Source organism: Methylobacterium sp. J-001 (assembly GCF_022829565.1).
Lineage (GTDB): Bacteria > Pseudomonadota > Alphaproteobacteria > Rhizobiales > Beijerinckiaceae > Methylobacterium.
The window spans coordinates 112,259-168,266 of sequence record NZ_JAKSYN010000133.1 but is presented as its reverse complement, the minus strand read 5'-3'; the positions used below and the strand labels follow the sequence as shown (position 1 = coordinate 168,266).

56 protein-coding genes (2 of these 56 cut by a window edge) are annotated in these 56,008 nt (G+C 69.0%); 30 read left to right on the top strand and 26 right to left on the bottom strand.

The features are described 5' to 3' along the window. A protein-coding gene (locus MKK65_RS16010) for an inositol monophosphatase family protein (RefSeq protein WP_243958840.1) crosses the window boundary here: on the bottom strand, positions 1-186 show its start. It extends 612 nt beyond the left edge of the window; only the first 186 of its 798 coding nucleotides appear in the window; the start codon lies at positions 184-186; the stop codon falls past the left edge of the window. 363 nt (positions 187-549) lie between these two features. Then, positions 550-1,830 (bottom strand): 5-aminolevulinate synthase, encoded by a 1,281-nt coding sequence (gene hemA, locus MKK65_RS16005; protein ID WP_243958887.1) that lies wholly within the window; start codon positions 1,828-1,830, stop codon positions 550-552. 599 nt (positions 1,831-2,429) lie between these two features. Here hemA and murA point away from each other — a divergent pair. Then, positions 2,430-3,719 (top strand): UDP-N-acetylglucosamine 1-carboxyvinyltransferase, encoded by a 1,290-nt coding sequence (murA, locus tag MKK65_RS15995; RefSeq protein ID WP_243958885.1) that lies wholly within the window; start codon positions 2,430-2,432, stop codon positions 3,717-3,719. Positions 3,720-3,724: 5 nt separating this feature from the next. Here murA and MKK65_RS15990 read toward each other — a convergent pair whose 3' ends face one another. Beyond that, complete coding sequence (locus tag MKK65_RS15990) at positions 3,725-4,150, bottom strand: hypothetical protein (RefSeq protein ID WP_243958837.1); 426 nt, start codon at positions 4,148-4,150, stop codon at positions 3,725-3,727. A gap of 313 nt (positions 4,151-4,463) precedes the next feature. Between MKK65_RS15990 and MKK65_RS15985 the strand changes: the two genes are divergently transcribed. From MKK65_RS15985 to MKK65_RS15970, 4 genes are read left to right on the top strand one after another with little or no spacing between them, the layout of a single operon-like run. Next, entirely contained in the window at positions 4,464-4,910 is a 447-nt protein-coding gene (locus MKK65_RS15985; RefSeq protein ID WP_243958835.1) for a DUF2948 family protein, read from the top strand. A 19-nt stretch (positions 4,911-4,929) separates the two neighbouring features. After that, positions 4,930-6,225, top strand: a complete 1,296-nt coding sequence (gene hisD, locus MKK65_RS15980) for a histidinol dehydrogenase (RefSeq protein WP_243958834.1) — start codon at positions 4,930-4,932, stop codon at positions 6,223-6,225. Between the two features lie 10 nt (positions 6,226-6,235). Next, positions 6,236-6,718, top strand: a complete 483-nt coding sequence (locus MKK65_RS15975; RefSeq protein WP_243958831.1) for a UPF0262 family protein — start codon at positions 6,236-6,238, stop codon at positions 6,716-6,718. A gap of 24 nt (positions 6,719-6,742) precedes the next feature. Then, positions 6,743-7,213 carry a low molecular weight phosphatase family protein gene (locus MKK65_RS15970; protein ID WP_058193040.1) on the top strand — a complete coding sequence of 157 codons (471 nt, stop codon included), beginning with the start codon at positions 6,743-6,745 and terminating at the stop codon, positions 7,211-7,213. Here the strand turns inward: MKK65_RS15970 and MKK65_RS15965 are convergent. Beyond that, positions 7,191-7,691 carry a DUF1203 domain-containing protein gene (locus MKK65_RS15965; RefSeq protein WP_243958829.1) on the bottom strand — a complete coding sequence of 167 codons (501 nt, stop codon included), beginning with the start codon at positions 7,689-7,691 and terminating at the stop codon, positions 7,191-7,193. The two genes, MKK65_RS15970 and MKK65_RS15965, sit on opposite strands and share 23 nt — an antisense overlap. A gap of 234 nt (positions 7,692-7,925) precedes the next feature. Between MKK65_RS15965 and MKK65_RS15960 the strand changes: the two genes are divergently transcribed. Beyond that, entirely contained in the window at positions 7,926-8,369 is a 444-nt protein-coding gene (locus MKK65_RS15960; protein ID WP_243958827.1) for a hypothetical protein, read from the top strand. Next, the gene (locus tag MKK65_RS15955; RefSeq protein ID WP_243958825.1) at positions 8,338-8,694 is read left to right on the top strand and encodes a hypothetical protein; all 357 of its coding nucleotides are present in this window, start codon (positions 8,338-8,340) and stop codon (positions 8,692-8,694) included. The genes MKK65_RS15960 and MKK65_RS15955 overlap by 32 nt, the downstream gene beginning before the upstream one ends. 213 nt (positions 8,695-8,907) lie before the next feature. Here MKK65_RS15955 and MKK65_RS15950 read toward each other — a convergent pair whose 3' ends face one another. After that, positions 8,908-9,600, bottom strand: a complete 693-nt coding sequence (locus MKK65_RS15950) for a transglutaminase-like cysteine peptidase (RefSeq protein ID WP_201025777.1) — start codon at positions 9,598-9,600, stop codon at positions 8,908-8,910. A gap of 261 nt (positions 9,601-9,861) precedes the next feature. Between MKK65_RS15950 and MKK65_RS15945 the strand changes: the two genes are divergently transcribed. The 5 genes from MKK65_RS15945 to MKK65_RS15925 all read left to right on the top strand — a co-directional run bounded on the left by MKK65_RS15945 (position 9,862) and on the right by MKK65_RS15925 (position 15,592). Continuing rightward, positions 9,862-10,443 (top strand): c-type cytochrome, methanol metabolism-related, encoded by a 582-nt coding sequence (locus MKK65_RS15945; RefSeq protein WP_058193043.1) that lies wholly within the window; start codon positions 9,862-9,864, stop codon positions 10,441-10,443. Between the two features lie 148 nt (positions 10,444-10,591). Continuing rightward, positions 10,592-11,809: an FIST signal transduction protein gene (locus tag MKK65_RS15940; protein ID WP_243958823.1), complete on the top strand. Its 1,218-nt coding sequence runs from the start codon at positions 10,592-10,594 to the stop codon at positions 11,807-11,809. Beyond that, positions 11,806-13,152, top strand: coding sequence for a hybrid sensor histidine kinase/response regulator (locus MKK65_RS15935; protein ID WP_243958821.1), 1,347 nt, complete (start codon positions 11,806-11,808; stop codon positions 13,150-13,152). Before MKK65_RS15940 ends, MKK65_RS15935 begins: the two co-directional genes overlap by 4 nt. 162 nt (positions 13,153-13,314) lie before the next feature. Further along, positions 13,315-14,709, top strand: coding sequence for an MFS transporter (locus MKK65_RS15930; RefSeq protein ID WP_243958819.1), 1,395 nt, complete (start codon positions 13,315-13,317; stop codon positions 14,707-14,709). Between the two features lie 85 nt (positions 14,710-14,794). Next, on the top strand, positions 14,795-15,592 hold the full coding sequence (locus MKK65_RS15925; protein ID WP_243958817.1) for an SDR family NAD(P)-dependent oxidoreductase: 798 nt from the start codon (positions 14,795-14,797) through the stop codon (positions 15,590-15,592). A gap of 98 nt (positions 15,593-15,690) precedes the next feature. On the opposite strand, the gene MKK65_RS15920 is transcribed toward MKK65_RS15925, so the two are convergent. Beyond that, a complete protein-coding gene (locus MKK65_RS15920; protein ID WP_058193048.1) occupies positions 15,691-16,050 on the bottom strand; it encodes an SWIB/MDM2 domain-containing protein in 360 nt (119 codons plus the stop codon). Between the two features lie 243 nt (positions 16,051-16,293). Between MKK65_RS15920 and MKK65_RS31230 the strand changes: the two genes are divergently transcribed. From MKK65_RS31230 to MKK65_RS15910, 3 genes are all read left to right on the top strand, one after another. Further along, complete coding sequence (locus tag MKK65_RS31230; protein WP_279596747.1) at positions 16,294-16,416, top strand: hypothetical protein; 123 nt, start codon at positions 16,294-16,296, stop codon at positions 16,414-16,416. A 49-nt stretch (positions 16,417-16,465) separates the two neighbouring features. Next, on the top strand, positions 16,466-16,951 hold the full coding sequence (locus tag MKK65_RS15915) for a DUF2721 domain-containing protein (RefSeq protein WP_243958815.1): 486 nt from the start codon (positions 16,466-16,468) through the stop codon (positions 16,949-16,951). A gap of 85 nt (positions 16,952-17,036) precedes the next feature. Next, on the top strand, positions 17,037-17,471 hold the full coding sequence (locus MKK65_RS15910; RefSeq protein ID WP_058193050.1) for a PRC-barrel domain-containing protein: 435 nt from the start codon (positions 17,037-17,039) through the stop codon (positions 17,469-17,471). Between the two features lie 58 nt (positions 17,472-17,529). Here MKK65_RS15910 and MKK65_RS15905 read toward each other — a convergent pair whose 3' ends face one another. Next, positions 17,530-17,931 carry a hypothetical protein gene (locus MKK65_RS15905; RefSeq protein ID WP_058193051.1) on the bottom strand — a complete coding sequence of 134 codons (402 nt, stop codon included), beginning with the start codon at positions 17,929-17,931 and terminating at the stop codon, positions 17,530-17,532. Positions 17,932-18,251: 320 nt separating this feature from the next. Between MKK65_RS15905 and MKK65_RS15900 the strand changes: the two genes are divergently transcribed. The 6 genes from MKK65_RS15900 (at position 18,252) to MKK65_RS15875 (ending at position 25,982) form a co-directional block, all read left to right on the top strand. Next, the gene (locus MKK65_RS15900; protein ID WP_243958883.1) at positions 18,252-18,989 is read left to right on the top strand and encodes a PRC-barrel domain-containing protein; all 738 of its coding nucleotides are present in this window, start codon (positions 18,252-18,254) and stop codon (positions 18,987-18,989) included. Beyond that, complete coding sequence (locus MKK65_RS15895) at positions 18,986-20,356, top strand: MFS transporter (RefSeq protein ID WP_243958813.1); 1,371 nt, start codon at positions 18,986-18,988, stop codon at positions 20,354-20,356. The genes MKK65_RS15900 and MKK65_RS15895 overlap by 4 nt, the downstream gene beginning before the upstream one ends. Positions 20,357-20,559: 203 nt before the next feature. After that, the gene (locus MKK65_RS15890) at positions 20,560-22,329 is read left to right on the top strand and encodes an ABC transporter ATP-binding protein (RefSeq protein ID WP_243958811.1); all 1,770 of its coding nucleotides are present in this window, start codon (positions 20,560-20,562) and stop codon (positions 22,327-22,329) included. Positions 22,330-22,353: 24 nt separating this feature from the next. Further along, positions 22,354-23,283 carry a glutaminase gene (locus tag MKK65_RS15885; RefSeq protein WP_243958809.1) on the top strand — a complete coding sequence of 310 codons (930 nt, stop codon included), beginning with the start codon at positions 22,354-22,356 and terminating at the stop codon, positions 23,281-23,283. Positions 23,284-23,361: 78 nt separating this feature from the next. Next, complete coding sequence (locus tag MKK65_RS15880) at positions 23,362-24,771, top strand: MFS transporter (protein WP_243958808.1); 1,410 nt, start codon at positions 23,362-23,364, stop codon at positions 24,769-24,771. 197 nt (positions 24,772-24,968) lie between these two features. Beyond that, positions 24,969-25,982, top strand: coding sequence for an adenosine kinase (locus MKK65_RS15875; RefSeq protein ID WP_243958806.1), 1,014 nt, complete (start codon positions 24,969-24,971; stop codon positions 25,980-25,982). A 75-nt stretch (positions 25,983-26,057) separates the two neighbouring features. Here the strand turns inward: MKK65_RS15875 and MKK65_RS15870 are convergent, their stop codons facing one another. Both MKK65_RS15870 and MKK65_RS15865 read right to left on the bottom strand, forming a co-directional pair. Continuing rightward, a complete protein-coding gene (locus tag MKK65_RS15870; RefSeq protein WP_243958804.1) occupies positions 26,058-27,029 on the bottom strand; it encodes an NADPH:quinone oxidoreductase family protein in 972 nt (323 codons plus the stop codon). Between the two features lie 55 nt (positions 27,030-27,084). Further along, on the bottom strand, positions 27,085-29,172 hold the full coding sequence (locus MKK65_RS15865; RefSeq protein ID WP_243958802.1) for a PAS domain-containing sensor histidine kinase: 2,088 nt from the start codon (positions 29,170-29,172) through the stop codon (positions 27,085-27,087). Positions 29,173-29,267: 95 nt separating this feature from the next. Between MKK65_RS15865 and MKK65_RS15860 the strand changes: the two genes are divergently transcribed. Then, a complete protein-coding gene (locus MKK65_RS15860; protein WP_058193060.1) occupies positions 29,268-29,930 on the top strand; it encodes a GrpB family protein in 663 nt (220 codons plus the stop codon). Here MKK65_RS15860 and polA read toward each other — a convergent pair. From polA to MKK65_RS15830, 7 genes are all read right to left on the bottom strand, one after another. Continuing rightward, entirely contained in the window at positions 29,827-32,967 is a 3,141-nt protein-coding gene (gene polA / locus MKK65_RS15855; RefSeq protein ID WP_243958800.1) for a DNA polymerase I, read from the bottom strand. The two genes, MKK65_RS15860 and polA, sit on opposite strands and share 104 nt — an antisense overlap. Positions 32,968-32,989: 22 nt before the next feature. Further along, complete coding sequence (locus MKK65_RS15850; protein ID WP_243958798.1) at positions 32,990-33,142, bottom strand: DUF86 domain-containing protein; 153 nt, start codon at positions 33,140-33,142, stop codon at positions 32,990-32,992. Beyond that, positions 33,127-33,270, bottom strand: a complete 144-nt coding sequence (locus MKK65_RS31560; RefSeq protein WP_409565434.1) for a HepT-like ribonuclease domain-containing protein — start codon at positions 33,268-33,270, stop codon at positions 33,127-33,129. The genes MKK65_RS15850 and MKK65_RS31560 overlap by 16 nt, the downstream gene beginning before the upstream one ends. A gap of 58 nt (positions 33,271-33,328) precedes the next feature. Continuing rightward, positions 33,329-33,625 (bottom strand): nucleotidyltransferase family protein, encoded by a 297-nt coding sequence (locus tag MKK65_RS15845; protein ID WP_243958796.1) that lies wholly within the window; start codon positions 33,623-33,625, stop codon positions 33,329-33,331. 85 nt (positions 33,626-33,710) lie between these two features. Next, complete coding sequence (locus MKK65_RS15840) at positions 33,711-35,132, bottom strand: UdgX family uracil-DNA binding protein (RefSeq protein WP_409565437.1); 1,422 nt, start codon at positions 35,130-35,132, stop codon at positions 33,711-33,713. A 194-nt stretch (positions 35,133-35,326) separates the two neighbouring features. Beyond that, positions 35,327-36,538, bottom strand: coding sequence for a putative DNA modification/repair radical SAM protein (locus MKK65_RS15835; RefSeq protein WP_243958793.1), 1,212 nt, complete (start codon positions 36,536-36,538; stop codon positions 35,327-35,329). 99 nt (positions 36,539-36,637) lie between these two features. After that, the gene (locus MKK65_RS15830) at positions 36,638-37,252 is read right to left on the bottom strand and encodes a RecX family transcriptional regulator (protein ID WP_243958791.1); all 615 of its coding nucleotides are present in this window, start codon (positions 37,250-37,252) and stop codon (positions 36,638-36,640) included. Positions 37,253-37,407: 155 nt separating this feature from the next. On the opposite strand from MKK65_RS15830, the gene MKK65_RS15825 reads away from it, so the two are divergent. The 3 genes from MKK65_RS15825 (at position 37,408) to grpE (ending at position 42,475) form a co-directional block, all read left to right on the top strand. Then, positions 37,408-38,835, top strand: coding sequence for a TAXI family TRAP transporter solute-binding subunit (locus MKK65_RS15825; RefSeq protein WP_243958879.1), 1,428 nt, complete (start codon positions 37,408-37,410; stop codon positions 38,833-38,835). Between the two features lie 129 nt (positions 38,836-38,964). Continuing rightward, entirely contained in the window at positions 38,965-41,757 is a 2,793-nt protein-coding gene (locus tag MKK65_RS15820; protein ID WP_243958789.1) for a [protein-PII] uridylyltransferase, read from the top strand. Between the two features lie 103 nt (positions 41,758-41,860). After that, entirely contained in the window at positions 41,861-42,475 is a 615-nt protein-coding gene (grpE, locus tag MKK65_RS15815) for a nucleotide exchange factor GrpE (protein ID WP_243958787.1), read from the top strand. 12 nt (positions 42,476-42,487) lie between these two features. Here the strand turns inward: grpE and MKK65_RS15810 are convergent, their stop codons facing one another. From MKK65_RS15810 to MKK65_RS15805, 3 genes are all read right to left on the bottom strand, one after another. Beyond that, positions 42,488-42,880, bottom strand: a complete 393-nt coding sequence (locus MKK65_RS15810) for a hypothetical protein (RefSeq protein WP_152997538.1) — start codon at positions 42,878-42,880, stop codon at positions 42,488-42,490. Positions 42,881-43,178: 298 nt separating this feature from the next. Continuing rightward, complete coding sequence (locus MKK65_RS31225; protein ID WP_279596745.1) at positions 43,179-43,313, bottom strand: hypothetical protein; 135 nt, start codon at positions 43,311-43,313, stop codon at positions 43,179-43,181. Continuing rightward, the gene (locus tag MKK65_RS15805; RefSeq protein ID WP_243958785.1) at positions 43,310-43,642 is read right to left on the bottom strand and encodes a hypothetical protein; all 333 of its coding nucleotides are present in this window, start codon (positions 43,640-43,642) and stop codon (positions 43,310-43,312) included. The genes MKK65_RS31225 and MKK65_RS15805 overlap by 4 nt, the downstream gene beginning before the upstream one ends. Before the next feature lie 149 nt (positions 43,643-43,791). Here MKK65_RS15805 and MKK65_RS15800 point away from each other — a divergent pair, with 149 nt between their 5' ends. Both MKK65_RS15800 and MKK65_RS15795 read left to right on the top strand, forming a co-directional pair. Continuing rightward, complete coding sequence (locus MKK65_RS15800; protein ID WP_243958783.1) at positions 43,792-44,637, top strand: DUF6502 family protein; 846 nt, start codon at positions 43,792-43,794, stop codon at positions 44,635-44,637. 11 nt (positions 44,638-44,648) lie between these two features. Further along, positions 44,649-45,971 (top strand): DUF5666 domain-containing protein, encoded by a 1,323-nt coding sequence (locus MKK65_RS15795; RefSeq protein WP_243958781.1) that lies wholly within the window; start codon positions 44,649-44,651, stop codon positions 45,969-45,971. A 301-nt stretch (positions 45,972-46,272) separates the two neighbouring features. Here the strand turns inward: MKK65_RS15795 and ada are convergent, their stop codons facing one another. Next, positions 46,273-47,337 (bottom strand): bifunctional DNA-binding transcriptional regulator/O6-methylguanine-DNA methyltransferase Ada, encoded by a 1,065-nt coding sequence (gene ada, locus MKK65_RS15790; protein ID WP_243958779.1) that lies wholly within the window; start codon positions 47,335-47,337, stop codon positions 46,273-46,275. A gap of 164 nt (positions 47,338-47,501) precedes the next feature. Between ada and MKK65_RS15785 the strand changes: the two genes are divergently transcribed. Next, positions 47,502-48,491 (top strand): alginate O-acetyltransferase AlgX-related protein, encoded by a 990-nt coding sequence (locus MKK65_RS15785; protein ID WP_243958777.1) that lies wholly within the window; start codon positions 47,502-47,504, stop codon positions 48,489-48,491. A 6-nt stretch (positions 48,492-48,497) separates the two neighbouring features. Here the strand turns inward: MKK65_RS15785 and MKK65_RS15780 are convergent, their stop codons facing one another. Further along, the gene (locus tag MKK65_RS15780) at positions 48,498-49,244 is read right to left on the bottom strand and encodes a YebC/PmpR family DNA-binding transcriptional regulator (RefSeq protein WP_243958775.1); all 747 of its coding nucleotides are present in this window, start codon (positions 49,242-49,244) and stop codon (positions 48,498-48,500) included. A 199-nt stretch (positions 49,245-49,443) separates the two neighbouring features. Between MKK65_RS15780 and MKK65_RS15775 the strand changes: the two genes are divergently transcribed. Further along, entirely contained in the window at positions 49,444-50,514 is a 1,071-nt protein-coding gene (locus MKK65_RS15775) for an SDR family oxidoreductase (protein WP_243958773.1), read from the top strand. On the opposite strand, the gene MKK65_RS15770 is transcribed toward MKK65_RS15775, so the two are convergent. Continuing rightward, positions 50,468-52,126, bottom strand: a complete 1,659-nt coding sequence (locus tag MKK65_RS15770; protein WP_243958771.1) for a methyl-accepting chemotaxis protein — start codon at positions 52,124-52,126, stop codon at positions 50,468-50,470. The genes MKK65_RS15775 and MKK65_RS15770 overlap by 47 nt on opposite strands. A gap of 81 nt (positions 52,127-52,207) precedes the next feature. On the opposite strand from MKK65_RS15770, the gene MKK65_RS15765 reads away from it, so the two are divergent. Continuing rightward, on the top strand, positions 52,208-52,750 hold the full coding sequence (locus MKK65_RS15765; protein WP_243958769.1) for a hypothetical protein: 543 nt from the start codon (positions 52,208-52,210) through the stop codon (positions 52,748-52,750). Positions 52,751-53,109: 359 nt separating this feature from the next. On the opposite strand, the gene MKK65_RS15760 is transcribed toward MKK65_RS15765, so the two are convergent. The 4 genes from MKK65_RS15760 to MKK65_RS15745 all read right to left on the bottom strand — a co-directional run. Next, a complete protein-coding gene (locus tag MKK65_RS15760; protein WP_243958767.1) occupies positions 53,110-53,859 on the bottom strand; it encodes an HAD-IA family hydrolase in 750 nt (249 codons plus the stop codon). Further along, positions 53,853-54,539 carry a ribulose-phosphate 3-epimerase gene (rpe, locus tag MKK65_RS15755; RefSeq protein WP_243958765.1) on the bottom strand — a complete coding sequence of 229 codons (687 nt, stop codon included), beginning with the start codon at positions 54,537-54,539 and terminating at the stop codon, positions 53,853-53,855. The genes MKK65_RS15760 and rpe overlap by 7 nt, the downstream gene beginning before the upstream one ends. 83 nt (positions 54,540-54,622) lie before the next feature. Then, entirely contained in the window at positions 54,623-55,030 is a 408-nt protein-coding gene (locus MKK65_RS15750) for an NUDIX domain-containing protein (RefSeq protein ID WP_243958764.1), read from the bottom strand. Between the two features lie 337 nt (positions 55,031-55,367). Continuing rightward, positions 55,368-56,008, bottom strand: partial view of a phosphoribulokinase gene (locus tag MKK65_RS15745; RefSeq protein WP_058192046.1) — the 3' portion only. The gene runs 220 nt beyond the window's last position; the window shows 641 of its 861 coding nt (coding positions 221-861); its start codon lies off the right edge, out of view; it ends in the stop codon at positions 55,368-55,370.

The following is a 56,008-nucleotide window of genomic DNA, read 5'->3' as shown; positions in this document are numbered from 1 at the left end:
GGGGCGCGCCTTCATGAGGGCGTCACGCAGGGTCTCCTCGGCCTTCCGGTCCGCTGCGGAGACGAAATCGCCCGGGCCCTTCCGCGAGACCTGGAGGTTCTCGACCTCGCCGAAATCACGGCGCAGGCCGCGGGCAGCCTTGCGCACGGCATCGACCATCACGGTCATGAGCGGGGAGGAGATCATTGGTCCGGGACTTTTCGGGGATGGAGGTTGGCGCCGTGGTTACAGGTCGGCACCGGAAAAGACGAGCCTGCCGGGGGGATGGCGGGGATTGGAGATCCTGGAACGCCCCCTTGCGCAGAAGGCCGATCGAAAACCACACCCGTCATCCCTTCCTCCTTTACGAGGGGAAGGTGAGCCAGCCGTCAGGCCAAGTCCGAAGAAAGAAGCCAGGGTTTAGATCAAGGGGTGGAGCAGCCGTGCGGACGGCAGCATAAAGCCGCGCCGCCGCTTCTCTATCCCGACCCGCTTGGCGGGCCGCCCTGCCTCACAGAGGAGGCCAGGAGAGGCGCGTGGTTCCAACCGCAGAGGGCGACCGCGAAACCCCTATTCCGCCGCCTCGACGAACACCGTGCCGGCCCGCGGCAGGTCCAGGGTCTCCCAGGTCTCCGCCAGGGCAGCGGAGAGGCGGGCGATATGAGCCGCGTCGTGGAACGGCGAGGGCGTGATCCGCAGGCGCTCGGTACCACGCGGAACTGTCGGGTAGTTGATCGGCTGGATGTAGATGGCGTGGCGCTCGAGCAGGTGGTCAGCCGCGGCTTTGCACAGCTCCGCGTCGCCGACCATCACGGGAACGATGTGGGTCTCGGTTTCCAGCACCGGCAGGCCGGCCTCGGTGAGCGCCGCCTTGGTGGCAGCGGCCTGGGCTTGGTGCGCCTCGCGCTCGGCGTTCGAGCGCTTCAGGTAGCGCACCGAGGCCCGGGCGGCCGCGGCCACCGCCGGCGGCAGGGCGGTCGTGAAGATGAAGCCCGGGGCGAAGCTGCGCACCGCGTCGCAGATCGCCGCCGAGGCGGTGATGTAGCCCCCAACGCAGCCGAACCCCTTGGCGAGGGTGCCCTCGATCACGTCGACCCGATGCATCACGCCGTCGCGCTCGGCGATGCCGCCGCCGCGTGGGCCGTAGAGGCCGACCGCATGGACCTCGTCGAGATAGGTCATGGCCCCGTAGGCGTCGGCGAGGTCACAGATCTTGCCGATCGGCGCGACGTCGCCATCCATCGAGTAGACAGACTCGAACACGATCAGCTTCGGCCGGTCGCCGGCCGCGCGGAGCAGTTCCTCCAGGTGCTGGAGGTCGTTGTGACGAAAGATCTTCTTGTCACAGCCGGAATGGCGGACGCCCTCGATCATCGAGTTGTGGTTGAAGGCGTCGGACAGGATCAGACAATTCGGGATCAGCTTGGCGATCGTCGAGATGCCGGCCTGGTTCGAGACGTAGCCCGAGGTGAAGACAAGCCCGGCCTCCTTGCCGTGCAGGTCGGCGAGTTCGCGCTCCAGATCGACCAGCGGCGAGTTGTTGCCGGCGATGTTGCGTGTGCCACCCGCTCCGACGCCGCAGCGCGCGGCAGTGTCGGTCATCGCGGACACCACTTCCTTGTGCTGGCCCATGCCGAGATAATCGTTGGAGCACCACACGGTGATCTCGGTGGTCTTGCCGTCGGGCTTACGCCACTTGGCGGTGGGGAACCGGCCGGAGATGCGCTCGATATCGGCGAAGACGCGGTAGCGGCGCTCGCCATGAAGCTGGTCCAGGGCGCCCCGGAAGTACCGCTCATAGCCAGATCCGGCGCGCGTCGAGCCCGCTTGGGCGAGCACCGTGCTGGGCATCCGGGTGACGGTCATCGAGCGTCCTTCGCGTGTTCGGCCGTGCGGGCGGTACCATCGCGGCACCCAAGTCCCGCGATCGAGGTACGGCCTCGGTCCAGTCCTTCGCGTGAGAGGCGCAAGATACGCGCGGATCTGGAACTGGTTCAAGGTAAGGTTCCGACATCTCTGCCCTGCGCCCGTTGAGAGGCGGCGACGAACTCGCTAGCCTCGTGGACGCTGCCAACCCATCCGAACACGGCGCGAGATCCTTGAGCACCTGCCTGTCTTCCTGCCGAATGGCCTGCCCTGACGCCGAGGGGGACATCTCAAGCCTGCGGCGACGAAGGGTCGCGCGATGAGCGAGAGCAAAGACGTGCGTGCCGAGCGCCTGAAGGTGGCGCTCCGGGAGAATCTGCGCCGTCGCAAGGCGCAAGGCCGCGGACGTGCGGAGACCGGATCGGCGCCGGAGGCGAACGGATCGGATCCGCATGCACCTGATTCCCGCGGTCCAGATTCCGACAAATCCGGTCTATAGGAGACGGCCAAGCCTGGGCGCCGCGGCGTCCACCAGGAGAACGGCCGGCCGCGCGCCAGGGAGGTGCGCCGCCTGAGGACATATGATGGACCGCATTCACATCACCGGCGGCGCGCCCCTCAACGGCGTGATCCCGATCTCGGGCGCCAAGAACGCGGCGCTGCCGCTGATGATCGCGAGCCTGCTCACCGGCGAGACGCTGGAGCTGATCAACGTCCCCCGGCTGGCCGACATCTCCGCCCTGACCCGGATCCTCGGCAATCACGGTGTCGACCACATGGTCGTCGGCAAGCGCCCCGGGCAGACCACCGAGACCGGCCAGACGATCCGGCTGACCGCCTCGAACGTCATCGACACCACCGCCCCCTACGACTTGGTCTCGACCATGCGGGCGAGCTTCTGGGTGGTGGCGCCGCTCCTCGCCCGGTTCGGCAAGGCCAAGGTCTCGCTGCCGGGCGGCTGCGCCATCGGGACCCGGCCGGTGGACCTACTGATCATGGCCTTGGAGCGGCTCGGGGCCGAGATCGAGATCGACGCCGGCTACGTGGTCGCCAAGACCAAGAACGGCCTGCGCGGGGCCGAAATCAATTTCCCCAAGGTCACAGTCGGTGGCACGCATGTCGCCCTGATGGCGGCGGCGCTCGCCTACGGTACCACGGTGATCGAGAACGCCGCCCGGGAGCCCGAGGTGGTCGACCTCGCCGAATGCCTGAATAAGATGGGCGCCAAGATTCGTGGCGCCGGCACGCCCCGGATCGAGATCGAGGGCGTCGCCCGGCTGAACGGTGCGCGCCACGAGGTCCTTCCCGACCGGATCGAGACCGGCACCTATGCCATGGCGGTGGCCATGACCGGCGGTGACGTGATCCTCAAGGACACTCGGGCCGAGTTGCTGCATTCGGCGCTCGACGTTCTGTCGACTACGGGCGTCGAGATCAGTCAGGTCGAGGGCGGCATTCGCGTGCGCCGCAACGGTGCCGGCATCGCGGCGGTGGACGTGACCACCGACCCGTTCCCGGGCTTCCCGACCGACCTTCAAGCGCAGTTCATGGCGCTGATGACGCTCGCCAAGGGCCAGTCGCATATCCGCGAGACGATCTTCGAGAACCGGTTCATGCACGTGCAGGAGTTGGCCCGTCTCGGCGCGAAGATCCGGCTCGAGGGTGACCTTGCCATCGTCGAGGGCGTCGAGCGGCTCAAGGGCGCCCCCGTGATGGCGACCGACCTGCGCGCCTCGGTCTCCCTGGTGATCGCCGGCCTCGCCGCCGAGGGCGAGACCCAGATCAACCGGGTCTACCACCTCGACCGCGGCTTCGAGGCGCTGGAAGCGAAGCTCGGCCGCTGCGGCGCGCAGATCGAGCGGGTGCGGGCCTAGAGGCCTCAGCCGCCGATCTGCCCGCGCTTATAGCCGAAGCCCGGTACTCCGCAGCCGTAGGGCGCGTTGTATGCGGCGGGAGGCGTCGGGCAATCGCCCCGGGCGGTGACGCACAGGCTGCCGCTGCGCCAGCGCCGGTCGAAGCGGGGCCGATCGTCATCGTCGTCCAGGGGCGGCGGAGGCGGCCGCCGACGCGGGCGGTCGTAATCGTCATAGGGCGGGGGCGGAGGCCGGCGGGGCCAATCGTCGTCCGGCGGCGGCGGTGGGGGCGGCGGTCGGCGCCGACGGTCGTACTCGTAGCGGTCCGGCCCGGGGCGGCCATAGATGTAGACGTCTGCGTCCGGGCCGACCTGCGCGCGCACAGGAGCGACAATCAGGGGCGCCAGGGTCAGAGCGGCCAAAGCCGCCAGCGGGATCCGTTTCACCATCATCGTCCTGCCTCGAATCGTCACCTCGGTCGTCCGGCCGGCCTTTCTGATGACGCGCGGTCGGTCTTGGGCTGTTCTCGATCGCGCGGTAGCGACAGGGAGCGGCTCGAGGCCTTGTTTGCGCGCGCTGGCTTGCGCCGGCCCGGTGCCCACTCCGGCGGCGTATGCACGGGCGCCGGCCGGATGAACCGCCGCTGAAGACCGCCATCCCGGCCCCGGCCGTTGCCCGAGCGGGGTCTGGCCGCTACCTACGGCTTGCTGCGAGGCAGCCGCCGTCCCGCTTCGCCCGCGCCCAGCTATCCCCGAGGATCCTTTCATGGAGCTGCTCAAGCTCGCCGCCCTCGATACCGAAGACCTGACCGTGATCTCCGCGCATCTCCAGGATGCGATCCTGCGTCCGGAGGATTTGACCTACCTGGCGGGTGAGCAGCGCTTCCTGATGGTCGTTCGGCGCTTCGACTGGACGCCGGACGTCCCGCCGCGTCGGCGGCTGGCAGGTGTGCACTTCGAGCGCGTCCTGCGCGTGAAGACCCGCGACCTGGCGCCGGGCGACGCGATGCCGATGAGCCTGCTCGCCCTCACCTTCGAGGCGACCGACGCGCCGTCCGGCCATATCGACATGGTCTTCTCCGGCGGCGGCGCGGTGCGCCTGGAGGTCGAGTGCATCGAGGTCCGGATGAAGGATCTCGGCCCGGTCTGGGAGGCGGTCGCCCGCCCGGGCCACGAAATCGACGTGACGACCGCGCCCGGCCCGGCGGCCTGAGACAGACGAAAGACATCCGATGGTCCGGCTCGACAGCCAAGCTCCGAACTTCGCCGCCGATTTCGCGCGACTGCTCACCGCGAAACGCGAGATCGCCGAGGACGTGGACGAGGCGGTCCGCGGCATCATCGCCGACGTCGTCGCCCGGGGCGACGCGGCTCTGGTCGAGTTCACCCGCCGCTTCGACCGGCTCGGCGCGGATTTTTCCGCCGACGCCCTGCGGATCACCGAGGCGGAGATCGACGCGGCCGTAGCGGCCTGCCCGGCGGAAGCCCTGGAGGCCCTGCGCCTCGCTGCCGAGCGGATCGAGGCGTTTCACGCTCAGCAGAAGCCCCACGACCACCGGGCAACTGACGCTCTCGGCGTCACCGCCGGCTGGCGCTGGACGGCCCTGGAATCGGTCGGCCTCTACGTGCCCGGCGGCACAGCAAGCTACCCCTCCTCCGTCCTGATGAACGCGGTGCCGGCCCGGGTGGCGGGGGTGCCGCGGATCGTCATGGTGGTGCCGACGCCAGACAACACCCTCAACCCCCTCGTGCTCGCGGCCGCCCGCCTCTCCGGGGTCCACGAGGTCTACCGGGTCGGGGGCGCCCAGGCGGTGGCGGCGCTGGCCTACGGGACCGCCAGCATCGCGCCGGTCGCCAAGATCGTCGGCCCGGGCAACGCCTGGGTGGCAGCGGCCAAGCGGCGGGTGTTCGGCCAGGTCGGCATCGACATGATCGCCGGCCCCTCCGAGGTGCTGATCCTGGCTGACGGCCACGCCAACCCGGACTGGATCGCCGCCGATCTCCTCGCTCAGGCCGAGCACGACACCGCCGCTCAATCGGTGCTGATCACCGACAGCGCCGAGCTGGCGGAGGCGGCGGAAGCCGCCGTCGAGCGCGCACTGACCACCCTGCCCCGGGCCAAGATCGCCCGGGCGAGCTGGCGCGATTACGGCGCGATCATCCGGGTGCGGGATTTCGACGAGGCGGTGCCGCTGGTCGACCGGCTCGCCCCCGAGCATCTCGAGATCGAGACGCAGGACGCCGAGGCGCTCGCGGCCCGGATCCGCAATGCCGGCGCGATCTTCTTAGGGTCGCACACGCCCGAGGCGATCGGCGACTATGTCGGCGGCCCGAACCATGTCCTGCCCACCGCCCGCTCGGCGCGGTTCTCCTCCGGCCTCGGCGTCCTGGATTTCATGAAGCGGACGACGATCCTCGCCTGCACCCCGGAGAGCTTGCGGGCGCTTGGCCCGGCGGCGATAACGCTCGGCCGGTCGGAGGGTCTGGAGGGTCACGCCCGCTCCGTCGCGATCCGGTTGAACCTGTGAGGTCTTGGGGATGGCCGAAAAGCAACGCGGGCCGAACCGCCTCGCGAAGGTGAGCCTGGACGAGGCGTCCATCGCCCGTGGCAATCCGGATCAGGAACACGAGCGGGCGATCGCGCTGTTCGACATCCTGGAGGACAATTGCTTCACCATCCCGGGCCGGGAGGGGCCCTATGCGCTCATGCTGGGCCTCGTAGAGAACAAGCTGTCCTTCGCGATCAGCACCGTGGAGGGCGAGCCGGTGATGACGCACCTCCTGTCGCTGACGCCGTTCCGGCGGGTGATCCGTGACTACGAAATGATCTGCGAGAGCTACTACAACGCGATCCGCACCGCCTCGCCGTCGCAGATCGAGGCGATCGACATGGGCCGGCGCGGCCTGCACAACGAAGCCTCCGACACGCTCAAGCAGCGCCTCGACGGCAAGGTCGACCTCGACCACGACACGGCGCGCCGCCTGTTCACCCTGATCTTTGCCCTGCACTGGAAAGGCTAGGGCGCCTACCGGCCCCGAGCGGCGATGGCTGAGCCTTTCCCCGAGACCACCCCGAAGAAGCGGCGGGTGCAGTCGGTCCTGTTCATGTGCAACTTCAACGCCGTGCGCTCGGCCGCGGCCGAGGCGATCGCGCGGGCCTATTTCGGCAGGTCGACCTACGTGCAATCAGCTGGCGTTCGCTCGGGCGAGCCCACCGACCCGTTCATGGTCGCGGCGCTCGACGAAATTGGCATCGATGCGACCCGGCACCGACCCCGCACCATCGAGGAGTTGGAGGACTGGGAGGGCCTGAATTTCGATCTGATCATCACGCTCTCGCCGGAGGCCCACCACCGGGCCCTCGACCTCACCCACACGCTCGCAGCCGATGTCGAATACTGGCCGACACCGGACCCGACGCTGCTGCAGGACGCCTCCCGCGAGCAGCGCCTGGATGCCTACCGGGACGTGCGCGACGGGCTCACCAAGCGAATCAAGGCGCGGCTGAAGACGTAGCGGTCATACGCTCCACGCGCGACAGTAGGCAGCCCGGCCGCGCGGTGTGGACATTGACGAAGGCGGTACGTGGATCGTCGAGGGCGCGCAGCAGCGCCGTATCGACCTCCGCGCCGGGGCAGACATGGCCGAGATCGTAGAGGCACAGATCCTCCGCATCGTAGGCCCGCACCGACACAAGACTGTTGGCGCGAATGATCGGGGCGACGACGTTTAGCGCGTCGAAGCTGGGGCAGGGCTGCGCATGCAAAAAAACTGGGCTCGGGGTCCAGTAGATGCCGCGCGGACGCCCGAGATTGTAGGATCCGAGCAGCATCGGCTCCCCCGGTTCGGCGCAGCACAGGCAGCGGCGGCAGGGAAATCCGCCCGTCCCGGTCGCCGTGATCCGCCGGAGTGGATTGTCGAAATCGTCGCGGCCGCTTTGGCGGAAACGCTCCACGACAACGTCGGCGATCGGAACGCAGCGATATCGTGTCATACGGCTCCCCCCTGTCGCAGGCATCCTGCCGCCCCGGCCAAGGGAAAACGTCCCGTTCCTTGCTGTCGATTCTCCTTCGTTGGCGCCGCGGAGAAGGTCACCGCCGACCGCAGCGCTCCAAACACTTCACCCCTTGATGTAACGACTGCCTAACGATAGGCGCCCTGCAAGGTTTAGCGCGTGGCATTCCCTGTTGTACATGCCGCATCAACCACTTTCATTCGGGAAATTCCGATGCTCAATTTACGATTGTTTACAATAATTACTGCGGCCCTAGCCTTTTATTGCGCCCCCGCAGCTGCGCAGTGGAGCCCCGTCGGCGGCCTGTTGAATGTTGCCGTCACCCACGACTGCTCGCAAACCTCAGGAAACATCGCATCTGCCAAGACCGAGGGCCTGTTCCTGTGCCGAGCCCGAGCGGATCTGGTCGATTCGCAGGTCAAGGATGCCAGCCATTTTTACGTCGTTCACGAATACGGTCTTCTGGCGATCCGAACGACATCGGATCGATTGGCGGATTGCTGGGCGGCGCACCAGCTCGCCGATGCCCCCAATGGACGCTACTATCTCAAGCAATGGATCACGCACTGGACGAATTACGGTGTAACTCGCCCGAGTTACGGCACGCCCGCGCAGAGGATCGCCAATGTTCGGTCGTGCTGCGCGTGCGGAATATGAGGCGTCAGATTCCTCTCGAACCCTGATCGCCCAGTCCGGTTACGCCCTTGGCTTACCCACGGCTGCCGACCAGCCAGGCTCGGATGCGGCCGGCGAGAAGCGGGCGGGCGCGGGCAATATCGTCATCGTCGAGGAGCGGAGAACCTGCCAGGGCCGCGAGATAGGCCTCCTCGACGCTTCTGCAGGCTCGGAAGGCGGCATCAGCGGCAAGATCGGGAGCGGTGAGCACGGCCTGAATCCGGAAAGTGCGACTGAGGCAGTCGCGCCAGCGCTCGTGGTGCATCTCGGCTTCGCTGCCCGCATGCGCCGGTGTTGCGACGAGTAGCGTCGCTGCGACTAGCGAGAGGGATGCGAGGGAAGCAGGGGGCATGGATCGGGCACTCGGTCCAGGGACTGGGTGACACCGACAGGGTTAGCGAAGCGTTAAGGCCCGCCTTGGAATGCATCCGGGATTACCCGGGGCAAAGACGCGGCCGTGATCTTCTTGGTCCGGGCGTACTGGCCTGCTCGATTGCAGAAACTGGCAGGGCTGGCGCGATCAGCGGTTGGCAGTGGTGACCGGCGACGTGACGCCGCCGAGCGACACCCAGGCCGTCATGTCCTGGCTCTCGCGCTTGATGAACACGTAGCCGGTCTTGTGCCACGGCACGATCGCGTTCGTCTTGTTGTCGAGGACCATGTCACCGCGATCGGTGATCAGGGTCAGGACCGCGTGGCCCTCGCCCTTCTCGTCGATCACCACGGTCATGCGCATCGCCCGCCGGGGCAGGCCGGCCTCGGCCAGCAGATGGCGCTTGAGCAGCTGGAAATCCTCGCAATCGCCGATGCCGTCCTCGGCCAGATCCCAGCGGTCGGCGACATGGAGATGCTCCATGTCGGTCTTCGGCTCGACCGACTTGTTCACCCGGCGGTTCACTGAGACGATCGTCGCCCAGATTGCCGGCGTCAGGCTGATGCGGGCCGGCTCGCTCCGGTCCACCACGCATTCCGCAGCGTAGGATTGGCAGAACGTCACCCAGGCCGCGATCGGCCGCGCCGCCCCTTGGGGCTCGGCTCCGAACTGGGGAGACGGCAGGCTCGCGAAGGTCTGCGCCTGCACCGCACCGGCCCCGAGCCCGGCGAGGGACAGAGCCGCCCAGGCAAAGCCGGCCAGGACGCGACGGCGGCGGGAAACCCGACGCGGCGCGGAGTTGGCGACCGAACCCTGCACCTTGGAAGCCGCGAACCGCATCGCCGTGACCCAACCGTTAAGCTCTCGTTAACGAAAGCTCTCACGCCGGGGGGCCGGCGGCAATCAGCGGATTAACAAAAGGTTAATGCTGTGCGCAACGCGGATGACGGAGGAATATCCCGGCCTGTGGCGCCGATGCCGCCCAGTACCCCCGTTCCACGCGAAAACGTGAAGATTTCCAACGGTCTTGGGAAGCGATGTTCGCCGTTGAACACCGCCGCCACCCAAAACCAACACCCGTGGGCGGCTGGAGGAACGCTCATGCCGTGCACAACAGATGTGTTCGCGGGAATCGCCCGCGCGGGACTCGTGATTGGAATCCTGGCGGCCGGTCCGGCTTCAGCCGCGAACCCGGCCCCGTCGTCAGCCCCGCAAACGAGCCCCGCCAATCTCAAGAGCGACGGCCCGACCCAGCCGGCCAAGGTGCAGGACGGTCAATACACCGACGCGAACGGCGACCCGACCTATCACGTCACCGACGGCGGCAAGAAGGTCGATTGGTACACCATGTCCGGGTATCTGCGGTACAACGCCAACTGCATCGTCTGTCACGGCCCGGATGGCATGGGTTCGACCTATGCGCCCTCCCTGGTCGATGCGCTCAAGGGCATGGATTACGCCCATTTCGCCGGCATCATCACCGGCGGCAAGAAGGACGTGAACGCCTCGCAGGAGCTGGTCATGCCGGCCTTCGGGGATAACCGGAACGTCATGTGCTACATGCCGGACATCTACACCTACCTACGCGCCCGCTCGGACGGCGCGGTCGGGCGCAACCGGCCAGCCGAGCACGAGCCGAAACCCGCCGCCTTCACGAAGGCGGAGGATGCCTGCATGAAGTGAGGCCCGGCATCGTTCTGCGTGTCCGAGCGCATCGCCGCGGGCGGTGCGACGCCCCGTTGCGCCGCTCGGTTGCGCACGACATACTCTCGGCAAGACTCTGAAGAGCGAGTGCAAAACTCGTCGAGGGGGAGGCGCCAGGGGGTGAAACGTGGCTCGAGGGACGGGAGGACGCCGCAATCTGTGCGGCATCTGGACGGCCTGGACGGAGGCGGCTTCGGCTTCCGACGCGGTCTCCGACATCGCGCGGGCGATCGGCGCCCCGCCCCTGTCCCAGATCGTCGCGTTCTTCTCGGCCAACTATGATCCCGAGATCCTGGCCGGCACCCTGGCGACACAATTCCCCGGCGTTCCGGTCGCCGGCTGCTCGATGTCGGGAGGCATCGCCCCAGCGGGCGGCCTCGATCGCGGCCTCGTGGTCATCGCCTTCCCGGCCGAGCGCTTCCGCATCGTGTCGACGGTGCTCGACGCCATCGACCATCTCGATGTCGAGCGGACCGCCACGGCCGTGCGGGCCCTGCGTCGAACCCTCGATCCAATCGATCCGTGCCGCGAGACCGATGCGCCTTCTGCTGGCCGCCGCTTCGCACTGTCGCTGATCGACGGTCTCGCCAACGCGGAGGAGACCGTCGTCTCAGCCATCGCCTGGGCCCTCGACGGCATCCCGATCGTCGGCGGCTCAGCAGGTGACGACCTGCGCTTTCGGGACGCGGTGCTGCTCCACGGCGGCCGGATCCACCGCAAGGCGGCGGTGCTGGTTCTGGTCGAGACCGATTTTCCGTTCGAGATCTTCAAGAGCGACAATTTCGAGCCGACGCAAACCAAGTTCGTGGTCACCGCCTCGGACAGCGAGCGCCGCACCGTGCACGAGCTGAACGCCGAGCCGGCGGCGCGGGAATACGCCATGGCGATCGGGCTCGACCCCGAGGGCCTATCGCCGATGAGCTTCGCCGCCTCCCCGCTCGCTGTGAAGGTTGGCGGCGAGTATTTTTGCCGCTCGATCCGCCGCATGAATGAGGACGGGTCGCTCAGCTTCTTCTGCGCCATCGACGAGGGTGTGGTGCTGACCCTGGCCGAGCCGCGCGACATCGTCGCCTCCACCCGGGACGAGCTGGCGCGCCTCGACACGATGGTAGGCGGCGTCGACCTCATCATCGGGTTCGAATGCGTCCTGCGCCGGCTCGATGCCGAGAGCCGGCAGGTGGGCCATGGGATCGCCGATCTGTATCGCCGCTACAACGTCGTCGGCTTCGAGACCTTCGGCGAGCAATACAGGGCCATGCACCTCAACCAGACCTTCACGGGCATCGCCATCGGTAAGGGGCCGCCCGTCGGGCCGGGGTCCGGCGACGTGCCGGTCGCGTCATGACCCTGCACCCGAGCGGGCTCGAGACCGACGAATCCCTGCGTCGGCGGATCGAGAAGCTGGAGCGGATCAACGCGGCACTGATGTCCCATGTCGAGCGCAGCATGGACCAGCGCGGCAGCGCCTACTCCCTGTTCCAGACCGCGATCATGCTGGAGGGCCGCGTCCGCACCCGAACCGAGGAGCTGACCGGGCTGATGCACCGCCTGGAGCGCTCCAACGAAGCCCTGGCGGCGGCCAAGGAGGAGGCCGAGACCGCCAATCGCTCCAAGACCCGTTTCCTGGCGGCGGCGAGCCACGACCTGCTGCAGCCGGTCAACGCCGCCCGCCTGTCGATCTCGGCGCTGGACGACCTGCCGCTGCCCACTGAGGCGCGCGCCATCGCGGGTCAGGTGGAGCGCGGCCTGCAGACGATCGAGGATCTGATCAAGACCCTGCTGGACATCTCCAAGCTCGATGCCGGTATTGTCCGGCCGCAGCTCCAGCCGGTTTTCCTGCCCAACCTGCTGGCGGAGCTGGCGGAGAGCTTCAAGCCGTTCGCCGAGCGCAAAGGCCTCAGGCTGGCGGTCCGGTGCCCGGATCTCACGGTCACCAGTGACGTGATGCTGCTTCAGCGCATCATTCAGAACCTGGTCTCGAACGCCATTCGATACACGACGACCGGCGGCATCGTGCTGGCGGCACGCCGCCGCGCTGATGGGATCCGGATCGACGTCACGGATACCGGCTGCGGCATCGCCGCCGACGAGCGCGATCTCGTTTTCGAAGAGTTTTTCCGGGGCGGCGCCCGGACCGGCACCGCGGAGGAGCCGGGCCTCGGCCTTGGCCTATCGATCGTCCGCCGCATGGCTCAGGCCCTTAACCATCCCCTCACCCTGGCATCCCGGCCCGGCCACGGCACCCGGGTCACCCTGGGCCTACCGCTGAGCCAGGTCCCGGCCGCCACGGCGCCCCCTGCCCCGGTGGCGACCCGACTCTCGGGCGCCCATGTCCTCGTGGTCGAGAACGACGCGTCCACGGCCGACGCGATGGCCCGCCTGCTGCAGAATTGGGATGCCCGGGTCTCGACCTTTCGCGATCTCGCCGGTGTACAGACGGCGATGGAAGCCGGGGCCGTCCCGCCCGATATCCTGCTGCTCGACTACCATCTTGACGACGGCGCCTGTGGCCTCGATGTGGCGGCCTATCTCCGCGGACGATCTGCGCGCCCGCTCCCCGCGATCGTCACCACCGCCGACCATTCCGGAGCGATCGAGGCGCGGGTGGCGGAGGCCGGCGCCGAATTAGTCCACAAGCCGATCAAGCCGGCGCAGCTGCGCTCGCTCCTGACCTACATGCTCGCCTGACGAACAATCCCGTCCGCGCCGTGACATAGGACACGCCGCAGCCCTCGACGCTGTGCCGCGCCTGCGCAAGAGGAAGCCGGCATCCGCGGTGCGTCCCACGCCCGGATCGTCCCACGCAATCGACGTCGCCGGCCCTCCGGGACGCCGCAGGAGCGCGCGAGCATGGCGCAGGTCCCGGCCGGTACAGGCGCCCCCGTCCAGCATGACGGCCTCCCGCCGCGGGAGCGCGTCCTGGCGATGGCGGCGATCGGGCTGGCCATGACCATGGCGGTCCTCGACGGGGCCATCGTCAACGTGGCGCTGCCCGTCATGGCGAAGGACCTCGCGGTCAAGCCGGCCGACGCGATCTTCGTGGTCAATGCCTACCAGATCGCCGTGACGGCGAGCCTGCTGCCCTTCGCGTCGCTGGGCGACATCTTCGGCTTCCGGCGGGTCTACCTGCCCGGGCTCGTGGTGTTCGTGGCCGCTTCGCTGGCCTGCGCTGTGGCGCCGAGCCTGTCCTTGCTGATCGTCGGACGCATCGTCCAGGGGCTCGGCGCCGCGGCGATCATGAGCGTCAATATCGGCTTCGTCCGGTTCATCTATCCGCACCGCATGATCGGCCAGGGCGTCGCCAACGTGGCCCTCGTCGTGGCGGTGGCCTCGGCGGCGGGGCCGACGGTGGCGGCCGCGATCCTGTCGGTGGCGACGTGGCCGTGGCTGTTCCTGGTCAACATCCCGGTGGGACTCTTGGCCCTGGCGGTAGCGACACACACCCTGCCGGTGACGCCGGCGAGCGGGCGGCGCTTCGACTGGGTGAGCGCCGTGCTCAACGCGCTGACCTTCGGCCTGCTGATCATCGGCATCGACGGGCTGGGCGACCCGGAGGGCCAACCGGTCGCCGTCGCTGAACTCATCGGCGCCGTGGTGATCGGCACCGTGTTCGTGCGACGCCAGATCCGGCTACCCGCTCCGCTGCTGCCGGTGGACCTGCTGCGGATCCCCGCCTTCGCCCTATCGATGGCGACCTCGGTGGCCTCGTTCTGCGCCCAGATGGTGTCCTACGTCGCGCTGCCCTTCTATTTCCAGGATGTTCTGCACCTCTCCAGCACCCAGACCGGCTTCCTGCTCACACCCTGGCCGATCGCGGTGGCTGCCATGGCCCCGATCTCGGGGCGCCTGGCCGACCGCTACCCGCCGGGCCTCCTTGGCGGCATCGGCCTTGCCATGTTGGCCGCCGGCCTCGTCTGCGTGACGCTGTTGCCCGAGGCGCCCGCCACCCTCGACATCGTCTGGCGGCTGACCCTGTGCGGCCTCGGATTCGGCCTGTTCCAGTCGCCCAACAACAAGGTGATCGTCACCTCGGCGCCGCGGGAGCGCGCAGGGGGCGCGAGCGGGATGCAATCGACGGCCCGCCTCACAGGCCAATCGCTCGGCGCCGCCCTCGTGGCGGTGATTTTCGGACTGACCCACGGGCTTGGGCCTGAGCATGCCGTGACCCTGTCGCTCTCCTGCGCGGTGGCCCTCGCCGCGATCGGCGGCTGCGCCAGCGTCCTGCGGCGGGGTAAGGGCGGTTAGGCAGGGCGGGCATGCCACCGACCGGCATGGCACGCGTTGGACCGAGATCCGCATTCGCTCGTTCCACGCCCCGGAGCCCCCGCCCATGGACCTCGACCTCACCGGCAAGAAGGCCCTCGTCACCGGCTCGACCGGCGGCATCGGCTACGCCATCGCCAAGGAACTCTGCGCTCTCGGCGCCGAGGTCGGCATCAACGGCCGCACCGCCGAACGGGTCGAGGCGGCGCTAACCAAGCTGCGCGGCGAGACCGAAGCCGGACGAGTCTTTGCGGCGCCGGGTGACGTAGCGACCGCGGAAGGGGTCGACGCCCTCACCCGGGCGCTGCCGACGGTCGACATCCTCGTGAACAACACCGGAATCTTCGAGCCGAAACCGTTCTTCGAAATCCCGGACGCGGATTGGCAGCGCTTCTACGAGGTGAACGTGATGAGCGGCGTCCGCCTGTCCCGCGCCTATACGCCGGCCATGGCCGAGCGCGGCTGGGGCCGCGTGATCTTCATCTCCAGCGAGTCCGGCCTCAACACGCCGACCGAGATGGTCCATTACGGGATGACAAAGACCGCACAGCTCGCGATCTCCCGCGGCCTAGCCCAGACGGTCGCCGGCACCGGCGTGACGGTCAACAGCGTGCTGCCCGGGCCGACCCTGTCGGAGGGCGTCGCGGAGTTCATGAAGCAAATGGCCGGAGGGGCGGCCGATGCCGACCTCGACGCGATGGGCCGGGCTTTCGTGGCCGAGCATCGCCCGTCGTCGCTGATCAAGCGTCTGGCGACGGTGGAGGAGGTCGCGAACCTCGTCGCCTATCTCTGCAGCCCGGCAGCGAGCGCCACGACGGGCGCTGCGCTGCGGGTGGATGGCGGTGTTCTTCAAGGTCTCGCATAGACCGCCTCGGGTAAGACGGTCACCAGATCGGGGCGACCGGGCCCCGTTTGATCGCGAGCCACCGGTCCGGCTCTCGTGCCGGACACGGTTCTAGCTGATCAAGACTTCAAGTGCGCCGCGAGATGCTTGTTCATCTCGAACATGGAGCACTTGTCCTTGCCAAAGACCTTCTTGAGCTTGTCGTCGGCCAAAATCTCGCGCTTGTTCTCGGGATTCTGCAGGTTGTGCTTCTTGATGTAGTCCCACACCTTGCTGACCACCTCGCCGCGGGGCAGCGGATTGGTGCCAACGATCGCGCCGAGATCGGCGGAGGGCTTCAGCGGCTGCTGCAGGGCATTCGGCTTGGCACCGGCGGCGGGCTTGGCGGTCTTCGCGGGCGCGGCCTTGGCGGCCTTGGGCTCGTCAGCCTTCGTGGTCTTGGCCGCCTTCGGCGCAGCCTTCTCGGTCTTCGTGGCCATAAACTTCCTCCGGTTCTCGGGCCGCAGGCCGGGGCATGAGCGCCCCACGGCCGAGCCAGCATAGCAGCAACTAAGCGGTGCTGCCGCCGTTCCAAGGGGAAATCGCCTTCACGGGGGCCTCATCCACAGGGCAGGCGCGGAAATCCACACCGGAACCGGCCGATTTGCACCGCGACGAAGAACAATTCGGCGGATTTGCCCGCTCGAAACCTGCTCTTAACGCCTGGGTCCAACAGTACAGTCATGTTTACCCCGGCTCTCGCGCTCGCGCTGTTGCTCGCCACCGGGCTCGTGCTCGGTCTTGGTCTCGGTATCCAGGCCGAACCGGCTGAGCCCGGCCTGAAAACCGGCCGCCAGCTGGTCTGAGTGCGGTCGGGATTGCGGCGCAGAGCCGCCCGGCCCATCTGCTGGGACCATGATCGATCCCATCACACCGACCACTTTGGACAGTACCGCCCACGTTGTTCAGGTAGCGCTGAGCCCGGTCTTTCTCCTGTCGGGCGTTGCGACGCTGCTCAACGTGTTCGGCGCCCGGCTCGCCCGGGTCTCGGATCAGGCCGAGCGGGTCTCGACGCTGCTGGCCGGCGCCGGCGAGGCCGAGCGGATCATTCTGGGCCAACGCCTCGACCGGCTGCACACGCGCTCGCTGGCGCTCGACGCAGCCGTGTTCCTGGCCGCGCTCGGGGGCGTGGCAACCTGTAGCTCGGTGCTGACGCTGTTTGTCGGAGCCCTGCGCGACAGTACGGTGGCGAGCCTCCTGTTCGGCTTGTTCGGGGCCGCGATCCTATGCACGCTCTGCGCGCTCATCGCCTTTGGCTTCGAGATGCTGCTGGCCAGTCGGTCGGTCCGGGATCGCATCAACCAGCGCCGGGCCAATGCCGGAATGCTCGTGGATCTCTGACACCGCGGAACCCAGGTCCGCCCGGACGTTTAGTCAGCAGGGTCGGAGGGACGTCTGGCCTGGTTTGCGTAACCCGGGAGTCACCATGCCGACGGATCTGCCCACCGAGCGTCCCGTAAGGAAGACGGGTTCCCTGGAGCTCGATCCCACCGGCGAGGGGATCGCCATCGAAGAGACGGCCCGCCTGATCGCCTCGAACAAGGTCGAGGGTACGGCTGTCTACGATCGCGAGGGGAAGCACCTCGGAGCCGTCCACAACTTCATGGTCGACAAGGTCACCGGACAGGTCGCCTATGCGGTCCTGGCCTTCGGGGGGTTCCTGGGGCTCGGCGAGGACCATCACCCGTTGCCCTGGAAAGCGCTGACCTACAGCACCGAACTCGGCGGCTACGTGGTCGATATCGATCCCGGTAATCTCGCCGGCGCCCCGAGCCACGGCCCGGGTGAAGACGCCTTTGCCGATCCAAACTATCGCGGGACGATCGAAGATTATTACGGGGTGCGCGCGCCGACGATATGAGGCGGCCGCGTCGTGAGCATTTCTCCTCTCCCGTTCCACGGTGAGAGGAATAGACCCCTTAGAACTTCCCGCCGAGGCCGACGCTGCCACCGGGCGAGAGCATCGGTCCCATCGAGTTGCTACCGCCGCCGCTGGACGCGTTGCCGCCCTCGATATCCTCGCGCCGAATCCGGCGCTCGCCGGCACTGGCCGACTGCGTCGCGCCGCCTGCGCTCCTGGGGATCGCGAGTTGCTTCGTCGGTGCGGTCTGGAGCGGCTGGCCGTCGGCATCGACCGCGGCGTTGCGAGCCTCGCGGTTGGGCAGGGAGCCGCGCAGTGACGGCGGCAGGCCGACGTCCGTTTCCGGCATCACGCCGCCACCGCCACCCAGCGCCTGACAGCCGGCCACCAGGCCGACGAGGGCGGCACCGAGCGCGAGGCCACGCGCAGCAGCGCATCCCGACGAGGTGAGGGTCGACATCGTGTGGTCCTCGCAAGTGGCCGCGGTGGTCTCCGCAGCTCGCAGGGGTTTATCGTCGGCTGTCTACGCTGGGGTTGCGGCGAAAACCAGACACATGCGCGACAGCGTCGGGCGCGGGCGCCCCCACCACAGCGGCGTGGAACTTGCGGACTGCCTGCGACGATCCATAACTTCGCCCAGGTCCGGCGGCAGGGTGGCGTTCGCAGGCGGGGTCTCGCCGGCGGCGGGCCCGAATCTGGCCGATCCGGTCCAGGTGCTGCCGGCCCGCCGGCTCGGCCCGGCTCTTCCTTAGAGGACGTAGCGTGTTCAGAACCAACCGGATGATCGCGGCCGTGACGCTCGCCCTGTGGGCATCGGGCGTGGCGGCGCAGGCCCCGGCCCATGGGGGCGATGGCACATCCGGACAGACGCCGCCGCCGAGCCCGCCCGTGCAAAGCGCGCCCAACGCTCAGGCGACGCCGAGTGCGCCCTCGGTGACGGCGCCCCCGGTACCGGCGCCCATGCCGGCGCCATCCACGACCGCGACGCCGGGCGCCCCGACGGTTGCGCAGCAGCAGGGGACCCCGGCTACCGTCCTCGACACCCAGGATTACGAGAGCCTGCTCGGTCGCAGCGTACGCAGCGCCGGCGGCGACGAGTTGGGCCGGGTGATCGACATCATCATCGACAAGGATGGGCATCCCCGGGCGGCGATCATCGATTTCGGCGGTTTCCTGGGCGTGGGCACCCGTAAGATTGCCGTGGACTGGCGGGCCCTGCGCTTCACCCCCGACGGCAACAAGGAGCGCAAGCTGTCTGTCGCGCTGAGCCGCAACCAGGTCCGCGTGTCACCCGAATACAAAGCCGGCGAGCCGATCGTCGTGCTGGGCCCGGCCAGTCCCGCCGCCGCCACGCCCGAGGCCGACCAGGCGACGACCGCGGCAACGCCGGCCGCCCCCCCTGCTGCGCCCGCACCCGCCGCCGCTCCGATGCCCCTCCCTACCGCGACGGGAGCTGCCAATCCCGCGCCGGCCACCCCGCTCCCCGCCACCCCTCCGGAAAAGGCTCCGGATAAGTGACGGTGGCCCGATCGAAGGCAAGACCCGCCGTTTCGCCCCGCGAGCGCGAGGTGTCCCGACAGGATCCGCGGTCGCGACCCGTCCGCCTGAAGGATCCGTCGGCCGAGGCCGCGCGCGAGCCGGCTCGGGCCGCCGCGGAGGTCGCGCCTTTGGACCGAACGGTATCGGCGGTGAGCCGCCACGGCCTCGACGCCTTCGCGTTCTTCGTGGCCAACCTGCAAACCGGGTTTGGGCCGTTCCTGGCCGTCTACTTCTCGCAAGCGAAGTGGACACAGTCCGATATTGGCTTCGCCCTGACCGTGGGGAGTCTCGTCGCCCTTCTGGGGCAGGTGCCGGGCGGTGGCTTCGTCGATGTGGTGCGCTCGAAGCGCTTTGCGGCCGCGGTTGCGGTGATCGGCATCTCGGGCAGCGCCTTCGCGCTGGCGGTTTGGCCGAGCTTCCCGGTGGTTCTACTCGCGATGGCCGTCCATTCGGGGGCGAGCTGCGTGCTGACACCGGCGATTGCAGCGATCAGCATCGGGCTGGTTGGCCGCGCCCGGGCGGGCGAGCGCCTCGGCCGCAACGCGAGCTTCGCGGCAGTCGGCAACGCGCTCGGCGCCGCCGGCATGGGCGCCATCGGCTACTATCTGTCGAACGGGGCCGTGTTCTATCTCACGGCGGCCCTGGTGGTGCCGACGATCATCGCGCTGACGCGGATCCGCGCCGAGGAAATCGATGCCAACGTGTTCAGGGAACCGGCCCCCGCCCAATCACCGCGCACCTCGGGGAAGGACGGGATCCGGGCGCTGCTGACCAATCGCGGGCTCCTGTGCTTCTCGGCCTGCATGGTGCTGTTCTTCCTTGCTAACGCCGCCATGCTGCCACTCGTGGGCAGCGTCCTGACTTTGCGGGCGAGCGAGACCGCCACCGCCCTGATCGCCGCCTGCATCATGGTCCCGCAGGCCGTGCTCGCGGTGAGCGCCCCCGCGGTCGGGCGGGCCGCAGAACGCTTCGGCCGCTACCCGGTGCTGCTCCTCGGCTTCGGTGCCCTGCCCGTGCGTGGCCTGATGCTCGCCTATACGACCAACCCTTATGGCCTCGTCGCCATCCAGGTGCTGGACGGAATCTCCGCCTCGGTGCTCGGCGTGATGGTTCCGCTCGTGGTCTCGGATCTCACCCGGGGGACGGGGCGTTTCAACCTGGCGCTCGGGGCGGTCGGCACCGCGATGGGCGTGGGTGCCGCCCTTTCCACATCGCTCGCCGGGATCATGGCGGATCGTCTGGGCAGCCACAGCGCTTTCCTGGGGCTCGCCCTTATGGGCTTCGCGGCCTTCATGCTGGTGGCGCTGATCATGCCCGAGACGCGCCAGCCCGCGGAGGATGCGTGAGCCGCGGCACCAGATTCGCTTGCGTGTATCCGCGCCGCTCAAGCGGCGTTCAGGTTTGACAGATAAAAGCGCGCGGGAGGTGCGGGCCGGTGCAACATATGGCAACGCTGTCGCGTTGCCGCTGCGGGTCCGACTGCGCCCGCGTTGCACTCCGCCTCAGCCCGCACCAGCCAGTGCCGCGTGAATACGGAATGGTCACCGCGATGGAAGAGCTGCACCAATACGCTGAGAGGCCCTTCGCCTTCGTCGGGCGATACCTCCGGCGCCGCTGGGTGCCCCACCTGGTGATCCTGATTTCCGTGCTCGGCGCGGTCGGGTTCTCGGTCTCGACCGACTATGCCCTCAAGGGCGTGGTCGACGCGCTGACCAAGGGTCCAGGCCCGGGCAACACCGTTGTCTGGGGGGCGCTCGCCGTCCTGATCGGCTTCATCGCGGCCGACAACATGCTCTGGCGCGTGGCGGCGCTGACCGGGGCCTTCACCTTCGTGGGCGTCACCGGCGACATCCGCCGGGACCTGTTCCGGCACATGACCGGCCATTCCCCGACCTTCTTCTCCGACCGGCAGCCCGGCACCCTGGCCTCGCGCATCACCGCGACCTCGAACGCGATCTTCACGGTCGAGAACATGTTCGTGTTCAACGTGATGCCGCCCACCGTCGCGGCCTTCGGGTCGATCGCCTACATCGCCACCGTCAACACCACCATGGCGGCGATCCTGGCGGGCGTGTTCGCTGCCGTGGTCGTGCTGATGTTCAAGATGGCCGCGGCCGGCAAGCCGCTGCACCACGATTTCGCCGCGAAGGCCGCTTCGGTGGACGGCGAGATGGTCGACCTCGTCGGCAACATGTCGCTCGTGCGCGCCTTCTCGGGCTTCAAGCGCGAGGGCCAGCGCTTCGAAGGCACCATCGCCACCGAGATGCGTGCCCGGCGCTCGTCGCTGCTCTATCTCGAGAAGCTGCGTATCGTGCACGCGGTGCTCACCGTGCTGGCGGTGTTCGGCTTGCTCTACTGGGCAATCCAGATGTGGGAGGCCGGGCAGGCGACCAATGGCCAGGTGGTGCTGGTCTGCACGCTGGGCATCCGCATCCTGGCAGCCACCCGAGACCTCGCAGTGGCCCTGGTCGACGCGACCCAGCACACCGCCCGCCTCGCCGAAGCCCTGCACACCCTGCTCCAGCCCCACGACCTCGTCGACCATCCGGAGGCGAAGCCCCTCACCGGCCAGGGCGCGAAGATCGAGTTCAACCATGTCGCCTTCAACTATCCGGACGGGCGCCCGGTCTTCACCGATTTCGACCTGGTGCTCGAGCCTGGCCAGAAGGTCGGCCTCGTCGGCAAGTCGGGCGGCGGCAAGTCGACCCTGTTCTCGCTGCTGCAGCGCTTCTACGACGTGAAGAGCGGCGAGATCCGCATCAACGGCCAGACCATCGAGCGGGTGACCCAGGAATCCCTGCGCGAGGCGATCACGGTCGTCCCGCAGGACGTGTCGATGTTCCACCGCAGCTTGCGTGAGAACATCCGCTACGGACGGCCGGAGGCCACCGACGAGGAGGTCTGGCAGGCGGCCGAGGCAGCGCGCTGCACCGAGTTCATCCAAGCTCTGCCGGAGGGCTTCGACACCATGGTGGGCGACCGCGGCGTCAAGCTCTCGGGCGGCCAGCGCCAGCGCATCGCCATCGCCCGTGCCATCCTGAAGAACTCGCCGATCCTGCTGCTCGACGAGGCGACGTCGGCGCTCGACGCGGAATCCGAGCAGGCGATCCGTCAGGCTCTGGCGAACCTGATGAAGGGCCGCACCGTCATCGCGATTGCCCACCGTCTCTCTACGCTCCAGGATTTCGATCGGATCGTGGTGCTGGAAGGCGGCCGGATCATTCAGGATGGCTCGCCCGACAACCTGACCCATCTCGACGGCTTCTTCCGCGAGCTGATGAAGAAGGAATCGATGTCGATGTCCCTGGCTGCCGCCTGAGCGAGGCGCCCGGGTAAGCCGGCCGTGCCCGACCTCGACAGCGTCGTCCGGGAGATCTCGGAGGAGATGGCGCAACGCTCCGACCGGGGGGCGGTGGCCGACTACATCCCCGAACTCGCCCACGTGGACCCGAACCAGTTCGGCATCGCGGTGATCGATGCCGAAGGCCGGGTTACGACCGGCGGCAGCAGCGACACGCCGTTCTCGATCCAGAGCGTGTCGAAGGTGTTCACGCTCACCCTGGCGCTCGGCATGGTCGGCGACCGGCTGTGGAAGCGGGTCGGGCGGGAGCCATCGGGCAACCCGTTCAATTCCATCGTGCAGCTGGAGCGCGAGCGCGGGGTGCCGCGCAACCCGTTCATCAACGCCGGCGCCATCGCGGTGACCGACGTGATCCTCTCCGGCCACGAGCCCCGGGAGGCGCTGGGCGAGATCCTGCGGTTCATGCACTTCCTGGCCCAGGACCCGACCATCACCATCGACGAGCGCGTGGCAGCCTCGGAGAAACGCACGGGTTTCCGCAACACCGCACTCGCCAACTACATGAAGTCCTTCGGCGTCATCGAGAACCCGGTGGACTACACGCTCGGCGTCTACTTCCACCACTGCGCCATCGCGATGACCTGCCGGCAGCTGGCCATGGCGGGCCGGTTCCTGGCCCATAACGGCCGCAACCCCTCGACCGGGCACAACGTCGTCTCGGCCGAGCGGGCGCGCCGCATCAACGCGATCATGCTGACCTGCGGCCACTATGACGGCTCGGGCGAGTTCGCCTACCGGGTCGGCCTGCCGGGCAAGAGCGGCGTCGGCGGCAGCATCCTGGCGGTGGCGCCGGGCAAGGCCTCGATCGCGGTCTGGTCGCCGGGCCTCGACGCCGCGGGCAATTCCCATCTCGGCCGCGTCGCATTGGAGCGCCTGACCCAGCGCATGGGCTGGTCGGTGTTCGGGGCCTGACCAACTACCTTGCGCAGCGTCGCCTTCCTGGGCACTGCGCCAGCGTGGTGCTGCGGCACCTGAGGCAGGACCCAGCACATGACGACGAGTACAACGGCGCACACGTCGGGTAGTGTTCTTGATCCCGGCGCCATCCTGGCCCGCCTCGACCGGCTGCCGCCGACGCGCACGGTCTGGCGCTTCGTGGCTCTGCTCGGCCTCGGCTTCTTCTTCGAACTCTACGACCTGCTGTTCACCGGGTACGTCGCCCCCGGCCTCGTGAAGGCTGGGATCCTCACGCCGACGACCCCCGGGCTGTTCGGGGCCAGCGGCGTGGCGAGCTTCGTGGCGGCCCTGTTCACCGGGCTGTTCATCGGCACCCTGGTCTGCGGCTGGCTCGCCGACCGGTTCGGCCGCCGGGCGATCTTCACGTGGTCGCTCCTGTCCTACACGGCCGCCAACGTCGTGATGGCCTGCCAGACCGAGGCGTTCGGGCTGAACCTCTGGCGGCTGATCGCCGGGATCGGCCTCGGCCTCGAGATGGTGACCATCGGCAGCTACCTCTCGGAATTGGTGCCGAAGGGGATCCGCGGCCGCGCCTTCGCCTTGTGCCAGGGCATCGGCTTCACCGCCGTGCCGGTGGTGGCCTTCCTGTCCTACCTGCTGATCCCGACGGCGCCGCTGGGGATCGACGGCTGGCGCTGGGTGGTGCTGATCGGCGCCGTTGCGGCGATCGGGGTCTGGTGGCTGCGCGCCGGCCTGCCGGAGAGTCCGCGCTGGCTGGTCGAGCGCGGGCGGCTCGCGGAGGCCGACGCGGTCCTGCGGCGCCTCGAGGGCCAAGTCGCCGCCGAGTACGGCCGCCCCCTGCCGACGCCCGCGGCACCGGAGCCAATCCAGAGGCGGGGCGCGTTCGGCGATCTCTGGGTGCCGCCCTATCGGCGCCGGGCGCTGATGATGGCGGGCTTCAACGTGTTCCAGACGGTCGGCTTCTACGGGTTCGCTAACTGGGTTCCGACCCTTCTGGTGGCCCAGGGCATCACCATCACGTCGAGCCTCGCCTACACGGCGCTGATCGCGCTGGCAGCCCCAGTGGGACCGCTGATCGGGCTCGCCATCGCCGACCGGTTCGAGCGCAAGCATGTCATCGTCGCCGCCGCGCTGGTCTACATCGCCTGCGGGCTGGCCTTCGCGCAGACCCGGGACGTGTCGGTGATCGTCGCGCTCGGGATCGGCCTGACGCTCGCCTCCAACGTGATGTCCTACAGCTTCCACGCCTATCAGGCCGAGCTGTTCCCCACCGGAATCCGGGCCCGCGCAGTCGGCTTCGTCTATTCGTGGAGCCGCTTCTCGGCGATCTTCACGGGGTTCGTCATCGCCTTCGTGCTGCGCGAGGCCGGCACGCCGGGCGTGTTCCTGTTCATCTCCGCGGCGATGCTGGCGGCCGGGTCGCTGGTCGGGCTTCTCGGACCGCGTACCCGCGACGTGGCTCTGGAGAAGATCGCGGGGTGAGACGCGCTCCGCGCGCGGTCGAATCGTGTTAGCCTCCGCTCATGGTCACACCGAGCGCACACTCGACCTGACCCCGCCCAGAATGAGCCTGTCCGTGGCCGAGCTGTTCGCCGATCTCCCGCCCCCCGCAGAGCCCGCGGCTTGATCCGATCCGAGGCGGATGTCACAGCGGCGCAAACGCGAATCAGGACGCCCGGATGACCACACCCCTCGATCTCCTCGTGCTCGGCAACGCCATCGTCGACGTGATCGCCCGCACGGACGACGCTTTCCTCGCTGCCCAGGCCGTCACCAAGGGCGCGATGCAGCTGATCGACGAGGAGCGGGCGGAGGCTTTGTTCGCCGCGATGGGCCCGGCCACGATCGTCTCGGGCGGCTCGGGGGCCAACACCGCGGTGGGCGCGGCCCTGCTCGGCGCCCAGACCGGCTTCATCGGCAAGGTCCGGAACGACGAACTCGGCGGCCTGTTCGGCCACGACCTCAAGGCCACGGGCGTCGGCTTCACGGTGCCGCCGGCGAGCGAGGGGCCGGCCACGGCCCGCTGCTTCGTGCTGGTGACCCCGGACGGCGAGCGCACGATGAGCACCTATCTCGGCGCCTGCCAGGGGCTGAAGCCCGAGGACGTGGACCGGGCGCTCGTCACCTCGGCCCGGGTGGTCTACCTCGAAGGCTACCTGTGGGACCCGCCCGCCGCCAAGGACGCGTTCCGCAAGGCGGTCCAGATCGCCCATCAGGCCGGCAACGCGGTGGCGCTGACCCTGTCGGACGCGTTCTGCGTCGGCCGCTACCGGGACGAATTCCTGGGGCTGGTGCGCGACGGCAGCATCGATATCCTGTTCGCCAATATCGGCGAGCTCCAGAGCCTCTACCAGACCGACGATCCCGAGGCTGCCGTGGCCGCCCTGCGCGACGAGCGCAACGCCCGCGGCCGGCATCTGCTCGGCCTGGTGACCCGCTCGTCGGAGGGCGCCCTGGTGGTGCAGGGCGGCGAGGTCCGGTCCGTCGAGGCGAGCCCGGTGCGCGAAGTGCTGGACACGACCGGCGCCGGCGACCTGTTCGCCGCCGGGTTCCTCGCCGGCCATGCCCGCGGCCTCGACAACGTCGCCAGCGCCCGCCTCGGTACCCTCGCGGCCGCCGAGGTGATCCAGCATATCGGCGCACGCCCCCAAGCCGACCTCATCGGCCTGGCCAAGGAGCGCGGCCTGCTCTGAGGCGCCGCGCGAAGCCGCTCAGCGCCTCTACCCGGTTGGCAGTCGCAGAAGCATTCTCGAGGGCGGCCTGCCGGATCACGGCTGAAGCAGCACCTTGCCCACCGCCGCCCTGCGGGTCAGCAGGCCGAACGCCTCCGGGAAATCGGCGAGCGAATAGGTGCCGTGGACCTGCGCGGTGAGCTTGCCCTCGGCGACCCAGGCCAGCAGCCGGCGCTGGTCGGCCCGGTGCGCCTCCGGCTCGCGCTCCAGAAAGGCGCCCCAGTGGACGCCCTGCACGTCCAGCTCCTTCAGGAGCATCAGGTTGAGCGGCAGGCGCGGGATGCCGCCGGCCGCGAAGCCGATGACGAGGTAGCGGCCGCGCCAGGCCAGGGCCCGCAGGGCCGGCTCGGCGTAGTCGCCGCCGACCGCATCGTAGACCACGTCGACGCCGCCGCCGCTGATCCGGCGCAACTCGTCCTTCAGGGTCGCGGGGTCGTAGACCAGGGTGGCTTCGGCGCCGTGGGCGCGAGCGACCGCCAGTTTCTCCTCCGAGGAGGCGCAGGCGATCACCCGGGCCCCCATCAGCCGGCCGAGTTCCACCGCGGCGAGGCCGACGCCCCCGGAGGCGCCCAGCACCGCGAGCCACTCGCCCGGCTGGATACGCGCGCGGTTGGCCAGCGCGTGCAGCGAGGTGCCGTACGTGATGGTGAGCCCTGCGGCCTGCGCGTCCGGCACGGCTTCCGGCACCGGTGCGAGCTTCGCCGCGTCGATGGCGATCAGCTCGGCGCAGCAGCCATGGCCGGCATGGACGATGACTCGGTCGCCCACGGCGACACCCGAGGCCCCCTCCCCCAGCGCCTCGACCACGCCGACGCCCTCGCCCCCCGGTGAGAACGGCAGCGGCGGCTTCACCTGGTAGCGCCCGGCCACGATCAGCGTGTCGAAGAAGTTCAGGGCGGCGAGCCGGATCCGCACCAGGGCCTGCCCGGGGCCCGGCACCGGATCGGGGATTTCCACGATCTCCAGATGCTCCGGCCCGTCGAGCTTTGTGCACAGCAGCGCCCGCATCCTGTCCTCCCGGTTGGTGTCTTTCGCTCTGTTCAGGCCCGGACCGGCCGCGCGGTCAAGCCGTCCCGATCATCTCGCGGATGCGCGCGCCCAGCACCTCGACGACGAACGGCTTAGTGATCACCTGCATGCCGGGGTCGAGCTGGCCGTTGCCGAGCACCGCGTTCTCGGCGTAGCCAGTGATGAAGAGCACCTTGAGGCCGGGGCGCGTGGCCCGGCCAGCCTCGGCCATCTGGCGTCCGTTCATGCCGCCGGGCAGCCCGACATCGCTCACCAGCAGATCGATGCGCACGTCGGATTGCAGCACCTTGAGGCCGGCGACGCTGTCGGCCGCCTCGATCGCCGTGTAGCCCAGATCCTCCAGCACCTCGGTGACCAGCATGCGCACGGTCGGCTCGTCGTCGACCACCAGCACGGTCTCCCCCGGTGCCGCCCGGGCCGGCGCCCCGACCGCGGTGTGCGGATCCTCCTCGACCGCGCTGCCGCGGTGGCGGGGCAGGTAGAGGCAAACGGTGGTCCCCCGGCCGACCTCGGAGAGGATCCGGACCTGGCCGCCCGATTGCTGGGCGAAGCCGTAGATCATCGACAGGCCGAGGCCGGTGCCCTGGCCGATCGGCTTCGTGGTGAAGAACGGCTCGAACACCTTGCCGACGATCTCCGGCGCCATGCCGGTACCGGTATCGGTAACGCGCAGCACGAGATACTGCCCCGCCGGCATGTCCTTGCGCCGGGCTTCACGCGCGTCGAGCCGGGTGTTGGCGGTCTCGATCGTGATTCGGCCGCCCTCGGGCATCGCATCCCGGGCGTTGATGCACAGATTGAGCAGGGCGTTCTCGAGTTGCGGTGGGTCGACCAGGGCCGGCCACAGGTCCGGCGCGGCCGCCACCTCGACCGTCACGGCGGGGCCGACCGTGCGCCGGATCAACTCCTCCAGGCCGGCCACCAGCCGGTTCACGTCGGTGGGTTTCGGGTCGAGGGTCTGCCGGCGGGAGAAGGCGAGCAGACGATGGGTCAGCGCGGCGGCGCGCTTCGAGGCGCCCTGGGCGGCGTTGATGTAGCGGTCGACATCCATGACCCGGCCCTGGGCCAGCCGGGTCTGGATCAGCTCCAGCGAGCCCGAGATGCCGGCGAGCAGGTTGTTGAAGTCGTGGGCGATGCCGCCCGTGAGCTGGCCGACGGCCTCCATCTTCTGCGACTGGCGCAGGGCCTCCTCGGCGGCCGCCAGGGCGTCGGCGCGCTCGCGCTCGGCGGTGAAGTCGCGCCCCACCGCGTTGATGACACCCTCCCCGGGCCGAGCCGCCCAGGTGATCCAGCGGTAGCTGCCGTCCCGGTGGCGGTAGCGGTTGTCGAACCGCGTGTGGCTGTGCCCCTGTGCCAGCAGCTTGGCCCCCTCGATGGTGCGGTCGAGATCATCGGGATGGACGAAGCTGATCAGGTTGGTGCCGACGAGTTCATCGGCACGCCAGCCCAGCACCTCCGTCCAGGCCGGGTTCACGGCGGTCATCGTCCCGTCGAACAGGCAGCGCAGCATCATGTCCGAGGAGAGCGTCCACAGGGCGTTGCGGTCGGCGGTGCGCTCCTCGACCTGCCGGGCCAGGGAAGCGTTGAGGTCGCGCAGCTCCGTCAGCGCGGTCTCCAGCCGGGCCTGGCTCTCCGTGAGGGCGGCATCGGCCAGCACCCGGCCGGTGGTCTCGTTGGTCAGGATGAACAGGCCGGCGACCTTGCCGTCCGCGTCGAGCACCCGCGAATACGAGAAAGTCCACCACGTGTCCTGCGCGCCCCGGTCGGTATCGAGCCGCCACGGCAGGTCGATGAACCGTTCGGGACGGCCGTCCATGGCGGCCTCGATGATCGGCTTGGCCTGCGCCCAGCCATCGGCCCAGACCTCGTCGAACCGCGCGCCCATGGCCCAGGGCAGCCGCGGCCCGAGCAGGGGGAAGTACGTGTCGTTGAAGAAGAAATGGAGATCCGGCCCCCAGGCCAGGATCATCGATTCCGGCGAGTTGAGCACCAGCGACAGGGCGGAGCGGAACTCCGGCGGCCAGGTTTGGGGCGGGCCGAGGGGGTGGCCGGACCAGTCGCGCGCGCGGATCATGCGCGCGGCCTCGCCGCCGCCGGAGAGGAAGGCCAGGGGATCGGTCACGGGGTGATGGTGATCTGCATCATGGGTGATGCCGCGTATGACCGTCTTCGACCGTACTTCCAAGGCTGCTAGGCGTAAATTGAAGATTGACGGACATGATCCACGCTCAGCACTTCCATCTGACCGAAGACAATGACGCGGCCCACGCGGCTGCGGACCAATTATTCGCGGTGGTCCGGCGCGCACTCATGCCGATCCTGCCGCCCGCGGCGGAAATCCTGCACGTCGGCGCCACAGCCATACCGGGCTGCTTGACCAAGGGGGATCTCGATATCGTCGTGCGGGTCGAGGGCGCGGATTTCGCTGCGGCTGAACGTTGCCTCGCGGCACGCTTCACACGCAACGAGGGGTCAGTCCGCACCGATAGCTTCGCGGCGTTCGAGGATGCCGGCCGGACGCCGCATCTCGGGATCCAGCTGACCGTCAAAGACGGCCCCATCGATGTTTTCCACCGTTTCGCTGCGAACCTGCGCGCCGATCCCGAACTGGTGGACCGCTACAATACCCTGAAGCGCGCTCACCACGATCACCCGATGACGCTCTATCGCGCCGCCAAGGACGCCTTCATCAGCGATGTCCTGCGATCCCGGGCGTCACCGCCATCGCCGTCGCAGGACGGCAGTCAGACGGCCGGGCGTAGGCCAACGGACGCCGTCAGTGCGCCTCCTGCCAATTCCCCGCCGCGTTGGCCTCCACCACCAGCGGCACCCGGAGCGTCAGAGCCGGCGCCGGCGCCTCCTCCATCACGCCGCGGATGATCGGGATCGCCCGGTCGACCTCGTCCTCGGCGGCCTCGAAGACCAGCTCGTCGTGGACCTGCAGCAGCATGCTGACCTTGAGCTTCTTGGCGGTGAGCGCCCCCTCGATCCGGGTCATGGCCCGGCGGATGATGTCGGCGGCCGAGCCCTGGATCGGGGCGTTGATCGCCTGTCGCTCGACGCTGGCGCGCTCGGAGGGGTTGTTGGAGCGGATCTGCGGGTAGTGGCAGACCCGGCCGAACAGGGTCGTGACGTAGCCCTTGTCCCGGCAGATCTTCTTGGTGGTGTCGATGTAGTCGCGGATGCCCGGGAACTGCTCGAAATACTGCTTGATGAACGCCGAGGCCTCTTCCCGGCCGATACCGAGCCGGTCGGCCAGACCAAAGGCCGAGATGCCGTAGATGATGCCGAAATTGATCGTCTTGGCCCGGCGCCGCAGATCGGGCGTCATGTCCTTGAGCGGCACGCCGAACATCGCCGAGGCGGTCGCCGCGTGGATGTCGATCCCGTCCTCGAACGCTTTGCGCAGCTCCGGGATGTCGGCCATGTGGGCCAGCAGCCGCAACTCGATCTGCGAGTAATCCGCCGAGATCAGCCGGTTGCCCGGCGCAGCCACGAAGGCGCGCCGGATGCGACGCCCCTCCTCGGTGCGGATCGGGATGTTTTGCAGGTTCGGCTCGGACGAGGACAGGCGCCCCGTGGTCGTCGCCGCCAACGAGAACGAGGTGTGGACCCGGGCGGTCTCCCGGTCGGCATGGGTCTGGAGTGAATCCGTGTAGGTGGATTTCAGCTTCGAGAGCTGGCGCCACTCCAGGATCTTTTTCGGCAGTTCATGCCCGGCCTGGGCCAGTTCTTCGAGCAGGGTCGCGGGCGTCGCCCACTGGCCGGAGGGCGTCTTCTTCGCCCCCGGCAGGCCCATCTTCCCGAACAGAATGTCGCCGATCTGCTTAGGCGAGCCCACCGAAAATTTCTCGCCGGCATCCTCCTGGATCTCCTCCTCCAGGCGGACCAGGATCTGCGAGAAATCGCCCGAGAGCCGGCTCAGCATTTCGCGGTCGACCCGGATGCCGCGCTGCTCCATGCGGGCGATCACCGGCAGGAGCGGCCGCTCCAGGGTCTCATAGACGGCGACCCGATGCTCGGCGACGAGGCGCGGCTTCATCATCCGCCACAGGCGCAGGGTCACGTCCGCATCCTCGGCCGCGTAGGCCGTGGCCTTGTCGATCGCCACCCGGTCGAAGCTGACCTTGTTGCGGCCGGTGCCGGCCACGTCAGAGAACGTGATCGGCTGGTGGCCGAGATGGCGCCGGGCCAGTTCGTCCATGCCGTGGCCGCCCTTGCCGGCATCGAGCACGTAGGAAATCAGCATCGTGTCGTCGAACGGCGCGATCTCGATGCCGTAGCGGGCGAGCACGACCCAATCGTATTTCAGGTTCTGGCCGACCTTCAGCACCCCCGGATTCTCCAGGAGCGGCTTCAGCCGGGCGATGGCGTCCTTGAGCGGGATCTGGCCGGGCACCGGCTCGGCCACATCGGAGGCCGCCGCGCCCTCGCCGAACAGGTCGGTGGAATCGGCCTGCACCTTCGCGGCCTGGATATGGGCCAGCGGGATGTAGCAGGCCCGGCCGGTGGCGGTGGCCAGGGAGACGCCGACGAGCCCGGCCTTGTGGGCGTCGAGCGCGTCGGTCTCGGTATCGACTGCGACCACACCGGCCTCCTCGGCCTCGGCGATCCAGGCGTCGAGCTGCTCCAGGGACGCGACGGTCTCGTAAGCGGCCGTATCGAACGGCGCGACAGCTTCCGCGGCCCGGGCGGCCACCACGTTGCCCGGCGTCGCCTCGATCGGCGCCCGGGGCTTGGCCGGCGCGTCCGGCAGGTCGAGATCGGCGAAGGGATCGACCTCGCCCCCCTCGGGCGGGGCGGCGCCCGGCGGCCGCTCGGCCCCCGCCGCCGCGGTCTCCGGGTCCGGCGGCACGGAATCGCCGAAGAACGGCACCGCGTCGCTGCCGCCGGCGCCTTGGGACTTCGCGCCCGGCAGCAGCAATGGATCCGGCTTCACCGCCTCGGGGTCGACATGCAGCATCTGGGCGATGCGGCGCGTCAGGGTGTTGAACTCCATCGCCTTGAGGAAGCCGACGAGCTTCTGCGGGTCGGGCTCGGGGACGCGCAGGTCATCCAGGTCGACCGGGACCGGCACGTCCTCCACCAGGGCCACCAGCTTGCGCGACAGCTTGGCCTGCTCGACATTGGCCAGCAGGGTCTCCCGGCGCTTGGGCTGCTTGATCTCGCCGGCCCGCTCCAGCAGCGCCTCGAGGCTGCCGAACTCCTTGATGAGCGCCGCGGCGGTCTTCAGGCCGATGCCGGGCACGCCGGGGACGTTGTCGGAGGTGTCTCCGATCAGCGCCAACGCGTCGCCGATCTGGTTGGGCTGCAGCCCCTCCCACTTGGCGATGATCGCCTCGACATCGAGATTGCGCTCGGGCCGGTAGCCGGCCTTGCCCTTGGCGCCGGATTCGAAGTCGTAGAACCGCACAAGCGGCCCGACGAGCTGCATCAGGTCCTTGTCGGACGAGACGATGATGACGCCCGCGCCCCTTGCCTCCGCCTGCCGCGTGTAGGTGGCGATCAGGTCGTCAGCCTCGTAGCGCACCAGCTCCACCGCGTGCAGGCCGAAGGCCCGCACGGCATCGCGCATCAGTGGCATCTGGCGCTTGAGGTCGTCCGGCGCGTCGGGGCGATGGCCCTTGTAGTCCGGGAACATCTCCTTGCGGAACGAGCCCTCGGACTTGTCGAAGATGATGCCGAGATGGGTCGGCATGATGCCGGCCGCGCCCTCCTGGATGAACTGGGCGATCTTCGTGCAGAACAGCCGCACGGCGCCGGTGGGCAGCCCGTCCGAGGGACGCGAATTGTACTTCTGGTCCTGGTTGATCGACTGGAAATAGGCCCGGAAGATGAACGAGGAGCCGTCGACCAGGATCACCTGATCGCCCGGGCCGACCTTCTTGGGACTTGCAGCGGCGGTCTCGACGGTCATGGGCGCAGGCGTCTCGGGGCGATCAGGGCTCGGGCACGCGGTCGACCTCGGCACGGCAGGCCGCGACGAGAACGGGCAATTCGTCGTGGACGGTGAGCCAGACGATGTCCAGGGTCACGCTGTCGTAGCCGTGCCGGTAGACGTTGCCCGCCCCCGCGATCAGTCGCCACGGCACATCGGGAGTCGGGCATTCGCGGCAGCGCTCAGACGGCGGCTCGCTTCCGAGATGATCTCCAGGCAGCGCACGACGGCATAGTGGGTCCGTTCGTCAGCCGCGAAGGTTGGAAACGTGAACCCAGCCACGAAGGCGACGGCCCGCTGCGGGTTGGCGACGATATCCGAGCAGGCGGCGCGGTCGCGCTCAGAAAGCGATAAGGGCAGCGCGCTCGGCCCGCACCCGGATCCGGTCCTTCAAGCTCGTGCGATTGGCGACATCGACGCAGATCGGGAACAGGTCGCCGATGAAGCGGCACAGCCCGACATACCCGTAGACGCCGCCCACCACAGGGGCGTCGATCTCGATCATCACGTCGAGATCGCTGTCGGCCCGGGCTTCGCCGCGGGCAACGGAGCCGAACAGGGCCGCATGCCGGACGCCGCGGCGGCGCAGTTCGGCCTCGTTGGCGCGCAAGATCGCAATGGCGGCCTGACTGTCCATTCGATCACGCTAATTCGGAACGCTCCCGCACTGAACACCCCGCCAGCGCCAAAAAGAGAGCGCGCAGCTCTCAACCGGATGCCGATCAGGCAGCCAGTTCGCGCCCGATCTCCGCCACCCGGCGCAGGTCGTCCACGAAGGCCGCGTAGGCCTCCGCCTTCGCCTCGTCGGGCAGGCGCAGCAGGTAGGACGGGTGGACGGTGATGAAGCCCTGGAAGCGGTTGTCGAGCCGGTCGAACCGGAACGGGCCGCGCGCCCGGGTGATCGGGACCGCCTTGCCGGTCAGCGCCAGCACCGCTGTGGCGCCTAGCGCGACCACGAGTTTCGGGGCCACGAAGTCGAGCTCCCGGTCGAGCCACCAGCGATAGTGGCTGACTTCGCCGGCCGTGGGCTTCTGGTGGATGCGACGCTTGCCCCGCTCCTCGAACTTGAAATGCTTCACCGCGTTCGTGAGGTAGCTCGCGCCGCGATCGACCCCGGCTTCCGCCATGGCCCGCGAGAGCAGCTGGCCCGCGGGCCCCACGAAAGGCCGGCCCTGCCGGTCTTCCTGGTCGCCCGGTTGCTCGCCGACGAAGGCGATGGTGGCACCGACCGGCCCTTCGCCGAGGACCGCCTGCGTGGCGCCCGGCACCAGCGGCTCGGTCCGCTTGATGATCGCGTTCAACGCGTCGAGGGTCTTCGGGTCCTGGTCGGCCATGGCTGCGACGGCGCGGGCGGGTTCGCGGCGTGTGGGCAAGGTCGGCTCTCTCTCGATCATGGCTTCGGTCCGTCCGGCCGCCGCCCGGATGAGGGCGGGGATCGCGGCGGTCTCGGGCATGTTGCGCCAGTATTTTTTGGGCATCTCCGCCCGCATGGCCTTTAGGTTGGTACGGGCCGGGTTGAAGGTGCTCTCGTAATAGGTCTGCCAGCCGGCCTCGAAGCCGTCGCCCTCGGGCAAAGCCGCCCGGTCTCCCGGCGGCCCGTAGGTCAGGGTGTCGGTATCCCAATGCGCCGACCCGTCGGGGGTCAGGATCGACCAGCGCATGCCGCGGAAGCGCGCGACGAAAAACGGCGCAGCCGCCTCCAGGATGTGGTGGTCGGGCTCGAACCACGCGACGAAATGCTCGCCGCCCGAATCCTCGGCGCGGCGGAAGCGCAGGAAGGCGTGCATCTTGTGCAGGTCGCGCCCGATTGCCTTCGCCATCCGGTGCAGGCGGTGGACCAGGGGATCGCTGCCCACCTCCATCAGATGCCGCTCGCCGTGGCAGACCCGCCAGATCAGGGCGTAGAGCAGGCCGTAGCGCTCGGGATCGCGATGCGGGATCACCTGGGGGATCAGGCTGGCGACCGCTTTGGGAAGGGCGAGCGGCGCGCTTGCAGCCTCAACCGACTCGGCGCCGAACAGGCCGGGCGAATCCGTCACCGACCACGTCACCGCCTCGGGCGGGACACCCTGCGCGACGAGCCGGCGCGCGGCATCGCGGAAGCCCGCGAGATCGGCGCCCGGACGCAGAAGAATACTCTGCAGTCGGCGCGCATCCCCTCCCCCCTCTGCGGGGGAGGGTGGGCCTCGCGTCAGCGAGGGTCGGAAGAGGGGCAGCGCGACGTTGGTGGATAAATCTCCCGTCGCGCTCTGCACGGCACCGTCGCTCCCCTCTCCCGACCCGCTTCGCGGGCCACCCTCCCCCGCAGAGGGGGGAGGGAATGCACGGAGGCCGCTCATCAAAACAGGCTCAGCTGCCGGACCGGCTCGACGAGGCGTTCGCGCAGGTCGAGGCGGTCGGTGAGCCCGACCGGGCGATGGTCGGCTGCGATCAGGAACGGGCGGGCGCGCTTCAGCCCGGACGACAGCCGAGCGACGTCTTCGAGGCGCAGGGTCGCATGGCGGCGCGCCTTGATGATCTTGTCGACGGCCTTGGCCCCGAGGCCCGGTACGCGCAGGAGCCACTCCCGGTCCGCCTTGTTCACGTCCACGGGAAACTTCTCGCGGTGCTTGAGCGCCCAGGCGAGCTTCGGGTCGATATCGAGGGCGAGCATGCCCCCTTCGGAGGCGTCGGCGACCTCATCCGGGGTGAATTCGTAATACCGCAGCAGCCAGTCGGCCTGGTACAGACGGTGCTCCCGCTGGAGCGGCGGCGGCTTCGGTGGCAGGATCGCCGACCCGTCCGGGATCGGGCTGAAAGCCGAGTAATAGACCCGCTTCAGGCCGACGCTGCCGTAGAGATGCGCACTCTTGCGGATCAGCGCCTCGTCGGTGGTGGCGTCGGCCCCGACGATCACCTGGGTCGAATGCCCGGCCGGCGAGAAGCGCCGCTTCTCGGCCTTGGCCTCGACGATGCGCTCGCCGATCTGCGCCATCGCGTTCTGAATGGCGGCGCCATCCTTTTCGGGGGCCAGCCGCTCCAGACTCGCCTCGGTCGGCAGCTCGACGTTGATCGAGAGCCGGTCGGCATAGAGACCCGCCTCCTCGATCAGCCAGGGGCTCGCCTCCGGGATCGACTTCAGATGGATATAGCCGGCAAATCCATGGTCGCGCCGAAGCGACTTCGCCACCCGGGTCAGAAGCTCCATCGTGTGGTCCGGCGATTTGATGATGCCGGACGACAGGAACAGGCCCTCGATATAGTTGCGCCGGTAGAAATTCAGCGTGAGGTTCACGACCTCCTCAACGGTGAACTTCGCCCGTCGGACGTTCGAGGAGCGCCGGTTGATGCAATAGGCGCAATCGAACAGGCACCAGTTGGTCAGCAGGATCTTCAGCAGCGAGACGCAGCGCCCGTCCGGCGTATAGGCGTGGCAGATGCCGGCCCCGGTGGTGGAGCCCAACCCGTCCTTGCCGGCCGCGCGCTTCGGCGCTGCCGAGGAGGCGCAGGACGCGTCGTACTTGGCGGCATCCGCGAGGATGCGCAGTTTCTTAGCCAGGGTCTCATCCATCGAACAGACAATGAACGAGAGGCCTAAAGAGGCAAGGCCGCCCCGCGCCCGGCCCCCGTCCGCGATGCCGCACCCCGCCGATAGCTCTGCTGCGATGCTTTATTCCATCTCGTCGGGGTCCGCATCGACCACGCGGCGGGCGAGGTCGTAGGAAAAGCCGGCCCGGGCCAGGGCTCCGAGGTCACGGTCGCGGTGGAGCGCCCGCGTGTCGGACCGGCGATGCGTGCCGAGGCGTCGCCGCTTGGCATAGGCGCGGGCCGCCTGCAGCTCGATATCGGCGGCTTCCGCTTCGGGGATCGCCTCGCGCTCGGCCCGCATCGTGGCCTCGACCACGTCGCGGGGTACTCCCTTGGCGGCGAGCTTCGCCGCAGCACCCCGGCTCGACGTGCCGCGCCGGCGCAGCGTGGCAAGTCGGGCATCGGCAAAGCGGGCATCGTCGACGAGCCCAGCCGAGACCGCCCGCGCCACAGTGGCGGCGATCATGTCGGCGAAAGCGGAGGGATCCTCGCCCCGCAGCCGCGCCCGCTTGTCGACCCGCCGTGCCAGGGTCCGGCGCAGCATCTCGGTCGAGGCGCTGTAGCGTTCCAGATAGTAGAGCGCGACCCGCTGCAGCCATGCCGGGCTGACTGGACCCGGCGGCCGCCGCTCCGCATCGCGGTCTTTTCTCGCATCCCGGGCTGCTGATCCGGGCTCTGCAACGTTTGGTGGTTTCACCGGTTCTTCACGATCTCGACAGGTTTGCGTTCCATGATTTGGGGATGGAACGCGCGCAACGCGACAGGCTCGGCCATGGTCCGGAGCAAAGTCCTTCGCCCGATCTCACCCACGGCCCGTGGCGGCGACGCCTGCGCGCCGCGGCGACGATCCTGATGCGTCGCGAGTGGCTCCTCGTTCTGGTCGCCCTCGGGCTGGCCGCCGTCGCGGCCGGCATCGTCTATCTGTCGCGCCCGACCACCCTCACGGTGGCGGTCGGACCACAGGACGGGGCCGAAGCCGCGCTGATCGAGGCCTATGCCAACGCCCTCGACCGAAGCCGGGAGGATGTCCGCCTCAAGGTCGTGCGCTACGGCGACGTGCGCGACAGCGCCTTGGCGCTTCAGCGAAACCGCGCCGACCTCGCGGTGGTGCGTCCGGACGTGTTCCTGCCCGAGAACGGCCTGACGCTGGCGATCCTGCACGACGAGGCCCTGGTGATCGCGGCGCCCGAAGGAGCCGACATCGACGACGTGCCGGCGCTCGCACGCAAGCGGCTCGGCATTGTCGTACGCCACGGCGCCGACCTGCCGTTCCTGACGAACCTGCTCTCCTTCTACGACCTCCTGCCGGACAGTCCCCCGGTCGCGGATCCGGCAGAGGGCGACCATGCGGCCGAGACCGAGATCGCTGCGGGCCACGTGCAGGTGGTGCCGTTGAAGATCGGCGAGGTCACGGCGGCGCTTGCGGAAAAACGCGTCGACGCGGTTGCGGTGATAGCGAGCCCCGCCTCGAAGATCACGGGGGCCGTCGTGCGCGCCATCGAGTTGGGCTCGCCCGACCGCAAGATCGGGTTCGTGTCGATCCCGGACGGGGACGCGATCCTGCAGCGCTTCCCCGAATTGCAGGCGGTGACGATCCCGGCCGGGACCTTTGGGGGCCGCCCGAAGCGTCCGGATGAGGAGGTCCGCACCGTCGGCGCCTCCTACCGCCTGATGGCCCGGGGCGGCGTCAGCCGGGTCGCCATCGCCTCGGCGACGCAGCACCTGTTCGAGTGGCGCTCGCGGCTCGCCGCCGCAGCGCCGGCCGCGAAGCTGATGAAGGCGCCGGATTTCGACACCACGGTCGCGGCAACGTCAGCACGCTTGCCGAACCACCCCGGCGCCGTCGACTATTTCGAGCGCGAGCAACAGACCTTCCTCGATCGCTACGAGGATTACATCTACCTGCTCGCCTTCTTCGGCGGCACGATCGGTTCCGGCGTCGCCTGGATCGGTCAGCGGCTGGCCCGGAAGCGCCGGGAGCGCATCGACATCGTCCTCGACCGCCTGCTCGACATCATGCGTGAGGTGCGGGCCGCCACCAGCGCGGCCGAGCTCGATGACATCGCGATCGAGACCGATGGGCTCGTCTCTGACGTCGTCTGTTACGCCCGGGAACGCAGCATCGACTCCCGGACGGTGAGCGCGCTGATCCTGGCGGTGGACGGCGTCCACGCGGCGATCGCCGATGCGAGGCGGCGGGCCGAAGGCTCGCTCCCTGGCACGGCCGCCCGCCCGCGCACCGGACGTCTGCTGGCCCTGAACCTGCCGGCGGCGGAGTAGCGATGGCCCTCGCTCGCGCTGCGGCAGCCCGCAATCAGGACGGGACACGGTCTTGGGAGACGCGGCGCGGCCGTGCGCTGCGCATCACCGCACGGCTGGCGGCGTAGGCATATCATGCTAACGGGGGGCATGTTCGATCCCGTCCCCGCCCTCAAAACGGTTCTCGAAAATCTCGACCGCGAAGCCCGCGAGCCGACGAAGCTGCGCGCCGCCCTGGTGCCCGAGCTGCGCCGGGTCATCGAAGAGGGCCACCGCGCCGCCGAGGCACAGCTGCTCAGGGATCGCAACGGGCTTCACTGCGCCCAGACGCTGTCGGCGCTCACCGACGCCGTGGTTCGGGCGATCTACGACGCCGTGCTCTGGCGGCTCTATCCCAACGACAACCCCTCGACTGGCGAGCAGCTCGCCGTGGTCGCCACCGGCGGCTACGGACGAGGCACGATGGCGCCGGGTTCCGACATCGATCTGCTGTTCCTGCTGCCCTACAAGCAGACCGCGTGGTCGGAGAGCGTCGTCGAGGCGATGCTCTACGTCCTGTGGGACCTGAAGCTGAAGGTCGGCCACGCCACCCGCTCCGTGGAGGAATGCCTCCGCGAGGCGAAGGCGGACATGACGATCCGCACCGCGCTTCTGGAGGCGCGCTACCTGTTCGGCACACGGGTCCTGTTCGAGGAGCTGGTGACGCGCTTCGACGCGGAGCTGGTGGTCGGCTCCGCCGCCGAGTTCGTCGATGCGAAGCTGCGCGAGCGCGACGCCCGGGTCTCGAAAGCCGGCTCCTCGCGCTACCTCGTCGAGCCCAACGTCAAGGACGGCAAGGGCGGCCTGCGCGACCTGAACACGCTGTTCTGGATCGCCAAGTACACCTACCGGGTGCGCGATCAGATGGAGCTCGTGGGCGCCGGACTGTTCACGCAAGAGGAATACACGCTGTTCGAGCGCTGCGACGAGTTCCTGTGGCGGGTCCGCTGCCACATGCACTTCGTCACCAAGCGGTCGGAGGAGCGTCTGTCCTTCGGCCTGCAGCCGCGGATCGCCGAGCGCTTCGGTTACGAGGCGCGCGGCGGCCTGTCCGGGGTCGAGCGCTTCATGAAGGCCTATTTCCGCGTCGCCAAGGATGTCGGCGATCTCACCGCCATCGTGTGTGCCGAGCTGGAGGCACGCCACGCCAAGCGCACGCCGGTGCTCGACCGCTGGATCGGCCGGTTCCGCGACCGGTTCCGCGCCACCGCCATCGAGGCGGAGGATTTTTGGATCGACCACGGCCGGGTGAACCTGCGCGCGGAGGACGCGTTCGAGCGTGACCCGGTCAACCTGATCCGCCTGTTCTGGCTGGCCGACCGGCACAATCTGGCGATCCATCCGGATGCCAAGCGGCTGGCGAACCGGTCGCGCCGCCTCATCACCCCGACCCTGCGGTCGGACGCGGAAGCCAACCGGCTGTTCATCGACATCCTGACCTCGCGCAACGCGCCCGAGGAGGCTTTGCGCGAGATGAACGAGGCCGGCGTGCTCGGCCGCTTCATCCCGGATTTCGGCCGCATCGTCGCGATGATGCAGTTCAACATGTACCACCACTTCACGGTGGACGAGCACCTGCTGCGCACCGTCGGCATCCTGGCGGCCATCGAGTCGGGCCGCGCCGAGGAGGCCTACCCGCTGGTCTCGCGCTTGATCCACACGGTCCACAACCGCACGGCGCTCTACGTGGCGATCCTGCTCCACGACATCGCCAAGGGTCGCCCCGAGGACCATTCGATCGCCGGGGCAGCGATCGCCGCGCGTCTCTGCCCGCGCTTCGGCCTGACCGAGGCCGAGACGGAGACCGTAGCCTGGCTGGTCGAGCATCACCTTCTCATGTCGATGACCGCGCAGAGCCGCGACCTGTCAGACGGCAAGACGATCGAGCGCTTCGCCTCGGTGGTGCAAAGCCTGGAGCGGCTGAAGCTCCTGACCATCCTGACGGTGGCCGACATCAGCGCGGTCGGCCCCGGCGTCTGGACCGCCTGGAAGGGCACCCTGGTCCGCACCCTTTATGACGAGACCGAGGTGTTCCTCTCAGGCGGCCATTCCGAGATCGCCCGCACCGACCGGGTACGCCTCGTCCAGATGAGCCTGCGCGAGCAGCTGCCCGGTTGGGCGTCGGAGGAGTTCGACGCCTACGCGGCGCGCCACGGCCAGGCCTACTGGCTGAAGGTCGACAGCAACCGGCAGCTCAAGAACGCGGTCTTCCTGCGCGATGTGCTCAGCGAGGGCCGCACCAGCGCCACCGACGTAGCCCTCGATCCCGTCCGCGGCGTCACCGAGATCACGATCTACTCGCCCGATCACCCGCGCCTGCTCGCGATCATCACGGGGGCCTGCGCGGCGGCGGGCAGCAACATCGTCGACGCGCAGATCTTTACGACGACGGACGGCTTCGCCCTCGACACGATCTTCATCTCCCGGGCCTTCGAGCGCGACGAGGACGAATTGCGCCGGAGCAAGCGCATCACGGCGGCGATCGAGCGCTCCCTGAAGGGCGAGATCCGCATCGCCGACCTCGTGGCCGACAAGCACCCGCCGACCAGCGCCCGGGCCAAGACCTTCCTGGTGCCGCCGGATGTCGGGATCGACAACGCCCTGTCCTCCCGCGAGACCGTGGTGGAGGTGACGGGCCTCGACCGGCCCGGCCTGCTCTACGAGCTGACCACGGCCTTCGGGCGGCTGTCGCTCAACATCACCTCGGCGCATGTCGCCACCTTCGGCGAGCGCGCGGTGGACGTCTTCTACGTCACCGACCTCACAGGCACCCGGGTGACGCAGCCCGACCGGCAGGCGGCGATCCGCAAGGCGATGCTGGATGTGTTCGCCGGGGACGTGGCCGCCTTGAGGGCCGAGGGGCTTGAGGCCCTGGTCGCCGCACCGCCGCCGCGTGAGGCATGAGCGTGCGGGTTGATTTCGGCCGTTCCGGGTCAGATATCAGCGCCGAATTCGATTCCCCTCACCCATCCCTGTCGACGACTGAAACGTGATGACGAGCAACGACATGTCCCAGGATGACCAGCGCCAGACCACGGTCGAAGCCGGTGCCAGCGCGGCTCAGGAGACCGCGTCGCCCGGCAAGGGCCCCGAGTCGACATCCGTCGATCCGGTCGCCGAGGCCCTGGCCCTGCTGACCGCCGAGCGCGACGAGCTGAAGGACCGGACGCTGCGCACGCTCGCCGAGATGGAGAACCTGCGCCGCCGCACGGAACGGGAAATCGCGGATGCCCGCGCCTACGCGGTCACGAACTTCGCCCGCGACGTGCTCAACGTGGCCGACAACATCCACCGGGCCCTCGAGAGCGTCCCGGCTGACGCGAAGGCGGCGGCAGACGGCGCCTTCAAGGGGTTGATCGACGGCATCGAGCTGACCGAGCGCGACTTGGCCAAGACGCTGGAGCGCCATGGGGTGAAGCGGGTCGAGCCGGAGGGCCAGAAGTTCGATCCGAACCGGCATCAGGCCATGTTCGAGGTGCCGAACCCCGATGTTCCGGCCGGCACCGTCGTGCAGGTCGTGCAGACCGGCTACGTCATCGGCGAGCGCGTGCTGCGGCCGGCCCTGGTCGGTGTCTCCAAGGGCGGCCCCAAGGCGGCGGCGAGCCCCGCCGACGCCGCCTAGGGGCATCGCGAATCAGCGCACCTGTGCGGAGGCCTCCGCACAGGGCAGCGTTGTGGCGAAGTCGGAAATGAACCGCGCCGTCTGCCGGATCTCGGCCGGCGCGTGCGGGTTTCGGGCGACCGCACCCGCTTCGACTTGGAGGCGCCGGTTGCAACCGCAGGTCGGCATCCGGCCCGAGGCGGGATCGGGCCAGCAGGCATCGTGGTGCGCGCAGGCACGGTCCAGCGCGTCGATCGGCGGATAGCCTGGGCCGCGGTTCCCCGGCCCGCAGAAATTGCCGTGAATCAGGAAGCCGCCCTGCCCGGATGGACCGGGCAGCATGATCTCCTGCGCGGTCGCCGTGGCGACGACGAATCCGAGGGCGAGCAGCGTCGCCGCGATGGGGTTGAGCCTGGGAGCGTTCACGGCCGATCCTGCATTGGGGATCCTCCTGACGCCGCGTGGCCATACCGACGCGGCATCCGGCCACTGCCTGAGCCGCGCGCCGTGGAGATCCCGACCGGCAGACGGAGTCGCGAAGCCGAACGCCCTGCATTGCGACCGAATGCGGCGAGATCGTCAAGATCTATGACCGCGAATATTGATGACTGTCAGCAATCTTAATCGGCGCCGGGCAAATGGCCCGGCGAATTTTGTTGGTCGGCACATCAATACTCGGCACATGGGCGGCATCGCGGGCTGTTCGGGCATACCGAGGTGCCTGTCACAGGGCGAGGAGCAGCAGGCCGACAACGGTCACCGAGAGGATCAGGCAAAGCGCAAGGTCGAGGATCGGAGCGCCGCCGCAGGTTGGCCCCTGCCGGGTACCATCGTCCACCGCCGGGATCATCACGCTCACGACCGCGCCTCGACTGTCGTCGGATCCAGCGTGGCAATCTTCTTCGACCGCGCGGCGCGGGCGGGCGTGACGCCGCCGGAGGGTGCCGCAGCCCCGTCTGAGGGGATAATTGGGTTGGCGGCCTGCGACTCTCGCGTTTCACCGGCCCGGTGAACCGTGTCCGCGACGGTGATGCCGAGGGCAGGCAGTGTGAGAGCTGCGACCACGCACAGAATGCGCTTCATCCGCGGCAAAAGGCTGGTCTGCCGGCACCGGCAGAGCGGAGTCTTGGGGAGCGTCAGCGGCGGCCAGGTTTCGGCCAGCGGTCGGCACAGATCGGCTCGCATCATCCTCGACTCCGTCATTGACGTGGGAAATTTGACCACGCAACCGAGTTACGTGTGCAAAATTCCCACGTCAACCGGAATTCGCCACTCTGACGTGCGGATGCGCACGCCGTGGGATTGTCTCCCACGACACATCCGCTAACGATGCCGCCATGTCCGAGAGCACCGACACGAAACCGGAGGGCGCCAGCCTGCACGCGCCGCTCGCGCGATTGCTGCGGCCGCTGGTGCGCCTGCTCGTGGCCCGCGGCATCACCTTCCCGGCGCTCACCGACCTGCTGCGCGAGCTCTACGTGAACGTCGCCGAATACGACTTCGCCCTGCCCGGCAAGGAGCAGACCGACAGCCGCGTCTCCCTGCTCACCGGCATCCACCGCAAGGAGGTCCGGCGCCTGCGCGGGGCCGGGGCGCCTGTCAGCGTGGTGCCGGCCGTGGTCTCACGCACGAGCCGGATCATTGCACGCTGGATCGCCGACCCGGCCTTCACCGATCCACAGGGCCAGCCCCTGCCGCTACCACGCACGGCCGATGCGGGCGCGCCGTCCTTCGAGGCCCTGGTCTCCGGTGTGACCCGCGACCTGCGCCCCCGCGCGGTGCTCGACGAGTGGCTCGATCGCGGGCTCGTCTTCACGGACGTCCAAGACCGGATCGTGCTGGCGGAAGCGGCCTACGTGCCGCGCGGGGACGGTTCGGCCGAGCCGCAGCTCTATTATTTCGGCCGCAATCTCCACGACCACATCGCGGCGAGCGTGGCCAACATCGTCGGCGATACGCCGCGCTTCCTAGAGCGGGCGGTCCATTACGATGGTCTGTCCAAGGAGCTCGCGGCCAAGCTCGAGGCGCGGGCGCGCGAGATTGCCATGGAGGCCCTGCAGCAAGCCAATCGCGAGGCGCATGCCGCCTGCGAGACCGATCCCGGCGGCGAATACCGCTGGAATTTCGGCCTTTACGTCTACGCCGAGGCCGTGCCGCCGGCCCGGCCCGCAGACGGGCGCTGAGAGGCCGGCCGGTGCGATCCTCGCCAAACCGTCGGTTCGTCCTGCGCCTGCTCGCGGGCGCCGCCACCCTGCTGCCGGGTACCGCCCGGCCGCAAGAGAACCCGCGCGATCAGGGGATCGGCGGCACCGGCATGAAGATGATCGAGGAGCCGAAGGACGATCCCCTCGGCCAGGGCGACCGCGGCATCGGCGGCACCGGCGTGATCGGCACCATCCGCCGCTTCGGCTCGATCGTCGTCAACGACCTGCGCATCGCCTATCCGCCGGAGGTGGCGGTGCAGATCGACGGTGAACCCGCCAAGGCCACGGACCTGAAGATCGGTCAGGTCGTGCAGGTCGTTGCGCGGCCTGAGCGCGGCGGCCTCGGCACAAGCCGCATCGACGTGACCAGCGAAGTCGTCGGACAGGTGGAATCGGTCTCCCCGGGGCGGATGATCGTGCTCGGCCAGCGCGTGGATAGCGCGGGTCTCGCGGGCGACTGGCAGGCAGGCAGCCGGGTGGCGGTGAGCGGCCTGCGCCGCCCGGACGGCGTCATCGTGGCGAGCCTGATCGAGCCGCGCACCTCGGGGCCCGACCGCGTCGCCGGGCCTGTGCGCCGCGACGCGGGCGGCGGCCTCGCCATCGGCGGCCTGCGCCTCAAGGGCGCCGACGCCCTGCCGCCGGGCCGCCGCGCCCTGGTGACGGGCGTGACCGAACTCGGCGTTCTCAGCGTGACCAACGCCGCCGCGGTCGGGCTGCCGTTCCCGCCGGGCCTCAAGCGGGTGTCGATCGAGGCCTATATCGGCCGCGCCGGCATCGGCCTCGATCTCGGCTCGGGCCTCGCGGTGTCGGGCTATGCGGGTCTGCGTGTGCCGCGCCAGGGCAGCGTCCGCGGCGTGCTCACCGCCGACGTCGCACCGGACGGCGGCCTGACCCTGGAGCGGCTTCGGGTCGAGGATCGGCTCGCCCCGGAGCCGCCCCGGCCGGACGCGCCCCGGTTCGAGCGCGAGCGCGACCGCCTCGACCTGCAGAAGCTGCCCGACCTGCCGGACATGCCCGGTCGCTTCGGCGCCGAGCCCGGCAACCGCCAGAGCCCCTTCGGCGGCCTCGGCGACACCAACGGCCCGACGATCGACACCCGCCCCGGCGCGGGCGGCATCCCGGGCGCGGACGGCCCTGGCGGGTTCGGGGCCCCGCGTGGCGGTCCCTTCGGAGGCGCACCGGGCGCCCCCGGCGCTTTCCCCGGAGGCCCGAGCGGTGGTCCCGGAGGCTTGGGTGGCCCCGGGGGCTTCGGGGGGCCGGGCGGCGGCCCGGGCGGTTTCGGGGGACCACCGGGCGGGGGCGGTCGGCGCTGAGAGCTTGCCGCCCGTGCGATCTCGCCCGGTTTCCCGGCTCAGAACCTCGCAATGACGGTACAGAACGCGCAGCCGTCGCCAGCAGATGACACAGGCCCCTGTCCCGGACGCCTGGAACGTCAGTGGAAGGTGATCCGGGACCCAGCACAGGAAGCGCCGCGCAGCGGCACGATCGTCAAACAACAATGCGGACGCTGCGCGTCATATCATGCTGGGTCCCGGGACGCATTCCGCTGGCGCTGCATGCGCCCGGGAAAGGGACGGCGCGAAACCGGCGATGGGCCGCGACGGCACGTTCGATTCAGCCCCCCGCCTCGCGCGCCAGCAGATCCCGTTTGCGGGCGACGCCCCAGCGGTAGCCCGACAGGGCGCCGTCCGACCGGACCACCCGGTGGCACGGGATCGCCACCGCCAGGTGGTTCGCCCCGCAGGCTTGGGCGACGGCCCGCATGGCGGTGGGCGCCCCGATGGCGCGGGCGATGTCCGCGTAGGTGGCGGTCGTGCCCACCGGGATCGCCCGGAGTGTCGCCCAGACACGCTGCTGGAACGCGGTCCCGCGGATGTCGAGGGGCAGGTCGAGGCCGATGCCCGGTGCCTCGACCAAGCCGATGACGCGGGCCATCCAGGCCTCGAAACCCGGGTCATCGCCCTCGATCTCCGCCCCCGGAAACCGGTCCTGCAGGTCGCGGACCAGGGGTTCGGGGTCGTCGCCGAGCAGGATCGCGCAGATCCCCGCCTCGGTGGCGGCCACCAGGATCGCGCCGAGTGAGCAGGCGCCGACGCCGAACCTCATGCGGATGCCGGTACCGCCCTTGCGGTAGGCGGCGGGCGCCATGCCGAGCCGTCCGGCGGCGTCCGCGTAGAACCGGCTCGCGGTCGAGTAGCCGGCCTCATACAGCGCCTCCGTCACCGTGGCGGCCTTGGGCAGGCCGGCGGCGAGGGCCTCGGCCCGGCGAGCGGTCGCGTAGGCCTTCGGGGTGACCCCGGTGGCGGCTTTGAACACCCGGTGGAAATGGTAGGCGCTCAGGCCCGCGGCCTGGGCGAGGTCGGCGAGCGGCGGCATCGTCTCGGCCGATTCGATCAGCCGGCAGGCCCGGGCGACCGCCTCGGCCCGGCGCTCAGGCAGCCCGGGCTCGTTCGGCCGGCAGCGTCGGCAGGGGCGGAAACCTGCGGCTTCGGCCTCCGCGCAGGTCGCGTGGAAAGTGACGTTCTCGGGCCGGGCCGCCCGTGAGGGGCAGCTCGGGCGGCAATACACGCCGGTGGTGCGGACCGCGTAGACGAAACGGCCATCCGCCCGCCCGTCGCGGGCGGCGAGCGCCGCCCAGCGTTCGGTGTGTTCGGAGTTGGCGGTCGCGAGCGCGGTCATGGCCGCACTATGCGGCGCGGCCGGTGTGTTGAGGAGGGGTTTGGCGGAGACGGGCATGACGGGACCTGCCGGACGGGTATATCGAGCGTCCCTCTCCTGCCGGTCCGCGGCCGCGGCCGCATCCTGCCCCTTGCTGCCGAATTTCTATCGCCCCCGAGTACGTCATGGCGTCGAGCAACACCGATCACATTCATGTCGGGCGGGATGGTTGGCTGTTCCTGAAGACCGGGACCAACGACATCCTCGGGCAATTCGAGCGCCCGGAGGAGACCACCGACCTGATCTGGCGCTGGCGCAGCCTCGTGATGACCCGGGAGCGGCGGCTGCGGGCGCTGGGCATCCGCTACCGCCACGTGGTCGCGCCGGACAAGCTGTCGATCTACGACAATCACCTCGACGGTCTCGCCATCGCGCCGGAGGCCTCCCCGGCCTACCGGCTGCTCCACGCCGAGCCGCCGCTGGGCAACCCATGGCGGCGGGGCCTGACCGGCCTCTACGCGGATTGGCGGCGCCGGAAGCGCTGGCGGGAGACCTGCATCGACCTGATCACGCCGATGCGCGCCGCCCGGGACACGGCCGATCTTTATTGCCGGACCGACACCCATTGGAGTTTCGACGGCTGCTACCTGGCCTATGCCGAGATCTGCTGGGCCTTCGGGGCGGAGCCGCGGACGGACCTCCGCGACCGGCCCTTCACCCAGATCGACCATGACGGCGACCTCGGCAGCGCCTTCGACCCGCCCCGGCGGGCCCCGTCACGGGCCTATCGGATCCAGCGGGATGCGGTGCGGACCTATGCCAGCCCGATCGTCGAAGCGCGCGAGAAGGTGGGCCTGCTGCACACGCTCCATGTCGGCGCCAACGTCATCTACGGCAACGCCGCAGCGAGCGACCCGCGCCGGCTGGCGCTGTTCGGCGATTCGTTCTCGCACGTCATGCCGTACATGCTGACGATCCTGCTCGCGGAGACCTTCCGCGAGGTACATTTCATCTGGAACACGTCGCTCGACTGGTCCTACATCGACCGGGCGAAGCCGGACCTTGTCCTCACCGAGGTGGCCGAGCGGTTCATGGCCCAACTGCCGGACGACGGGTTCTCGCTCGACGCCTACGTGCAGGAGCGGTTCGGCGCCGAGCTGGCAGCCCAGGCCTAAAGAGCGCTAGCCCTCCAGCTTGTCCATCAGCGCATCGGACAGGGCGAAGTTGACATAGACGTGCTGCACGTCGTCCTGGTCCTCGATCACCTCGACCAGGCGGATCAGCTTCTCGCCGGTCTCGTCGTCGACATCGATCGTGTTTTGCGCCTTCCAGACCAGGCCGGTGCGGGTCGGCTCGCCGAACCGGGCCTCCAGGGCCTTGGCGACCTCGCCGTAGGAATCCTGCGCGCAGACGACCTCGTGGCCCTCCTCGCTGGAGCTGACGTCGTCGGCCCCCGCCTCGATCGCCGCCTCCAGCATCGTGTCGGCATCGGCGACGCTCGCCGGGAAGCCGATCACGCCGACGCGGTCGAACATGAACGCCACGGCGCCGGTCTCGGCGAGGCTGCCGCCGGACTTGGTGAAGGCCGAGCGCACGTCGGAGGCGGTCCGGTTGCGGTTGTCGGTCTGCGCCTCGACGATCAGCGCGGCGCCGCCGGGGCCGTATCCCTCGTAGCGGATGTCCTCGTAGTTCTCGCCATCTGCCCCGGAGGCCTTCTTGATGGCGCGCTCGATATTGTCCTTGGGCATGTTCTCGGCGCGGGCCGCGATGATCGCCGCGCGCAGGCGCGGGTTCATGGCCGGGTCCGGCGTGCCGAGCTTGGCCGCCACGGTGATCTCGCGGGCGAGCTTGCCGAACACCTTCGAGCGGACCGCGTCCACCCGGCCCTTCCGGTGCATGATGTTCTTGAACTGCGAATGGCCTGCCATGGCGTGTGAGACTTTGTTCGTTGGCGAGGGCGGGGATCCGGGACCCCGCCGTCGCGGCTGTGAGGTCGCCGCGTTATAGGCCGCCGGCTTCCGACGAAGCAACGCGGGCCGGGGCGTCGCGCGGCCGTCGCATTCGCGTGAGGTGCGGAAAGATCTCCGGCGGCGAGCGTTGGCCGGGACTGTTTCACGTGGAACCCCGATGTCGAACCGGACCGAACGCAGCAAGACAGTGATGGTGACGGGCGCCAGCGCCGGCGTCGGCCGGGCGGTGGCGCACGAATTCGCGCGGCACGGTTGGAACGTCGGGCTCATCGCCCGGGGTGAAGCCGGGCTTGCCGGCGCCATCCGCGACGTGGAGCGGGCCGGCGGCCGCGCCCGCGCCTTCGCGATCGATGTAGCCGACGCGGATGCCGTCTCGCGTGCCGCCGATTCGCTCGCGCGGGCCTTCGGCGGCATCGACGTCTGGGTGAACAACGCGATGGTGACGATCTACGCGCCCGTCCAGGAGACGAGCCCGGAGGAGTTCCGCCGCGCCACGGAGGTGACCTATCTCGGGCAGGTGCATGGGACGCTGGCGGCGCTCCGCCACATGGTGCCGCGCGACCGGGGCACGATCGTCCATATCGGCTCGGCGCTCGCCTACCGGTCGATCCCGCTCCAGGCGACCTATTGCGCGGCCAAGGCGGCGGTGCGCGGCTTCGTCGACTCTCTACGCAGCGAGTTGCGGCACGATGGCAGCCGGGTGCGGCTGACGATGGTTCAGCTCCCGGCGGTCAACACGCCGCAATTCGATTGGGCGCGCTCGCGGCTGCCCCGCAAGCTCGAGCCGGTGCCGCCGATCTACCAGCCCGAGGCCATCGCCCGGCACGTCTTTCGGGCCGCCCACGACGCGCCGCGGGAATTGTGGATCGGCGCTTCGGCCTGGAAGGCGATACTCGGGACGATGCTGATCCCGGGATGGATCGACAGCTACCTGGCCCGACACGGCTATCGCGGGGAGATGACCAGCGTGCAAGCTCAAAAAAATCGTCCGGACAACCTCTACGAGCCCGTCGATACCGATCCCGGTGCCCATGGGCGCTTCGACGCCCGGGCGACTGCGCACGTGGCCGCGGCCGACCCGCGCTGGCTCAAACTCGGGATCGCCGCGCTGCTCGGCGTGGCTGCCGGCTCGATGCTGTTCGCCACCGAGGCGCAGGGCCGGCGCATCGGGCGCTCCCGCCTCAGGCCGCCCGCACGGTCGCCAGGAAGCGCCCGACCTCGGCCGTGAGCTGTTCGGACTGGCGCGACAGGGCGGAGGCCGAGTCCAAGAGCTCACCCGCGGCGGCGCCGGTCTTCTCAGCGGCCCCGGCCACGCCCGTGATCGTGCGGGTCACCTCGCTGGTGCCGGAAGCCGCCTGCCCGACATTGCGGACGATCTCCTGAGTCGCGGCATCCTGCTCCTCGACGGCCGCCGCGATCGAGGCGGACACGGTGCTGATCTCCCGGATGCGACCGGCGATGGCCTCGATGGCCGATACGGCCTCGCCGGTCACGCTCTGAATCTGACCGATCTGCTGGCCGATCTCGCCCGTGGCCTTGGCGGTCTGGTCGGCGAGCACCTTGACCTCCGCGGCCACCACCGCGAAACCCTTGCCGGCCTCGCCGGCCCGGGCCGCCTCGATGGTGGCATTGAGGGCGAGCAGATTTGTCTGCGCCGCGATGCCGGAGATCATCCCGACCACCTCGCCGATCTTGGACACGCTGGTCTTCAGGGCCGTCACGAGGGCGGCGGTCTGGTCCGCTTGGCCCACAGCGGCCCGCGCCAGATCGGCCGAGCCCGAAACCTGTCGGCCGATCTCCTGCACCGAGGCGCCCAGCTCCTCGGCGGCAGCCGCCACGGTGCCGACATTGGACGCGGCCTGCTCGGAGGCGGCCGCGACCGTGATCGATCGTTCGGCACTGTCGGCTGCCGTCGTCGCCAGGGTCTGCGCCGTTGCCTGCAACGCGCCGGCCGAGGCCGAAACCGTGCCGACGATCCCACTCGTCGCCTGCTCGAACGCATCGGCCATCTGATGCATCGACGCCAGACGCTGTTCCTCGGCGAGCAGCCGGGACTCGCTGGCCTCCTGTTCCAGGGCCTTCGTCAGGATCAGGTTGTCCTTAAATACCTGCACAGCCGCAGCCATGTCGCCAATCTCGTCGTCGCGCTGGGTGCCGGGCACGAGCGTTTCGAGCTGCCCCTCGGCGAGCCGTCGCATCGCGCCGCCCAGGTGAAAGAGCCGCCGGACAACGTGGAACTGGACGATCAGCACCGCCACCACGGCAAGGCTGGCGGCGAACAGGATGGTCGCAACGGCGAGCAGGAAGTCCCCGTGGGCGTCGGCGGCTGCCGCACTCGCGCGAGCCTGGGCGGCCTCGAGGACCGCGATCGCGGCGTCGGCGAGCGTCTGCTGGCCGATGATCGCCTCGTCCCAAGCCGCAATGGGGATCGAGATCTTGCGCCCCGCCGAGACGTCGGCAGCGACGGTGTTGCGCAGGTCGGCCAGCTTGCCGCTGAAGTAAGTGGCGTTCGCCCTGTCGTAAGCCGCTTTCACGGAGGGATCGAATCCAGCGGTGGCGATCACGCGCTGGGCGATCTGCCACGCGGTGAGGGCCCCGGTTTCCGCCCTGTTCAGCTGCGTCCAGTCGGCGGGCGTAGCGGCGCGACCGGTGGTCACGAGTTCGCTCACCTGGGACGCGACCCTGCTGGTCGTCGTCCGGGTCAGCCACGTCGCCGCCCTCGCATCCAGGAAGCTGCCGAAACCGGGCTCGAGGGCCTGAATCTCGGCCTCCGCCGCGTCCGAGGCGGCCTCGAGCACGGTGAGAATCCGGACGCCCAAGTCGGCAAGCGTCTTGCGCACCGATGGATCGCGTGCCGCGATGGGCTGTTTGAAGGCGGCATCCACGGCGGGGCGCTGGCGTCTCCACTCGTCCACCAAGGATTGCAGTTCGACGCCCCGCGCTTTGAGGGCGACATCGTGCAGACGCCGCAATTCAGCCAAGGCACCGTCGATCGCCGTGTCGAAGGCCTCACGGCCCTTCAGGGCGATCTGCCGGTGCAGGCGGCCAGAATCGTCATCGGCACTATCGGCGAGCGCGATCATGGACCAGCCGCGCTCGACCCGAAACTGGTTCAAGCTCCCGAAAAGGTTGCGGTCGATCGCCATGTATTCGGCGACTTGCGTGGTGATTTTGGATCGCGTCCTGCTTCGTGCGACTTCCAGCGCGGCGATACCGATCGCCGCAATGCTCATCAGAGCCACCATCGCAATGAGGACCAAACGAATCGAGATTCTCAGCACGATCACCCACCCGGACAGACGACCACAGCAAGATTGCTCCAAGATGCCTATCGGTATGGGGGATTTCAAGTGTTGATTTTCTATAAGTACTTTCAAATATGGTACTTGATCGATCTTGATCTACAGCATTATTCAATTTGTATTATATTTATAAGTCAAAATATTGAAAGCAACTTGTCGTAAGGCACCCTGCGAATCTGAAACAATACAGTTGGGTATGTGAGCCGGCACGGGCCATGGGTCGATCGCCCGGTGGGCCACCCGCACGAACCGCCAGGCCACCGACCGCGCAGGCGCAGCCCCAAATCCCGTCTCGCGGACGAACACCTCGGCCTCGGAGCGCGGATCGTCATCGGTCGAAAACCGGAAGCCCATCTTTAGGGTGATCGACCCGGTCACGGGCGATCGCCGTCGGACGGCCCAACGAGCGCCTGCATGCGCCGTGGGCGGCTCGGACGCCGCGACGCGAACGGTGAGGGCCCGACTCGGCGGAGGGGGACCGCAGTCGTTCGTTCGGTCGCGCTCCGCGGTGCGGACTCCGTCTACAGCAAACCCGCGTGCCAATCCCGCAGCGCGGCCAGCGTCACCACGCGGCCCGGCCATTCCAGGCCGGCGAGGTGCCGATGCGGATGGCCGGGCTCGCCGAGGTCCGAGACCGCCGAGAAAGCGCCGTCGAGACGGTGGCGGTCGGTGTAGCGGCTGCGTGTCGCCAGGACCGGCAGGCCGGCGGTACGGGCCGAGGCGATGCCGGCGGCGGAGTCCTCGAAGGCCACCGCCTCCGAGGCCGGCACCCCGAGCCGCTCCAGCGCCAGCAGGAAGACATCCGGAGCGGGCTTCTTGCGATCCGCTTCGTCGCCGGCCGCGATCACCGCGAAGGGCGCGTCGGAGGCCGGAAAATTGGCCGCCAGCAGCCGGTCGACGTTGGGCCGGCTGGTGGTGGTGGCGATCGCCAGAAGGAGGCCGGCGCTCCGGGCCTCGGCGACGAGCCGGGCGATCCCCGGGCGCAGCGGCAGCCCGTTCTGGGCGATAAGCTCGCCGTAAGCGATCGTCTTGCGGGCGTGGATCTCGGGCGCCTGCGCGTGGAAGGAGGCGGCCGCGCCCGGGTGGGTTGTGTCGATGTAATGGGTCAGCCGCTCCTTGCCGCCCATCACGGTGAGCAGGTCGGCGTAGAGCGCGGGGTCCCAGCGCCAGGGCAGGTCCAGCGCCGCAAAGGCGCGGTTGAACGCCTGCCGGTGCAGGTCCTCGGTTTCGGCCAGCGTGCCGTCGACGTCGAAGATCAGCGCCCTCAGCACGAGAGATCGCGGCCGGAGGCGCCCTCCGCGCCGGCCCGGATCGCCGCGATGCGTTCCGCATAGGCAGCGGGACCGCCGCTGAAGACCGCGTTGCCGGCCACGAACGTGTCGGCGCCGGCGCGGCTCGCCGCCTTCACGGTCTCGGCATCGATGCCGCCATCGACCTGGATGCGGATGTCGCGGCCGGCCACCATGGCCCGGACCCGCGCCACGCTCTCCATGGTGCTCTTGAGGAATTTCTGGCCGCCGAAACCGGGATTGACGGTCATCACCAGCACGAGGTCGACCATGTCGAGCACCGGCTCGACCAGGGCGGCGGGGGTCCCGGGGTTGATCGCCACGCCGGCCCGCTTGCCGAGGTCGCGGATGGTCTGGAGCGAGCGGTGGATATGCGGTCCGGCCTCGGCATGGACCGTGATCCCGTCGGCACCGGCCTCCGCGAAGGCCGCGAGATACGGGTCGGCCGGCGCGATCATCAGATGCACGTCGAAGAACGTGTCGGTGTAGGGGCGCAGCGCCTTCACCACCGGGGGCCCGAAGGTGATGTTGGGCACGAAATGCCCGTCCATCACGTCGAGATGGATCCAGTCGGCCCCGGCCTCGGCCACCGCGCGGGTTTCCTCTGCGAGGCGGGCGAAATCGGCGGACAGGATCGACGGGGCGATGACGGGAGGCAGCATGCGATATCCGGAATCGGGCGGGCCGGGGCGAGCGCTGAAGGCCGAAGAGCGTCGATCCATTTACGTCGGCTCGCCGGCTCTTCCTACCCCTGCGTGTCGACCTGTCGGATGAGCGCGACGGCGGTCTTCGCCGCGAGGGTCAGGGGCTGCGGCGGTGCCTCCAGATCGAACCAGTCCAGACCGTCGTGCTTGTCCGGCTCGACCAGCCTCGGCGTCCCAGCATAGGCTTCGACCCGGTAGACCGGCGCGACCCAGTGGATGCCTGCATTCCGATCGATGTGATCGATCACGCAGAGGAGTGTGACCGGCTCGATGCCGATGCCGAGTTCCTCGGCGACCTCGCGCTTCACGGCATCGGCCACGGGCTCGAACAGGTCGACCTTCCCGCCTGCCAACCCCCAATGCCCGGCCTCCGGTTCGGTCCTCCGGCGCAACAGCAGGATGCGGCCATCGCCGACGATGGCGGCCCCGCATCCAACCCGTGGCTCCATCTGCACGATCCGACATCCCTTGTTTGGGATTTTGCTGGTGCCACGGTGAGGGCCGAGTCGCCAGTGTCGGCGACCCGGATCGTCATTGCGAGCGCAGCGAAGCAACCCAGTGAGCCGCCACGCTTTGGGAGCGCACGCTGCCCTGGGTTGCTTCGCTGCGCTCGCAATGACGGCGGGGAAGATCGGCTGAGCGATCAGCGCAGGACCGGCGGCGGGATGAACCACGCCGTCATTCCGGGCTCCGCTTCGCGGCCCCGGAATGATAGGGCGGATGCTTAGGCGTCCATGCACCCTAAGCCCTTCGCGCGAGCGGGGAAAAACCGATCCCCCAAAAAAATCACGCCAAGCGGCGGCGGCGTTCCACGAGTTGCATGATCATCGGCGTCAGGATCAGCTGCATGGCGAGGTCGAGCTTGCCGCCCGGGATCACGATGGAATTGGCCCGGCTCATGAAGCTGTCGTGGATCATCGAGACGAGATACGAGAAATCGATCCCCTTCGGGTCCTTGAACCGGATGACCACCAGCGACTCGTCGGCGGTGGGAATCCAGCGGGCGATGAACGGGTTCGAGGTGTCGACGGTCGGCACCCGCTGGAAGTTGATGTCCGTGAACGAGAATTGCGGGCAGATGGTCTGCACGTAGTCGGGCATCCGCCGCAGGATCACGTCGGTAACGGCATCCGTGGAATAGCCGCGGAACGAGCGGTCCCGGTGCAGCTTCTGGATCCATTCGAGGTTGATCACCGGCACGACGCCGATCTTCAGGTCGGCGTAGCGGGCGATGTCGACATCCGGGTCGGCCACGCAGCCATGCAGGCCCTCGTAGAACAGCAGGTCGGAATCCGGCGGGAACGCCTCCCACTCGGAGAAGCTGCCCTCCGGGATGCCATAGGCCCGGGCGTCGTGCTGGTCGTGGGCGTAGTGACGGGTCCGGCCGGTGCCGTTCTCCGCGTAGCTGCGGAACACCGCCTCCAGCT

Bases quoted from the DNA above. Each gene is read 5' to 3' on its own strand.
- hemA (WP_243958887.1), bottom strand. From the start codon at position 1,830: ATGCCCAGCACGGTGCTCGCCCAAGCGGGCTCGACGCGCGCCGGATCT.
- murA (WP_243958885.1), top strand. From the start codon at position 2,430: ATGGACCGCATTCACATCACCGGCGGCGCGCCCCTCAACGGCGTGATC.
- MKK65_RS15990 (WP_243958837.1), bottom strand. From the start codon at position 4,150: ATGATGGTGAAACGGATCCCGCTGGCGGCTTTGGCCGCTCTGACCCTG.
- MKK65_RS15985 (WP_243958835.1), top strand. From the start codon at position 4,464: ATGGAGCTGCTCAAGCTCGCCGCCCTCGATACCGAAGACCTGACCGTG.
- hisD (WP_243958834.1), top strand. From the start codon at position 4,930: ATGGTCCGGCTCGACAGCCAAGCTCCGAACTTCGCCGCCGATTTCGCG.
- MKK65_RS15975 (WP_243958831.1), top strand. From the start codon at position 6,236: ATGGCCGAAAAGCAACGCGGGCCGAACCGCCTCGCGAAGGTGAGCCTG.
- MKK65_RS15970 (WP_058193040.1), top strand. From the start codon at position 6,743: ATGGCTGAGCCTTTCCCCGAGACCACCCCGAAGAAGCGGCGGGTGCAG.
- MKK65_RS15965 (WP_243958829.1), bottom strand. From the start codon at position 7,691: ATGACACGATATCGCTGCGTTCCGATCGCCGACGTTGTCGTGGAGCGT.
- MKK65_RS15960 (WP_243958827.1), top strand. From the start codon at position 7,926: ATGCTCAATTTACGATTGTTTACAATAATTACTGCGGCCCTAGCCTTT.
- MKK65_RS15955 (WP_243958825.1), top strand. From the start codon at position 8,338: ATGTTCGGTCGTGCTGCGCGTGCGGAATATGAGGCGTCAGATTCCTCT.
- MKK65_RS15950 (WP_201025777.1), bottom strand. From the start codon at position 9,600: ATGCGGTTCGCGGCTTCCAAGGTGCAGGGTTCGGTCGCCAACTCCGCG.
- MKK65_RS15945 (WP_058193043.1), top strand. From the start codon at position 9,862: ATGCCGTGCACAACAGATGTGTTCGCGGGAATCGCCCGCGCGGGACTC.
- MKK65_RS15935 (WP_243958821.1), top strand. From the start codon at position 11,806: ATGACCCTGCACCCGAGCGGGCTCGAGACCGACGAATCCCTGCGTCGG.
- MKK65_RS15930 (WP_243958819.1), top strand. From the start codon at position 13,315: ATGGCGCAGGTCCCGGCCGGTACAGGCGCCCCCGTCCAGCATGACGGC.
- MKK65_RS15925 (WP_243958817.1), top strand. From the start codon at position 14,795: ATGGACCTCGACCTCACCGGCAAGAAGGCCCTCGTCACCGGCTCGACC.
- MKK65_RS15920 (WP_058193048.1), bottom strand. From the start codon at position 16,050: ATGGCCACGAAGACCGAGAAGGCTGCGCCGAAGGCGGCCAAGACCACG.
- MKK65_RS31230 (WP_279596747.1), top strand. From the start codon at position 16,294: ATGTTTACCCCGGCTCTCGCGCTCGCGCTGTTGCTCGCCACCGGGCTC.
- MKK65_RS15915 (WP_243958815.1), top strand. From the start codon at position 16,466: ATGATCGATCCCATCACACCGACCACTTTGGACAGTACCGCCCACGTT.
- MKK65_RS15910 (WP_058193050.1), top strand. From the start codon at position 17,037: ATGCCGACGGATCTGCCCACCGAGCGTCCCGTAAGGAAGACGGGTTCC.
- MKK65_RS15905 (WP_058193051.1), bottom strand. From the start codon at position 17,931: ATGTCGACCCTCACCTCGTCGGGATGCGCTGCTGCGCGTGGCCTCGCG.
- MKK65_RS15900 (WP_243958883.1), top strand. From the start codon at position 18,252: ATGATCGCGGCCGTGACGCTCGCCCTGTGGGCATCGGGCGTGGCGGCG.
- MKK65_RS15890 (WP_243958811.1), top strand. From the start codon at position 20,560: ATGGAAGAGCTGCACCAATACGCTGAGAGGCCCTTCGCCTTCGTCGGG.
- MKK65_RS15880 (WP_243958808.1), top strand. From the start codon at position 23,362: ATGACGACGAGTACAACGGCGCACACGTCGGGTAGTGTTCTTGATCCC.
- MKK65_RS15875 (WP_243958806.1), top strand. From the start codon at position 24,969: ATGACCACACCCCTCGATCTCCTCGTGCTCGGCAACGCCATCGTCGAC.
- MKK65_RS15870 (WP_243958804.1), bottom strand. From the start codon at position 27,029: ATGCGGGCGCTGCTGTGCACAAAGCTCGACGGGCCGGAGCATCTGGAG.
- MKK65_RS15860 (WP_058193060.1), top strand. From the start codon at position 29,268: ATGATCCACGCTCAGCACTTCCATCTGACCGAAGACAATGACGCGGCC.
- polA (WP_243958800.1), bottom strand. From the start codon at position 32,967: ATGACCGTCGAGACCGCCGCTGCAAGTCCCAAGAAGGTCGGCCCGGGC.
- MKK65_RS15845 (WP_243958796.1), bottom strand. From the start codon at position 33,625: ATGGACAGTCAGGCCGCCATTGCGATCTTGCGCGCCAACGAGGCCGAA.
- MKK65_RS15835 (WP_243958793.1), bottom strand. From the start codon at position 36,538: ATGGATGAGACCCTGGCTAAGAAACTGCGCATCCTCGCGGATGCCGCC.
- MKK65_RS15825 (WP_243958879.1), top strand. From the start codon at position 37,408: ATGCGTCGCGAGTGGCTCCTCGTTCTGGTCGCCCTCGGGCTGGCCGCC.
- MKK65_RS15820 (WP_243958789.1), top strand. From the start codon at position 38,965: ATGTTCGATCCCGTCCCCGCCCTCAAAACGGTTCTCGAAAATCTCGAC.
- grpE (WP_243958787.1), top strand. From the start codon at position 41,861: ATGTCCCAGGATGACCAGCGCCAGACCACGGTCGAAGCCGGTGCCAGC.
- MKK65_RS15805 (WP_243958785.1), bottom strand. From the start codon at position 43,642: ATGATGCGAGCCGATCTGTGCCGACCGCTGGCCGAAACCTGGCCGCCG.
- MKK65_RS15800 (WP_243958783.1), top strand. From the start codon at position 43,792: ATGTCCGAGAGCACCGACACGAAACCGGAGGGCGCCAGCCTGCACGCG.
- ada (WP_243958779.1), bottom strand. From the start codon at position 47,337: ATGACCGCGCTCGCGACCGCCAACTCCGAACACACCGAACGCTGGGCG.
- MKK65_RS15785 (WP_243958777.1), top strand. From the start codon at position 47,502: ATGGCGTCGAGCAACACCGATCACATTCATGTCGGGCGGGATGGTTGG.
- MKK65_RS15780 (WP_243958775.1), bottom strand. From the start codon at position 49,244: ATGGCAGGCCATTCGCAGTTCAAGAACATCATGCACCGGAAGGGCCGG.
- MKK65_RS15775 (WP_243958773.1), top strand. From the start codon at position 49,444: ATGTCGAACCGGACCGAACGCAGCAAGACAGTGATGGTGACGGGCGCC.
- rpe (WP_243958765.1), bottom strand. From the start codon at position 54,539: ATGCTGCCTCCCGTCATCGCCCCGTCGATCCTGTCCGCCGATTTCGCC.
- MKK65_RS15750 (WP_243958764.1), bottom strand. From the start codon at position 55,030: ATGGAGCCACGGGTTGGATGCGGGGCCGCCATCGTCGGCGATGGCCGC.